43 protein-coding genes and 2 pseudogenes (2 of these 45 cut by a window edge) are annotated in these 57,671 nt (G+C 66.7%); 39 read left to right on the top strand and 6 right to left on the bottom strand.

Features of this window, described 5'->3' with window-relative positions; translation table 11 throughout:
- The 8 genes from LGM56_RS32065 to LGM56_RS32030 all read left to right on the top strand — a co-directional run.
- A protein-coding gene (locus LGM56_RS32065; protein ID WP_046545645.1) for an ABC transporter permease crosses the window boundary here: on the top strand, positions 1 to 884 show its 3' portion. It extends 136 nt beyond the left edge of the window; the window shows 884 of its 1,020 coding nt (coding positions 137-1,020); its start codon lies beyond the left edge, outside the window; it ends in the stop codon at positions 882 to 884.
- A gap of 35 nt (positions 885 to 919) precedes the next feature.
- Entirely contained in the window at positions 920 to 1,951 is a 1,032-nt protein-coding gene (locus LGM56_RS32060) for a LacI family DNA-binding transcriptional regulator (protein WP_039358736.1), read from the top strand.
- Positions 1,948 to 2,877 (top strand): ribokinase, encoded by a 930-nt coding sequence (gene rbsK, locus LGM56_RS32055; RefSeq protein ID WP_226207770.1) that lies wholly within the window; start codon positions 1,948 to 1,950, stop codon positions 2,875 to 2,877. Before LGM56_RS32060 ends, rbsK begins: the two co-directional genes overlap by 4 nt.
- A 277-nt stretch (positions 2,878 to 3,154) precedes the next feature.
- On the top strand, positions 3,155 to 4,921 hold the full coding sequence (locus tag LGM56_RS32050; protein WP_226207769.1) for a methyl-accepting chemotaxis protein: 1,767 nt from the start codon (positions 3,155 to 3,157) through the stop codon (positions 4,919 to 4,921).
- Positions 4,922 to 5,467: 546 nt separating this feature from the next.
- Entirely contained in the window at positions 5,468 to 7,390 is a 1,923-nt protein-coding gene (locus tag LGM56_RS32045; protein WP_011351905.1) for a PrkA family serine protein kinase, read from the top strand.
- Between the two features lie 125 nt (positions 7,391 to 7,515).
- The gene (locus LGM56_RS32040; protein WP_089456163.1) at positions 7,516 to 8,784 is read left to right on the top strand and encodes a YeaH/YhbH family protein; all 1,269 of its coding nucleotides are present in this window, start codon (positions 7,516 to 7,518) and stop codon (positions 8,782 to 8,784) included.
- On the top strand, positions 8,781 to 10,460 hold the full coding sequence (locus tag LGM56_RS32035; RefSeq protein ID WP_089425356.1) for a SpoVR family protein: 1,680 nt from the start codon (positions 8,781 to 8,783) through the stop codon (positions 10,458 to 10,460). The genes LGM56_RS32040 and LGM56_RS32035 overlap by 4 nt, the downstream gene beginning before the upstream one ends.
- Before the next feature lie 236 nt (positions 10,461 to 10,696).
- Positions 10,697 to 12,001 (top strand): MFS family transporter, encoded by a 1,305-nt coding sequence (locus LGM56_RS32030; protein ID WP_089494796.1) that lies wholly within the window; start codon positions 10,697 to 10,699, stop codon positions 11,999 to 12,001.
- A 74-nt stretch (positions 12,002 to 12,075) separates the two neighbouring features.
- On the opposite strand, the gene LGM56_RS32025 is transcribed toward LGM56_RS32030, so the two are convergent.
- Positions 12,076 to 13,005 (bottom strand): LysR family transcriptional regulator, encoded by a 930-nt coding sequence (locus LGM56_RS32025; RefSeq protein ID WP_089495286.1) that lies wholly within the window; start codon positions 13,003 to 13,005, stop codon positions 12,076 to 12,078.
- Between the two features lie 101 nt (positions 13,006 to 13,106).
- Between LGM56_RS32025 and LGM56_RS32020 the strand changes: the two genes are divergently transcribed.
- The 15 genes and pseudogenes from LGM56_RS32020 to LGM56_RS31950 all read left to right on the top strand — a co-directional run bounded on the left by LGM56_RS32020 (position 13,107) and on the right by LGM56_RS31950 (position 32,203).
- Entirely contained in the window at positions 13,107 to 14,144 is a 1,038-nt protein-coding gene (locus tag LGM56_RS32020) for an agmatine/peptidylarginine deiminase (RefSeq protein WP_226207768.1), read from the top strand.
- A 46-nt stretch (positions 14,145 to 14,190) separates the two neighbouring features.
- Positions 14,191 to 15,105, top strand: a complete 915-nt coding sequence (aguB, locus tag LGM56_RS32015) for an N-carbamoylputrescine amidase (RefSeq protein WP_089494798.1) — start codon at positions 14,191 to 14,193, stop codon at positions 15,103 to 15,105.
- A 10-nt stretch (positions 15,106 to 15,115) separates the two neighbouring features.
- Complete coding sequence (locus LGM56_RS32010; protein WP_226207767.1) at positions 15,116 to 16,228, top strand: polyamine ABC transporter substrate-binding protein; 1,113 nt, start codon at positions 15,116 to 15,118, stop codon at positions 16,226 to 16,228.
- Between the two features lie 76 nt (positions 16,229 to 16,304).
- Positions 16,305 to 17,417 (top strand): agmatine/peptidylarginine deiminase, encoded by a 1,113-nt coding sequence (locus LGM56_RS32005; protein ID WP_089494800.1) that lies wholly within the window; start codon positions 16,305 to 16,307, stop codon positions 17,415 to 17,417.
- A 149-nt stretch (positions 17,418 to 17,566) separates the two neighbouring features.
- Positions 17,567 to 19,093: an agmatine/peptidylarginine deiminase gene (locus tag LGM56_RS32000; protein WP_226207766.1), complete on the top strand. Its 1,527-nt coding sequence runs from the start codon at positions 17,567 to 17,569 to the stop codon at positions 19,091 to 19,093.
- Between the two features lie 259 nt (positions 19,094 to 19,352).
- Positions 19,353 to 19,634 (top strand): annotated as a pseudogene (locus LGM56_RS31995) (alpha/beta hydrolase); the annotation flags it as partial.
- A gap of 694 nt (positions 19,635 to 20,328) precedes the next feature.
- Positions 20,329 to 20,907, top strand: coding sequence for a fimbrial protein (locus tag LGM56_RS31990; RefSeq protein WP_089494802.1), 579 nt, complete (start codon positions 20,329 to 20,331; stop codon positions 20,905 to 20,907).
- Between the two features lie 24 nt (positions 20,908 to 20,931).
- Positions 20,932 to 21,690, top strand: a complete 759-nt coding sequence (locus tag LGM56_RS31985; RefSeq protein ID WP_089494803.1) for a molecular chaperone — start codon at positions 20,932 to 20,934, stop codon at positions 21,688 to 21,690.
- A gap of 168 nt (positions 21,691 to 21,858) precedes the next feature.
- Positions 21,859 to 24,507: a fimbria/pilus outer membrane usher protein gene (locus tag LGM56_RS31980; protein WP_226207765.1), complete on the top strand. Its 2,649-nt coding sequence runs from the start codon at positions 21,859 to 21,861 to the stop codon at positions 24,505 to 24,507.
- A complete protein-coding gene (locus tag LGM56_RS31975) occupies positions 24,437 to 25,306 on the top strand; it encodes a molecular chaperone (protein WP_226207764.1) in 870 nt (289 codons plus the stop codon). The genes LGM56_RS31980 and LGM56_RS31975 overlap by 71 nt, the downstream gene beginning before the upstream one ends.
- 110 nt (positions 25,307 to 25,416) lie before the next feature.
- On the top strand, positions 25,417 to 28,425 hold the full coding sequence (locus LGM56_RS31970) for a filamentous hemagglutinin N-terminal domain-containing protein (RefSeq protein ID WP_226207763.1): 3,009 nt from the start codon (positions 25,417 to 25,419) through the stop codon (positions 28,423 to 28,425).
- A gap of 58 nt (positions 28,426 to 28,483) precedes the next feature.
- On the top strand, positions 28,484 to 29,653 hold the full coding sequence (locus tag LGM56_RS31965) for a fimbrial protein (RefSeq protein WP_089494807.1): 1,170 nt from the start codon (positions 28,484 to 28,486) through the stop codon (positions 29,651 to 29,653).
- A gap of 186 nt (positions 29,654 to 29,839) precedes the next feature.
- On the top strand, positions 29,840 to 30,655 hold the full coding sequence (locus tag LGM56_RS31960; RefSeq protein WP_085038977.1) for an ABC transporter substrate-binding protein: 816 nt from the start codon (positions 29,840 to 29,842) through the stop codon (positions 30,653 to 30,655).
- A gap of 97 nt (positions 30,656 to 30,752) precedes the next feature.
- Positions 30,753 to 31,475: an amino acid ABC transporter permease gene (locus LGM56_RS31955; protein WP_226207762.1), complete on the top strand. Its 723-nt coding sequence runs from the start codon at positions 30,753 to 30,755 to the stop codon at positions 31,473 to 31,475.
- Between the two features lie 2 nt (positions 31,476 to 31,477).
- Positions 31,478 to 32,203 (top strand): amino acid ABC transporter permease, encoded by a 726-nt coding sequence (locus LGM56_RS31950; RefSeq protein WP_089456601.1) that lies wholly within the window; start codon positions 31,478 to 31,480, stop codon positions 32,201 to 32,203.
- 160 nt (positions 32,204 to 32,363) lie between these two features.
- On the opposite strand, the gene LGM56_RS31945 is transcribed toward LGM56_RS31950, so the two are convergent.
- Both LGM56_RS31945 and LGM56_RS31940 read right to left on the bottom strand, forming a co-directional pair.
- Positions 32,364 to 33,626, bottom strand: coding sequence for a M23 family metallopeptidase (locus LGM56_RS31945; protein ID WP_226207761.1), 1,263 nt, complete (start codon positions 33,624 to 33,626; stop codon positions 32,364 to 32,366).
- Between the two features lie 338 nt (positions 33,627 to 33,964).
- Positions 33,965 to 34,612: a TetR family transcriptional regulator gene (locus LGM56_RS31940; protein ID WP_089494810.1), complete on the bottom strand. Its 648-nt coding sequence runs from the start codon at positions 34,610 to 34,612 to the stop codon at positions 33,965 to 33,967.
- 150 nt (positions 34,613 to 34,762) lie between these two features.
- On the opposite strand from LGM56_RS31940, the gene LGM56_RS31935 reads away from it, so the two are divergent.
- From LGM56_RS31935 to LGM56_RS31905, 7 genes are all read left to right on the top strand, one after another.
- Positions 34,763 to 35,962 (top strand): MexX/AxyX family multidrug efflux RND transporter periplasmic adaptor subunit, encoded by a 1,200-nt coding sequence (locus tag LGM56_RS31935; RefSeq protein WP_089494811.1) that lies wholly within the window; start codon positions 34,763 to 34,765, stop codon positions 35,960 to 35,962.
- A 20-nt stretch (positions 35,963 to 35,982) separates the two neighbouring features.
- Positions 35,983 to 39,120, top strand: coding sequence for a multidrug efflux RND transporter permease subunit (locus tag LGM56_RS31930; protein WP_226207760.1), 3,138 nt, complete (start codon positions 35,983 to 35,985; stop codon positions 39,118 to 39,120).
- Positions 39,120 to 40,577 (top strand): efflux transporter outer membrane subunit, encoded by a 1,458-nt coding sequence (locus LGM56_RS31925; protein WP_089495287.1) that lies wholly within the window; start codon positions 39,120 to 39,122, stop codon positions 40,575 to 40,577. The genes LGM56_RS31930 and LGM56_RS31925 overlap by 1 nt, the downstream gene beginning before the upstream one ends.
- Positions 40,578 to 41,416: 839 nt before the next feature.
- Positions 41,417 to 41,929, top strand: coding sequence for a fimbrial protein (locus tag LGM56_RS31920; protein ID WP_089425375.1), 513 nt, complete (start codon positions 41,417 to 41,419; stop codon positions 41,927 to 41,929).
- 118 nt (positions 41,930 to 42,047) lie between these two features.
- Positions 42,048 to 44,501 (top strand): fimbria/pilus outer membrane usher protein, encoded by a 2,454-nt coding sequence (locus tag LGM56_RS31915; RefSeq protein ID WP_226207806.1) that lies wholly within the window; start codon positions 42,048 to 42,050, stop codon positions 44,499 to 44,501.
- A 16-nt stretch (positions 44,502 to 44,517) separates the two neighbouring features.
- Positions 44,518 to 45,270, top strand: coding sequence for a molecular chaperone (locus LGM56_RS31910; RefSeq protein ID WP_226207759.1), 753 nt, complete (start codon positions 44,518 to 44,520; stop codon positions 45,268 to 45,270).
- Complete coding sequence (locus LGM56_RS31905; RefSeq protein WP_089494814.1) at positions 45,267 to 46,292, top strand: fimbrial protein; 1,026 nt, start codon at positions 45,267 to 45,269, stop codon at positions 46,290 to 46,292. The genes LGM56_RS31910 and LGM56_RS31905 overlap by 4 nt, the downstream gene beginning before the upstream one ends.
- A 109-nt stretch (positions 46,293 to 46,401) precedes the next feature.
- On the opposite strand, the gene LGM56_RS31900 is transcribed toward LGM56_RS31905, so the two are convergent.
- On the bottom strand, positions 46,402 to 46,539 hold the full coding sequence (locus LGM56_RS31900; RefSeq protein ID WP_163008971.1) for an HHHH-motif protein: 138 nt from the start codon (positions 46,537 to 46,539) through the stop codon (positions 46,402 to 46,404).
- A 47-nt stretch (positions 46,540 to 46,586) separates the two neighbouring features.
- Positions 46,587 to 46,826: a hypothetical protein gene (locus LGM56_RS31895; RefSeq protein ID WP_089494815.1), complete on the bottom strand. Its 240-nt coding sequence runs from the start codon at positions 46,824 to 46,826 to the stop codon at positions 46,587 to 46,589.
- Between the two features lie 319 nt (positions 46,827 to 47,145).
- Here LGM56_RS31895 and LGM56_RS31890 point away from each other — a divergent pair, with 319 nt between their 5' ends.
- The 8 genes and pseudogenes from LGM56_RS31890 to LGM56_RS37055 form a co-directional block, all read left to right on the top strand.
- The gene (locus LGM56_RS31890; protein ID WP_226207758.1) at positions 47,146 to 47,802 is read left to right on the top strand and encodes an RNA polymerase factor sigma-70; all 657 of its coding nucleotides are present in this window, start codon (positions 47,146 to 47,148) and stop codon (positions 47,800 to 47,802) included.
- Between the two features lie 86 nt (positions 47,803 to 47,888).
- Positions 47,889 to 48,131: an MbtH family protein gene (locus LGM56_RS31885; RefSeq protein ID WP_011351933.1), complete on the top strand. Its 243-nt coding sequence runs from the start codon at positions 47,889 to 47,891 to the stop codon at positions 48,129 to 48,131.
- Positions 48,132 to 48,175: 44 nt separating this feature from the next.
- Positions 48,176 to 49,183: a TauD/TfdA family dioxygenase gene (locus tag LGM56_RS31880; RefSeq protein WP_226207757.1), complete on the top strand. Its 1,008-nt coding sequence runs from the start codon at positions 48,176 to 48,178 to the stop codon at positions 49,181 to 49,183.
- Positions 49,183 to 50,031, top strand: coding sequence for an ABC transporter ATP-binding protein (locus tag LGM56_RS31875; RefSeq protein WP_089494817.1), 849 nt, complete (start codon positions 49,183 to 49,185; stop codon positions 50,029 to 50,031). Before LGM56_RS31880 ends, LGM56_RS31875 begins: the two co-directional genes overlap by 1 nt.
- Positions 50,028 to 52,118, top strand: a complete 2,091-nt coding sequence (gene fhuB / locus LGM56_RS31870) for a Fe(3+)-hydroxamate ABC transporter permease FhuB (RefSeq protein ID WP_226207756.1) — start codon at positions 50,028 to 50,030, stop codon at positions 52,116 to 52,118. The genes LGM56_RS31875 and fhuB overlap by 4 nt, the downstream gene beginning before the upstream one ends.
- The gene (gene fhuF / locus LGM56_RS31865) at positions 52,115 to 52,918 is read left to right on the top strand and encodes a siderophore-iron reductase FhuF (protein ID WP_226207755.1); all 804 of its coding nucleotides are present in this window, start codon (positions 52,115 to 52,117) and stop codon (positions 52,916 to 52,918) included. Before fhuB ends, fhuF begins: the two co-directional genes overlap by 4 nt.
- Positions 52,915 to 53,952 (top strand): ABC transporter substrate-binding protein, encoded by a 1,038-nt coding sequence (locus LGM56_RS31860; RefSeq protein ID WP_226207754.1) that lies wholly within the window; start codon positions 52,915 to 52,917, stop codon positions 53,950 to 53,952. The genes fhuF and LGM56_RS31860 overlap by 4 nt, the downstream gene beginning before the upstream one ends.
- 63 nt (positions 53,953 to 54,015) lie before the next feature.
- Positions 54,016 to 54,146, top strand: a pseudogene (locus LGM56_RS37055) (N-acetyltransferase); the annotation flags it as partial.
- A 120-nt stretch (positions 54,147 to 54,266) separates the two neighbouring features.
- Here LGM56_RS37055 and LGM56_RS31855 read toward each other — a convergent pair.
- Positions 54,267 to 56,012, bottom strand: coding sequence for a cyclic peptide export ABC transporter (locus LGM56_RS31855; protein WP_226207753.1), 1,746 nt, complete (start codon positions 56,010 to 56,012; stop codon positions 54,267 to 54,269).
- A 273-nt stretch (positions 56,013 to 56,285) separates the two neighbouring features.
- Here LGM56_RS31855 and LGM56_RS31850 point away from each other — a divergent pair, with 273 nt between their 5' ends.
- Positions 56,286 to 57,671, top strand: the 5' end (the start) of a protein-coding gene (locus LGM56_RS31850; RefSeq protein ID WP_226207752.1) for a non-ribosomal peptide synthetase. It continues 8,280 nt past the right edge of the window; only the first 1,386 of its 9,666 coding nucleotides appear in the window; it begins with the start codon at positions 56,286 to 56,288; its stop codon lies beyond the right edge, outside the window.

The raw sequence follows: 57,671 nt of genomic DNA, 5'->3' as shown, positions 1-57,671 counted from the left end.
TCGCGCTGTTTTCGGTGCTGAGCTCGCATTTCCTGACCTACGATACGTTCAGCACGATCGCGAACCAGATTCCCGATCTCGTCGTGATGTCGGTCGGGATGACCTTCGTGCTGATCATCGCCGGGATCGACCTGTCGGTGGGCTCGGTGCTCGCGCTCGCCGCGTCGATGGTCAGCGTCGCCGCGCTGAAATGGCAGTGGGGGCCGCTGCCGGCCGCGCTGATCGGCATTGCGGTCGCGACCGTCACGGGCGCGCTGACCGGCGCGGTCACGGTCGGCTGGCGGATCCCGTCGTTCATCGTATCGCTCGGCGTGCTGGAGGCCGCGCGCGGCCTCGCATACCAGCTGACGAATTCGCGCACGGCCTATATCGGCGACGCGTTCGATTTCCTGTCGAACCCGATCGCGCTCGGCATCTCGCCGGCGTTCCTGATCGCGGTCGCGGTGATGATCGCGGCCCAGTTCGTGCTGACGCGCACCGTGTTCGGACGCTATCTCGTCGGGATCGGCACGAACGAAGAAGCGGTCCGACTTGCAGGGGTTAACCCGAGGCCGTATAAAATTCTCGTATTCGCATTGATGGGCGCCCTCGCAGGGCTGGCGTCGTTGTTCCAGATTTCGCGGCTCGAGGCCGCCGACCCGAATGCGGGCGTCGGTCTCGAACTGCAGGTGATCGCCGCCGTCGTGATCGGCGGCACGAGCCTGATGGGCGGGCGCGGCTCGGTGATCAGCACGTTCTTTGGCGTGTTGATCATCTCCGTGCTGGCCGCGGGGCTGGCGCAGATCGGTGCGAACGAGCCGACGAAACGGATCATCACCGGCGCGGTGATCGTGGTGGCGGTCGTGCTCGATACGTATCGCAGCCGGCGCACCCGCGTGCGGTAGAAAGACAGACAGAACAGACCAGAGAGAAACGGGAAATGGCGACGATCAAGGATGTGGCGGCCATGGCGGGCGTGTCGTTTACGACCGTCTCGCACGTGGTGAACAATTCGCGGCCGGTGTCCGCGGATGTGCGTGCGAAGGTCGAGGGCGCAATCCGCGAGCTGAATTACGTGCCGTCGGCCGTGGCGCGCTCGCTGAAGGCGCGTGCGACGGCGACCATCGGCCTTGTCGTGCCGAACAGCACGAATCCGTACTTCGCGGAGCTAGCGCGCGGGATCGAGGATCAGTGCGCGGCCAATGGCTATTGCGTGTTCTTCTGCAACTCGGACGACGATCCCGTCAAGCAGCGCAACTACCTGCGCGTGCTGCAGGAAAAGCGTATCGACGGGCTGATCGTCGCATCGGCGGGCGAGGATGCGGTGCTCGCGCAGACACTCGCGGATATCCACGCGCCGCTCGTCGTCGTCGACCGCAACATCGAGGGGCTCGCGGCCGACCTCGTGCAGATCGACCACGAGCGCGGTGCGTACCTGGCGACGCGTCACCTGCTCGAGCTCGGGCACGCGAAGATCGGCTGCATCACGGGGCCGACCGACACGGCGGTCAGCGCCATGCGCGTGCACGGCTTCATCCGCGCGATGGCCGAGCGCGGGGTCGACATCGTGCCGGGCGCGATCGCGGAGAGCGACTTCTCGTGCCTCGGCGGTTATCACGCGGCGTCGCGGCTGTTCGAATCGGTGCGGCCGAGCGCGATCTTCGCGGGCAACGACCTGATGGGCGTCGGCGCGCTGCGCGCGGCGGCCGAGCGCGGCATGCGCGTGCCCGACGACTGTTCGATCATCGGGTTCGACGACATCGAATTCTCCCGCTACACGTATCCGGCCCTGTCGACGGTCGGCCAGTCGGTGCGCGCGCTCGGCGAAATGGCCGCGCAGACGCTGATCGAGCGCATCGGCGGCGGCTCGACCGCCGTGCCGAGCCGCCGCCGCGTCGTGTCGCCGCGCCTCGTGCTGCGCGAATCGACGGCGGTCTACCGCGAGCCGCCGGCCTCCGGCGGTCGCGCATGACGGCGCCCACGGCAGGCACCGGCCGCGTGACGGTGGTCGGCAGCCTCAACATGGATCTCGTCGTGCGCGCGCCGCGCCTGCCGCTGCCGGGCGAAACGCTCGCCGGTCATGCGTTCGCGCAGGCGGCGGGCGGCAAGGGCGGCAACCAGGCCGTCGCGGCCGCCCGGCTCGGCGCGCAGGTCGCGATGATCGGCTGCGTCGGCGCGGATGCGCACGGCGCGGCCCTGCGCGCGGGGCTCGAAGCCGAGGGGATCGACTGTGCGGGGCTCGCGACGAGCGCGTCGGCGTCGACCGGCGTCGCGCTGATCGTCGTCGACGATGCGAGCCAGAACGCGATCGTGATCGTCGCGGGCGGCAATGGCGAGGTCACGACCGAGACGGTCGCGCGGCACGAGGCCGCACTGGCGTCGGCCGACGTGCTGATCTGCCAGCTCGAGACGCCGCCGGACGCGGTGTTCGCGGCGCTGTCAGCCGGGCGGCGGCTCGGCCGCACCGTGGTGCTCAATCCGGCCCCGGCCGTCGCACCGCTGCCGGACGGCTGGCTGCCGCTCGTCGATTACCTGATCCCGAACGAGGTCGAGGCGGCCGCGCTGACCGCGCTGCCGGTGCGCGACCCGGCGGAGGCGGAAGCCGCCGCGCGCAGGCTGCAGGCAGGCGGCGCGCGCAACGTGCTGGTCACGCTCGGCGCGCACGGCGTGCTGGCGCTGACGGCTGATGGCGCGGCGCGGCATTATCCGGCGCCGGCCGTGCAGGCCGTCGACACGACGGCGGCCGGCGATACCTTCATCGGCGGCTTTTCCGCGCAGCTCGCGGCCGGTGCGGACGTCGATACGGCCATCCGCTTCGCGCAACGCGCCGCGGCACTGTCGGTCACGCGAGCGGGCGCGCAGCCGTCGATTCCCACGCTGGCCGAACTGGCCGAATAGGGCCTGATCAAGCATCGCGGCCGGTTCGTCGCAAACGACGGCCGGCCGCCTATCTGCGACGCGCGCCGGCAGCGGAGCGCCGCTCATCCCCTGGCTTCCAACGTGCGCTGAAACACGCATTATTCATTTAGCTGTTTGTAATAAACAGACGAATAATTCGAAAAAATAGCGGAAACACCATCAAGTTGTGCGGTGCATGGTCGTAAATGCACCAAGTGAAGCAATGCTTCGAAGCGACGGGCTGTCCCGTCCATCACGACGCAACACAGGAAGGATGATGGTGTTCAAAAACCTGACGATTCGTGCGCGCATCGGTCTCACGATGGCGTTTCTGGCGGTACTCCTCGGGGTGATCGGCGCGCTTGGCGTGTACGGCATGACGCGCGCAAACGACACGACGCGCGATGTTTTCACGAACCAGATGCCCAGCGCGGTCGACGTTTCGGTGGCCGAGATCTACGCCGCGCGCGAACGCCTGGCGCTCGACCGTGGGGCGTTGCTGGCCGGCACGCCCGACGCGGCGGCGGCTGTCGAACGAAGCCGCGCGATGCGTGCGCAGTCCGATACATGGTGGCAGAAATACCTCGCGTTGCCGCGCGGTCCGGAGGAGGACCGGCTCGCGCAGGACGTCGCCGCGAAGCGGCAGGCGTTGCAGCACGCGTGTGACGCGTTCGCAAGCGTGATCGGAGCGAATCAGGCCGACCGGATCGGCGAAGGCGCGAAGCAGCTCCAGGCGAGCTACAACGACCTCTCGGTGGCGAGCGAGGCGCTGCGCAACTTCCAGTTCACCGATGCGCAAGCCGGCTTCGACCGTGCGGAATCGGCATTCGACACGGTGCGCGTGTTGGCGATCGCCGCGCTGGTGGCGGGCCTTGCCGCCGCGGTGGTGTCGTGGCTGACGCTGAGCCGCGCGATCGGCCGTCCGATTGCCGACGCGCTCGCGCATTTCGACGCGATTGCCGCCGGCGACCTGCGCCGGCCGATCGTCGTGGATCGCCGTGACGAGATGGGCCAGCTTCTCGAAGGCCTCGGCAAGATGCAGCGCGGGCTCGTCGACACGGTGCGCACCGTGCGCGGCGGCAGCGAGTCGATCGCGACCGCGGCGCGCCAGATCGCGGCCGGTAACATCGACCTGTCGTCGCGCACCGAGGAACAGGCCGCGGCGCTGCAGGAAACCGCGTCGAGCATGGAGCAGCTGACCGGCACCGTGAAACAGAACGCGGACAATGCACGCCAGGCGAGTTCGCTGGCCGCGAACGCGTCGGAGATCGCAAACAAGGGCAATACGGTGGTCGGCCAGGTGGTCGGCACGATGGGCGAGATCAACGACAGCTCGGCGAAGATCGCCGACATCATCGCGATCATCGAGGGAATCGCGTTCCAGACCAACATTCTTGCGCTGAATGCCGCAGTCGAGGCGGCGCGGGCAGGCGAGGAAGGCCGCGGTTTCGCGGTCGTCGCGGGCGAAGTGCGCAGCCTGGCCCAGCGTTCGTCGACCGCGGCCAAGGAGATCAAGGTGCTGATCGACGCATCGGTGGAGCGCATTCGGTCGGGTTCCACGCTGGTCGACGAAGCGGGGCGCACGATGAGCGACGTGATCAGTGCGGTGCAGCGCGTGACGGACATCATGGGCGAGATCGCGGCGGCGTCCGAGGAACAGAGCGGCGGGATCGACCAGGTGGCGCGCGCGGTCGCGCAGATGGACGAGGTCACGCAGCAGAATGCGGCGCTCGTCGAGGAAGCCGCGGCTGCCGCGCAATCGCTCGACGAACAGGCCGGGCGCCTGCGTGAAACGGCAGCGGTCTTCCAGCTCAATGAAGACGAGGCACGCCCGGGTGTCGCGGCCCCGGTTGCCGTGCGTCACGTGCCGCGTGCGGCCGCCGCAACGGTGGCGGTGTCCGTCCAGGCTGCCGCGCGCGACGAGCGCGACGCACCCCCGAAACGCGTCGCCGCACCGGCGCCGGTACGCCGGCCTGTCGCTGCTTCTGCAGCACCCGCGCAAGCGGCCGCTACCGCCGACGCGGACGATTGGGAAACCTTCTGATTCGCGCGCGCCGCGCATCTATCCCCATTTGGTGACGAACGACGCCCGCGACATGCGGGCGTCGTCGTTTCCGCGACGGAAGAAATGTGACAGGCATGAATGACGATCGTGCCGCGTCGCATGCCGGGTGAAACGTGCCTCGAAGGATGCGTGCACAGGTGGTGCGTCATGTTCCCGCATCCGTCGTACGGGTATTTCCGTAAGGGCGCTGCGAAAAAAATTTGTAACGGCGCGCGCAACGTGTCGTCGAAAACGACCGCTCGAACGTATAGGGATGAAGGGGAGAAGCGACGACGTCGGAGGTGTCCAACACACAAGACGTTCCGTTGTTCGACGAGACGCGACGGATGCAGTTTCTGCGGCTCGGGAGGTCGATTGTAAAACGACGAAATGTGTTGTCCAAGCGGTGTTGTCGAGAATGACGAACTTCATACGAAGAGTTCGTGAAAAAAAATAAGAAAGGGTTTAGGATGAATTCGAACGCGCTTGCTTCTGCGCAGTCGTACGAAGGCAGGCACGTCTTCAGACTCAGGCGAGGGAGGTAGCATGGATATTTACAGCAGCTTCGCGAACCGCTTCGAAAAAACGCGAGAGGAAGAGCTCTCGCTGGAGGAGTATCTCGCGCTCTGCAAGAACGATCCATCCGCGTACGCGACGGCTGGTGAACGCATGCTGGAAGCAATCGGGGAACCTGAACACATCGATACCCGCAACGACCCGCGCCTGTCGCGGATCTTTGCGAACAAGGTCATCAAGGTCTATCCCGCATTCCGTGAGTTCTACGGAATGGAGGAGGTGATCGAGCAGGTGGTCGCCTACTTCCGACACGCTGCGCAAGGGCTCGAAGAGAAGAAGCAGATCCTCTATCTGCTTGGCCCGGTGGGCGGCGGCAAGTCGTCGATCGCCGAGCGTCTGAAGCAACTGATGGAGCGCGTGCCGTTCTATTCGCTGAAGGGTTCGCCCGTCAACGAATCGCCGCTCGGGCTGTTCGACTACGACGAAGACGGCCCGATCCTCGAGGAACAGTACGGCATTCCGCGCCGCTACCTGAAGAACATCCTGAGTCCATGGGCCGTCAAGCGGCTGCACGAATACAACGGCGACATCCGCCAGTTCCGCGTGGTGCGCCGTTATCCGTCGATCCTGCGGCAGGTCGGCATCGCGAAGACGGAGCCGGGTGACGAGAACAATCAGGACATCTCGTCGCTGGTCGGCAAGGTCGATATCCGCAAGCTCGAACAGTATGCGCAGGACGACGCCGACGCGTACAGCTACTCGGGCGGCCTGTGCCTGGCGAACCAGGGGCTGCTCGAGTTCGTCGAAATGTTCAAGGCGCCGATCAAGGTGTTGCACCCGCTGCTCACCGCCACGCAGGAAGGCAACTTCAAGGGCACCGAGGGCTTCGGCGCGATTCCGTTCGACGGGATCATCCTCGCGCACTCGAACGAGTCGGAGTGGAAGGCGTTCCGCAACAACCGCAACAACGAGGCACTGCTCGACCGGATCTTCGTCGTGAAGGTGCCGTACTGCCTGCGCGTGTCGGAAGAGACCAAGATCTACGAGAAGCTGATCCGGAACTCGTCGCTGGCCGAAGCCGTGTGCGCGCCGGGCACGCTGAAGATGATGTCGCAGTTCTCGGTGCTGTCGCGCCTGCACGAGCCGGAGAATTCGAGCCTGTTCTCGAAGATGCAGGTGTATGACGGCGAAAACCTGAAGGACACCGATCCGAAGGCGAAGTCGTACCAGGAATACCGCGACTACGCGGGCGTGGACGAAGGGATGACGGGCGTGTCGACACGCTTCGCGTTCAAGATCCTGTCGCGCGTGTTCAACTTCGATTCGAGCGAGGTGGCGGCCAACCCCGTGCACCTGATGTACGTGCTCGAACAGCAGATCGAACGCGAGCAGTTCCCGCCGGAAACCGAGCAGAAGTACCTGTCCTTCGTGAAGGACGTGCTCGCGTCGCGCTACGCGGAATTCATCGGCAAGGAGATCCAGACGGCGTACCTCGAGTCGTATTCGGAGTACGGCCAGAACATCTTCGACCGCTACGTCACGTATGCGGACTTCTGGATCCAGGACCAGGAATTCCGCGATCACGACACGGGCGAGAGCTTCGACCGCGCCGCGCTGAACGCGGAGCTGGAGAAGATCGAGAAGCCGGCCGGCATCAGTAATCCTAAGGATTATCGCAACGAGATCGTGAACTTCGTGTTGCGTGCGCGGGCGGCGAATGCCGGCAAGAACCCCGTGTGGACGAGCTACGAGAAGTTGCGCGTCGTGATCGAGAAGAAGATGTTCTCGAACACCGAGGAACTGTTGCCGGTGATTTCGTTCAACGCCAAGGGTTCGGCGGAGGAGCAGCGCAAGCATGAGGACTTTGTGAACCGGATGGTCGCGAAGGGCTATACGCCGAAGCAGGTGAGGCTGCTTTGCGACTGGTACCTGCGCGTGCGCAAGTCGTCATGACACGCGCGGTACCGCGCCCGTACGGCGTCGCCGTACGGGTGTTTTCAGAGACGCCGCCCGCATGACGGGAGACGGCATGTGCGGCGAGCGTCCCGGCATATCGACTTTCGAGCGGGAGACCGGGAGTGCTTCATCAAATCATCGACCGCAGGCTGGCCGGCAAGAACAAGAGTATCGCCAACCGCGAACGCTTTCTGCGTCGCGTCAAGAACTACATTCGTCGTGCCGTGTCCGACGCGGTGCGCGACCGTAGCATCAAGGATATCCAGAGCACGCAAAGCATCACGATCCCGCGCAAGGACATCGCGGAGCCGAATTTTCGGCACGCCCCTGGCGGACGTCGTGAATACGTGCACCCCGGCAACGAGGACTACGTGCGCGGCGACAAGATCCCGCGTCCGCAGGGTGGTTCCGGCGGGGGCGGCAGTCAGGCGAGCAACGAGGGCGAAGGGCAGGACGACTTCGTGTTCGAGTTGTCGCGCGACGAGTTCATGCAGTACTTCTTCGACGATCTCGAACTCCCGCGCCTCGTGAAGACGCACCTGCTGACGGTGCCGAGCTGGAAGAACGTGCGCGCGGGCTGGTCGGCGGAAGGCACGCCGAACAACATCGACGTCGTGCGTTCGCTGCGCAGCGCGCTCGGGCGTCGCATCGCGCTCGGCTCGCCGCTCGTCAACGAGTTGCGCGAACTCGAGGCGCAGCTCGAGGCGATGAAGCGCGATCCGGAAGACCGGCGCGCGGAGATCGCGGTGCTCGAGGCCGAGATCCATCACCTGAAGGGGCGCATCTGGCGGATTCCGTTCATCGATCCGTTCGACCTGCGCTACATCAACCGCGTGAAGCAGCCGCAACCGTCGAGCCAGGCCGTGATGTTCTGCCTGATGGACGTGTCGGGCTCGATGGACGAGCAGCGCAAGGATCTGTCGAAGCGCTTCTTCATCCTGCTTTACCTGTTCCTCAAGCGGAACTACGAGCGCATCGAGGTCGTGTTCATCCGTCACCACACGCGAGCCGAGGAAGTGGACGAGGACACCTTCTTCCATTCGACCGAGAGCGGCGGCACGGTGGTGTCGAGCGCGCTCGAGCTGATGCGCAAGGTGATGAACGAGCGCTACTCGCCGACCGAGTGGAACATCTACGGCGCGCAGGCGTCCGACGGCGACAACTGGACCGACGATTCGCCCAAGTGTCGCAAAATCCTGGAAGAGGATATCCTCACGAAGACGCGTTACTTCGCGTATATCCAGGTCGCGCCGGAAGAGCAGAACCTGTGGCTGGAATACGCGCAACTGGCCTTGTCTCAGCCGCACCTCGCGATGAAAAAAGTCGAATCGGCTGCCGACATCTACCCGGTGTTTCGCGAATTGTTCGAAAAGCAGGTGGAAATGTCATGACGACCCGCCATCTGCACAACGAGTCGCGCGGCTATGCGCCGCGCCCTTCCGGCGACGACACGGCCGGCCCTGCCGCATCGCAGCAACGCGGGCAGGCCGAACCACCGCCGCCGGCCGCCGACTTGCCCGGCTCCGGGCGAAAGGAAGCGCGTATGAACGTTGCCGAACGCAAGCCGCTGCCGTGCCCGTCCGACTGGACGTTCGAACTGCTCGAGGAATACGACACGCACATCTCGCAGGTTGCCGAACAATACGAGCTCGATATCTACCCGATCCAGCTCGAACTGATCAGCGCGGAGCAGATGATGGACGCGTATGCATCGGTCGGGATGCCCGTCAACTACCGTCACTGGTCGTTCGGCAAGCATTTCCTGTCGACCGAGAAGAGCTACCGTCGCGGCCAGATGGGGCTCGCATATGAAATCGTCATCAACTCGAACCCGTGCATCGCGTACCTGATGGAAGAGAACACGATGACGATGCAGGCGCTCGTCATCGCGCACGCGGCGTACGGGCACAACTCGTTCTTCAAGGGCAATTACCTGTTCCGGCTGTGGACCGACGCGCACGCGATCATCGACTATCTCGTGTACGCGAAGAACTACGTCGCGGAATGCGAGGAGCGCTACGGCCTCGATCGCGTCGAGGAACTGCTCGATTCGTGCCATGCGCTGATGAACTACGGCGTCGACCGCTACAAGCGGCCGCAGAAGCCTTCGCTGTCGAAGGAAGCCGCGCTGCGGCGCGAGCGCGAGGCGTACCTGCAATCGCAGGTGAACGAACTGTGGCGCACGCTGCCGGGCAAGAAGCCCGAGCTGATGGAAGAGCAGGAAGACCGCTATCCGCCCGAGCCGCAGGAGAACCTGCTGTATTTCGCGGAGAAGAATGCGCCGCTGCTCGAACCGTGGGAGCGGGAAGTGATCCGCATCGTGCGCAAGATCGGCCAGTATTTCTACCCGCAGCGGCAGACGCAGGTGATGAACGAAGGCTGGGCGACGTTCTGGCACTACACGCTGCTGAACACGCTGTACAACCAGGGGAAGCTGGAAGACAGCTTCATGATGGAGTTCCTGCACTCGCACAGCAACGTGGTCTACCAGCCGCCCGTCACGAAGCCGTACTACAGCGGGATCAACCCGTATGCGCTCGGCTTCTCGATGATGAGCGACATCCGGCGGATCTGCGAAGCGCCGACGGAAGAGGACTACAAGTGGTTTCCGGAGATCGCGGGCACCCCGTGGCTGCCGGCGATGCACTACGCGATGCGCAACTTCAAGGACGAGAGCTTCATCGCGCAGTACCTGTCGCCGAGCCTGATCCGCGACATGCGGCTCTTCTCGGTGCTCGACGACGACATGCGCGATTCGCTCGAGGTGTCGGCGATCCACGACGATTCGGGCTACCAGTACGTGCGGCAGGCGCTGTCGCGGCAGTACGACATCCATCACCGCGAGCCGAACATCCAGGTGTGGGCGGTGAATACACGCGGGGATCGCAGTCTCACGCTGCGCCACTTCATGACCGACAACCGCCACCTGTCGAACGACAGCGACGAGGTGCTCAAGCACATGGCGCGGCTGTGGCAATTCGACGTGTTCCTGGAAAGCGTCGACGAGGCCGGCACCGTGCGCAAGCGCTACGAGTGCCGCTACGTGCCGCCGGAGGTGCGGATCTGAACGTGTTGCCTGCGGAATGTTTGCATCGGACGCCAGCCTTGCGGCTGGCGTTTTCATATGACGAACGCGTGGTGGGAGAAAAATTTTCTACATCCGGACGAACCCGGAGAGCCCGTTACTTTACATTTCGCTAAAATCCCGTAGCGCCGTGCGCCGGAACCGGTGCCACGTACGATCGCACGCGGCGGCCCCCAGCCGTCTCGCCCAGAAAGCACTAAAAAGGAACTGACCCATCCATGGACGTCCAGACCGACCAAGCTGCGCTGTCCGCGCATGACACCCGGCGGCGCGTGTTCGCCATCGTCGGCGCCTCGTCGGGCAACCTCGTCGAGTGGTTCGACTTCTACATCTACTCGTTCTGCGCGCTGTACTTCGCACCGGCGTTCTTCCCGAGCGGCAACACGACGACGCAGCTGCTGAACACGGCCGGTGTGTTCGCGGCCGGCTTCCTGATGCGTCCGATCGGCGGCTGGCTGTTCGGCCGCATCGCCGACCGCCACGGCCGCCGCAACGCGATGATGATCTCGGTGCTGATGATGTGCGGCGGCTCGCTCGTGATCGCGGTGCTGCCGACCTATGCGCAGATCGGCGCACTCGCGCCGGCGCTGCTGCTGGTCGCGCGGCTGTTCCAGGGGCTGTCGGTGGGCGGCGAATACGGCACGAGCGCGACCTACATGAGCGAGGTGGCGCTGAAGGGCCGTCGCGGCTTCTTCGCGTCGTTCCAGTACGTGACGCTGATCGGCGGCCAGCTGTGCGCGCTGCTCGTGCTCGTGATCCTGCAGCAGACGCTGTCGGCCGATGAACTGAAGGCGTGGGGCTGGCGCATTCCGTTCGTGGTCGGCGCGGCGGCCGCGCTGATCTCGCTGTACCTGCGCAAGTCGCTCGACGAGACGTCGACGACCGCATCGCGCGACAAGAAAGACGCGGGCACGATCCGCGGCGTGTGGCAGCACAAGGGCGCGTTCTTCACGGTGGTCGGCTTCACGGCCGGCGGCTCGCTGATCTTCTACACGTTCACGACGTACATGCAGAAGTACCTCGTGAACACGGCCGGCATGCATGCGAAGACGGCCAGCAACGTGATGACCGTCGCGCTGCTCGTCTACATGCTGATGCAGCCGGTGTTCGGCGCGCTGTCCGACAAGATCGGCCGCCGCACGTCGATGATCCTGTTCGGTTCGTTCGCGGTGATCGGCACGGTGCCGCTGATGCATGCGCTAAAGGACGTGACGAGCCCTGTGGCCGCATTCGTGCTGATCACCGTCGCGCTCGCGATCGTCAGCTTCTACACGTCGATCAGCGGGCTGATCAAGGCCGAGATGTTCCCGCCGGAAGTGCGCGCGATGGGCGTCGGCCTGTCGTACGCGGTCGCGAACGCGATCTTCGGCGGTTCCGCCGAGTACGTCGCGCTGTGGTTCAAGTCGATCGGCAGCGAGGAAACCTTCTACTGGTACGTGACCGTGCTGTGCGCGATTTCGCTGCTCGTGTCGTGGCGGATGCGCGATCCGAGCAAGGAGGGGTATCTGCGTCACGAGCCGTGATCGGCTGCGCATGTGCATTTGAAGGTCGACAGACGTCCCGCCATCCGGCGGGACGTTTTTTTTGCGGCGTGCGATTACGCGGGCGGAGGCGTCGCGTGGTCGGGCGCCGGATCGGATGCGCTCGACCGGCTGCCTTGCTCGACCAGCCATTCGAACATTCGCTCGACGATCGGCGAGCGCGACGGGCCTTCCATGCGCGATAGCCACCACGTGGTGCCGGGCAGGCGCGGGTAATCGGCGAGCACGGTCAGCGTGCGCTGGTCGATGCCCGCCTGCGCGACGAGGCGCGGCAGGCACGCGATGCCGCGGCCGCGCAGCACGGCGTCCAGCACGAGCCGCTGGTCGTCGTAGATCGCATGCATCCGGAACGCCGACAGCCGCTCGCGGAATACGGTCGCCAGGCGCTCGTCGGTCAGGCTGGCTTCGAGACAGATGACGCCCGCGTGCCGCGGGTGCGCGTCGCGCGGCACGCGTTCGAGTTGTTCCGCCAGCGGCGTCGCGCACACCGTCACCCATTCGTCGCGCATGAACGGGATATCGAGCAGGCCGGGCTGCAGCATCGGCCGCGTGCCGATCGTCATGTCGACGTCGATCTCGTCGACGTAGCGCGCGGTTTCGTCGGTCGACAGCAGCGGGCACAGGTCGGGCAGCGCCTGCTGCAACTGCTCGAGGCGCGGCTGCAGCCAACCGTGCAGCAACGGCGCGGGACACACGAGCACGACGAGCCCCGGGTTCAGGTAGGTCGCGATGCGGTCGAGGCCGCCGCGCAACGTGTCCATCGCGCGCTGCACGCTGCGCTGCAGGACCTCGCCGGCGATGGTCAGTTCGACGCCGCGGCCGCGCCGGCGGAACAGCGGCTGCCCGAGTTGCGCTTCGAGCTGCTGGATCTGATGGCTGATCGCCGATTGCGACAGGTGCAGCTCGTCGGCCGCGCGCGAGAAATTACCCAATCGGGCCGCGGCTTCGAAGCCGGTCAGCAGTTTAAGGGACGGAACGCGTTGCATCGAGATATGAGGCAGATTGATTGATTTGGCCAATAAATATCAATATTCATCAAGTTTAACCTGACGCACAATCGGCCATCAATCACAACGGAGGCTGAACGATGGGTCGCTTTGATGCTCGCCAGCGCGGTTACCGGATGCCCGCGGAATGGGAATCCATGGACGCCACGTGGCTCGGATGGCCGGTTCTCCACGATCGCGAGGATCTGTGGGGGAGCCACTATGCGCAGGTGTGCCGCGAATTCGCGCTGGTTGCGCGGACGATCGCCCGCTACCAGCGCTGCGTGGTGGCCGCGCACTACAGCCAGGCCGACGCCGCGCGCGAGATGGTCGGCGCGAGCGTCGACGTGCTGCCGGTCGCGGCCGAGGACAACTGGCTGCGCGACTGCGGGCCGGTCTTCCTGGTGAGCGAACAGCGCAGGCTCGGCGCGGCCGTGTTCCGCTTCAACTGCTGGGGCGAGAAATACCAGCCGTACGACGGCTGCCAGCAGGCCGGGCAGGACATCGCCCGCGCGGCCGGCGCGGAGATCTTCAATTCGCACCTGGTGCTGGAGGGCGGCGCGTTCTATGTCGACGGGCAGGGCACGCTGGTCACCACCGAGAGCTGCCTGCTGCATCCGAATCGCAATCCGCACCTGAGCCGCGCGGAGATCGAGGCGGAGCTGCGCCGGATGCTGGGCGTCGAGAAGATCATCTGGCTGCCGGGCAATCCCGATGAAGTGGAGACGAACGGGCACGTGGACGGCATCGCGTCGTTCATCGCACCCGGCCGGATGCTGTGCCAGACCGCGCTGCCGGAGCAGGGCGACTATTTTCACGTGATGCGGGAAAACCGTCGCGCGCTGGAGCGGGCGACCGATGCGGCGGGGCGTCGCTTCGAGCTGCTCGACCTGCCGTCGCCGATCGTCACCGAACGCTTCGGCTCCGAGCGCTACTGCGATTGCTACGCGAACTACATTCTGGTGAACGGCGCGGTGATCGTGTCCGCGTTCGGCGTCGAGCAGGATCAGGCGGCGCGCGAGGCATTCAGCCGCGCGTTTCCCGGGCGTAACGTGGAGATGCTGCCGATCCCGACGTTGTCGATCGGCGGGGGCAGCATCCACTGTTCGACGCAGCAGCAGCCGTCCGTCGCGCACTGAGCGGCGTTTCGTCAGCGGTTTCCGGTTCGACCGAGGAGCAATCGCAATGCCGTCCAAACACATCACCGTCGCCGCCGTCCAGATGGCGTCGGGCAGCTGGAATCTCGAAGACAACATGGCCACCGCGGAGCGCCTGATCCGCGCGGCCGCCGCACAGGGCGCGAATCTCGTGCTGTGCCCGGAGCTGTTCGCGATGCCGTACTTCTGCCTCGACCAGAACGTGCGTCATCTAGAACTCGCGCAGCCGTTCGAAGGCAACGCACAGATCGCCCGTTTCGCGGCGCTGGCCGGCGAGCTCGGCATCGTGCTGCCGATCGGCTTCTTCGAGCGCGCGGGCAATGCCGCGTACAACTCGGTCGCCGTCGCGGACGCGGATGGTCGCGTGCTCGGCGTCTATCGCAAGACGCATATCCCGGACGGGCCGGGTTATACGGAGAAGTTCTATTTCACGCCGGGCGACACCGGCTTCAAGGTGTGGGACACGCGCTTCGGCCGGATCGGCATCGGCATCTGCTGGGACCAGTGGTACCCGGAGACCGCGCGCAGCCTCGCGCTGATGGGCGCCGAGATCCTGTGCTTTCCGACCATCATCGGCTCGGAGCCGTTCAGCAGTGCGTTCGATTCGTCCGGCCACTGGCAGCGCACGATGCAGGGCCACGCGGCCGCCAACATGGTGCCGGTCGTGGCCGCGAACCGGATCGGCCGCGAAGTGGGCTTCGGCAACGGCAATCCGGCGCAGCAGGGGCTCACCGGCGTGTTCTACGGGTCGAGTTTCATCGCGGATCACACCGGCGAGAAGCGGGCCGAGGCGAACCGCACCGATGAAGCCGTGCTCGTGCACACGTTCGATCTCGACGCGATCCGCGCCGACCGGCAATCGTGGGGCTTTTTCCGCGATCGCCGCCCGGAGATGTACCGCACGTTGCTGACCAGCGACGGCGTGTCGTCGTGTTATCGATGAGGGAGGCCCGATGAAACGGAAAGGAGGGTTGCGCTTCGCGGTGCCGGGCCTCGCACTGTGCGTGCTGGCCGGCACGGCCCGCGCCGACGAAGAGAAGGTGCTGAACCTGTACAACTGGAGCAATTACTTCGCGCCGGATACGCTGGCCGCCTTCGAGAAGGAAACAGGCATCAAGGTGCGCTACGACGCGTATGACAGCGACGAGACGCTGCAGTCGAAGCTGCTGACCGGCAACAGCGGCTACGACCTCGTGTGGCCGACCAACGACTTCATGGCCAAGCAGATCCAGGCCGGCGTGTTTCGCAAGCTCGACAGGAACCGGCTGCCGAACCTGAAGTATCTCGATCCGTCGCTGCTGAAGCAGATGGCGCAATCCGATCCGGGCAACCAGTACGGCGTGCCGTACATGTGGGGCACCGTGGGCGTCGGCTACGACCGCGCCAGGGTGCGCGCGATCCTCGGCAAGGACATGCCGGCCGACAGCCTCGACCTGCTGTTCAGGCCGGAGATCGCGGCGCGCGTCGCCGCGAAGTGCGGGCTGGGCCTGCAGGATTCCGCGAGCACCGTGCTGCCGCTGGCGCTGCGCTATGTCGGCCGCGATCCGATGCACCCGTCCGCGCAGGACTATGCGGCCGCGCAGGCGATGCTGATGAAGATCCGGCCGTTCATCCGCGAGTTCGTCAATTCGTCCGATGCCAACGAGCTGATCGACGGCGAGCTGTGCGTGACGGTCGGCTTCTCCGGCGCGATCAACCTGGCCGCGCAGAAGGCGAAGGCGCGCGATCCGAAACGCGACGTGATGTACGCCATTCCGCGGATCGGCACCCTGATGTGGTTCGACGCGATGGTCATTCCGGCGTCCGCGAAGCATCCGGACAACGCGCATGCGTTCATCAACTACATCCTGCGTCCGGACGTGATCGCGAAGATCTCGAATTCGACGCGCTATGCGAATGCGAACCAGGGCGCGCTGAAGCTGATGGACCCGGCGCTGGTACGCGATCCGGGCATCTATCCGGACGAGGCGACGCGGCGTACGTTGTTCACGCCGATCGCCGAATCGCCGGCCGCGATGCGTCTGGAAGGCCGGACCTGGCTCGGCTTCAAGGCGGCGCGGCCGTGACCGCGCATCATGAAGCCGCCGAACGATTGAAACCACCGAAGCAAACGAAGCAATCGGCAAGCGAAAGAGGAATGCCATGACAACGAGACGTCAACTGTTGAAACGCGGCCTGTCCGTATCGGGGGCGGCGCTCGCCGCCGGCGCGCTGGGCGGGTTGCTCGGCCGCGCCGCGCACGCGCAGCAGGGCGCAACCTGGCACATGCCGGACGAGGGCGCGCCGCATACGGCGACCTGGATGGCATTCGGCCCGAGCGAGGACATCTGGGGCGCGCGGCTGTTGCCCGTTGCGCGCGCGAACCTGGCCGCGATCGCGAAGGCGATCGCCGCGCACGAGCCGCTCAAGATGCTGGTGCGCGAGCAGGACTATGCGATCGCATCGCGGCTGTGCGGATCATCGGTCGAGCTCGTCCAGCACCCGGTCGACGATCTGTGGATGCGCGACACGGGGCCCGTGTTCGTGAAGAACGCGTCGGGCCAGCTCGGCGGCGTGAGCTTCAATTTCAACGGCTGGGGCAACAAGCAGGAGCACGACCAGGACGCGGAAGTCGCGCCGTTCGTGGCGGAGCGCGCCGGTGCGCGGCTGCTCGACACGCGGCTGGTGCTCGAAGGCGGCGGCATCGAGGTAGACGGCGAGGGCACGGCGATCATCACGCGCAGCTGCGTGCTCAACCGGAACCGCAATCCGGGCGTCAGCCAGGCACAGTGCGAGGCGGAGCTGAGCCGGCTGCTCGGCCTGAGGAAGATCATCTGGTTGCCGGGCATCGCGGGCAAGGACATCACCGACGGACATACCGACTTCTATGCGCGCTTCACGAGCCCGGGTGTGGTGGTGGCCGGGCTCGATACCGATCCGTCTTCATACGACCACGCGGTGACGCGGCAGCATCTGGAGATCCTGCGGAAAGCCACCGATGCAAAGGGCCGCCCGTTGAAAGTCGTCGTGCTGCCGGGGCCGAAGTCCGTCCGGCATCAATACGAGAACGATGAGTTCGCGGCCGGCTACATCAACTTCTACGTGTGCAATCGTGCGGTGATCGCGCCGGCGTTCGGCGACAGCCGCGCCGATCGCAATACGCGCGACACGCTCGTCGACCTGTTTCCGGGGCGCGAGATCATCCAGCTGAACATCGACGGCATTGCCGCGGGCGGCGGCGGCATCCACTGCACGACGCAACAGCAGCCGGCCTGAGCGCGGCCGCGGGCCGGCATGCGTGACGGCCCGTACGACCGTAGCAGGCAACCATTCATTCCGGACTACTGAAAACAATGCGGAGTCCGTCTTGCGAGACGGAAACCGGCGTGCACGCGTGCGCGCCGACCGCACAAGGGAGTTGAAACATGATGAAACGACGTACCCATGCGAACACCGGTGAGCGCATGCAGCGCACAGCCGATAACGGCCGGCGCGGCTTTATCCGGTATTCGGCCGCCTTTCTCGGCGTGCCGCTGCTGGGCAGCCTGACCGCTTGCGGTGGCAGCGGCGATGGTGCATCCGGCGCGGCTTCCACATCGCCAGGCACGACATCTGGCACGACGCCGTCGACGCGGCAGGTCAAGTACCGGCTGCCGGCCGAAGATGCGCCGCATGCGTCGACCTACATGGCATTCGCGTCCGGCGCGGATGGCATCTGGATGCCCGTCACGCCGCAAAGCACGGATGCCGGCATCGAGCGCGTGCGGGCCGACCTGATGGACGTCGCGAAAGCGATCGGCGCGACCGAACCGGTCGACATGCTGGTGCTGCCGGCCGATCTCGACGCGGCCCGCGCGCTGCTCGCGACCGCGAGCGTCGCGAACCCCGACCTGCACGCGCGCTATGCGGCCCGCGCCGCGGGAGCCGGCGGGATCAACCTCGTGCCGCTCGCCGACGGCTTCAACGATTTCTGGGTGCGCGACACGGGGTGCCTGTTCGTCAGGGATACGACGAACGGCGATGCGCTGAATGCGGTCGGCTTCAATTTCAACGGCTGGGGCAATGCGAACACCGACGGCGCCGGCATGAGCCCGGGCGCGACGGTCCCGCCGGAAGTCGCGGCCGCGAGCAACCGGTCGAAGGCGGGCAAGTTCTTCCAGCCGTTCAGCCGCGACAACGCGGTGGCGGGCTGGATGGCGCAGCGGAAAGGCGCGAGCTTGATCCGCAGCACGCTGACGCTCGAAGGCGGCGCGATCGAATTCGACGGCGACGCGACGGCGATCCTCACCGAATCGTCCGTGCTGCACGTGAACCGGAATCCGCAGCTGTTCGACATCCCGAACGGCGTGATCGCGAATGCGACGCTGCTGCCGACGGCGAAAGACACGGTGCTCGCCGAACTGCAGCGCACGCTCGGCGTGCGGAAGATCATCTGGCTGCCCGGTACGGCGACCTATCCGCGCGGCAGCGGCGTGGGCGGTGCCGGCGGCGCGGCGACCCCGGCCGGCGAGACCGACATCACCAACGGGCACGTCGATTTCTACGCGCGCTTTCTCGCGCCCGGCGTGGTCGCGTGTTGTTACGACGTGTCGAACTCGACCGGCGAGCGCGCGTTGACGGACGCGAACCGGCAACGGCTTGCCGGCCAGACCGATGCGAATGGCCGACCGCTGCAGATCGTCGAGCTGGTGCCGCCGGTCAATTTCGGCACGTCGGCCGGCACCCGCCTGACCGACCGGCAGATGACGAATTTCGCGGCCGGCTACATCAATTTCTACGCCTGCAACGGTGCGATCGTGATGCCGAAGTTCAATGACGCGGCCGCCGACGCGGCCGCGGTCGCCGCGATCCGGCCGTATGCGGGGAACCGGGCGATCGTGCAGGTCGACATCCTCGGCATCGCGTCGGGCGGCGGCGGCATCCACTGCTCGACGCGGGAGGTGCCGGCGTGAGCGAATCCCGTCATATCGATATTGAAATCGATTCGTTGTCCATGACGGGCGAATTCCTTAATCTGGGCCTGTAGTTCGTGTGACACCTCCTTGACTGGGATTCGCGCCCGCTGCTTGCAGCGGGCGTCTTTTTTGATGCGCTGCGTCTCACGCCGGTCGCGGCGGGGGCGGTCGCGCACGGCGGCTCGCCTATGCCGGCTGCTGCATGTCCGCGTGATGACCCGGATCGGCCGGGCCGGTGGCGGTTCGATGACTTGCCATGTCAAGGAGAGAAGCGCTCGTGATGGCCGTCACGCGGAAGACGCCGGTGGCGAGCACGTTCGCGGACACCATTCACGCGCCGGCCTGGCGCGTGAAGCCGTCGTGGTACCCGATCTCGAGCGAAGACCGGATGATCGCGCCGGAGAACCAGCCGCGGATGTCGGCGCGGATGGACGCGCGCAAGGTCATCACGCTCGATGCAAGCCATGCGTCGCTCACGTCGAAACCGGTTGCGGTCGCAGCGTTGATCGACGAGGCGGCGGCCGCGCTCGCCGGGTGATGTAGCAGGGCACGGCGCGGTGCCGCGCTCCGGGCCGGTGCGGCAACGCACATCTCGTCGCGAAGCGACGGGTCCCACTCCTTCCATACGCCAACAGGTTCCTGCCCGCCAGTGGTGCCGCATGCAGCCGGTTCGTGTGCGATCTGACTGCATGCGACCTCGGTGAAATGCGACGCCGCGACGGGATTTCGATTTCGAAAACCCGATCGACACGTCGACTCTCGATCTTGCGCAACTCACTCATGCTGGAGAGTGGGGATTTGACTTTTCTTATTTTGAAATTTTGAGAAATGGAAAATTCTCAAAATTTTCCGGTTCAAGTCACATTGTTTTGATTATTTATTCAATCAAATTGATTGTTATTTCTTATGTCGACGTGCGATATCGCATTGTCAGTGGCGCATGCGCGATACGTTGCAGCCGCAAGCAGCGCCGCAGTGAGTTGCCTGCCACAATCATCGCCGCGAGACAAGGCGCTCGAATGGCTAAATGGAATTCACATTTCTTACTCGTACTATTTGAGGAAAATTTCCGGGCAAATAGAATTGCGATGTCGTCGTTTTTCGAGGATAGAAATTCATTTATTCGAGATGGCGCGATGCGATCTGTATTTCGGGATTTCAAGTCCCATGGAAACTCCTGAGCCGGTCGGAATGTTTCGAGAAAAATCATCCATTTGAGAGGAATTCCAAAGATGAAAATGAACTTGCTTCGGGGTTGCGTTGCAGCAGGCATCGCCAGCGCCGCGCTGGTACCGTCGCTTGCCCACGCGTTCGACGGTGAGCTCGCCTTCTACGGCAGCATCTCCGACGTCACCTGCAACGTCAACGGCCAGGCACCTGGCTCCAGCAATCGGCAAGAGGTGCAACTTGGCGATCGCGTCGACCCGGCCATGTTCGACGCGATCGGCAAGACGTCGAATGACGTCGAGTTCAGTGTGAAGATTGGCGGCAATACGGGCTGTACTAACGGCACGAAGGTCGTGATGGAATTCGATCCGGTGTCGGTCAACATCAACCCGTCGACCGGCAACCTGAAGCTCATCGGCACCAAACCGGCGGAGGGCATCGAAATCCAGATCAAGGACGCGGGTAACACCAAGAACGGCAAGATCATGCTCGGCACGCCGCAGACCGACCCGCAGATCGCGACCGTCGAGAACAACACCGCGACCCTGACCTACAAGGCGGCATACGTGTCGACGGCCTTGCCGGCTGGCATCAAGGCAGGTTCCGGCAACTCGTTCATCCGGTACGTGCTCGCTTACCACTGATCGGTCCCATTCCCGTTACACGTCATGACATTGTCAATTCGGATTCCTTATTCAAGAGTCGTGGCCGGTGTCGTGGCGTGGGCTGCCTGCGCCACGCTGGCGCAGGCAGCCCTACTGTTGAACGGTACCCGGGTGATCTTTCCCGAGCGTGCCCGCGACGTGACGGTCCGAATGGAAAATTCCGGCACGCAACCGGTCCTCGCCCAGAGCTGGATCGACGACGGTCGCGCCGACGTTCCGCCCGAGCAGATGCGTACGCCGTTTGTCGTTGCACCTGCTCTGGTGCGCGTCGAAGCGGGGCGGGGCGCGGTGTTGCGCATCACGAACATGCAGGCGTCGCTGCCGTCCGACCGTGAATCGGTGTTCTGGCTGAATGTGCTCGAGGTGCCGACGGTGCAGCAAGACGCGGACAACCAGTTGCGCTTCGCGTTCAGAACCCGCATCAAATTGTTCTACCGGCCCTCGGCGCTCGAGAACGACGTCGACATGGCGCAGGACGCGCTGGTCTGGAGAGCGTCTGCCGATGCGCAGCGCGCGGGCGGACGACGGATCACGCTCGAGGTGTCGAACCCGACGCCGTACTACGTGTCGTTCGGGATGGTCGAGGCCGAGGTCGGCGGCACCTTCGTCGAAGCTGGTGGCGGGATGGTCGCGCCGTTCGGTACCCAACGCTTTCCGCTGCCGGGTGTCTTCACGCAGTCGCATCGCGCGAGGGCCGTGCGCTATATGGCCATCGACGATTACGGCGGACGCAGCACGATAACCAAAAAACTGACCGACTGAGCAGTTTTTCCACGCGACGCATCCATCCAGAAGGCATCACCCGGCATGCCGATCCCGATGTATTGGATCGGTATGCGAAATAACTGTAACAACATGCGCAGTTCAGCAGGTTTCCATTCTTCATGCGTATCGGAGTTACCGCTGCGACTACCGCAGCGGCCTTGCCTGATGGCGGTCGCGTCGGTATTTGCGTCGATCGCGATGACGTCGGGTGCAAACGCCGTCGCGGATACGGCCGTCGCGGTGGCGCGGGACGACGAGCGCAGCGAGACCACGGACGTACCGCCGGCGGCCGGCAAGACGCATTTCGACGACTCGATGCTGATGCACGGCCATGGCAGCGAGCCGATTGACACGACGCCGTTCGAGCGTCCGAACGCCGTCGAGCCGGGGCTGCATCGTGTGGATCTGATCGTCAACGGGCAGTGGCGCGGCGTGGAGGGCATCACTTTCCATCGCGACGCGCGCGATGACGTGTTGCCTTGCTACGACCGGCTGCTGCTGCAGCGGGCAGGTGTCGATCTTGACCGGAGCGCGCGCGGGCAGGACGGCAGCCAGCCTCCGAATCCGATGCCCGACGGGCTGATCTGCGAGGCCCTGTCCCGATACGTTCCCGGCGCCATGTTGTCGTTCGATGCGGCCGAGCAGAAACTGTATCTGACGGTTCCGCGGTTCTACATGCGTTTCGCCGGTCAGAGTACCTACGTCGATCCGGCCAACTGGACGAACGGCGTGCCCGCCGCGCGGTTGAACTACAACGCAAGTGTGTTCACGACGCGTTCGGGCGGGTACGAATTCACGCAGTTCTACACAGGCCTCTCGATGGCGGCGAGCGCCGGGCGGTTCCGGATTCGCCACAACGGCAACCTCACCTGGTCGCAGCGAGGCGGCGCCCGTTATCAGCGCGGCTACGTCTACGCGCAAACCGATCTGCCCGACTGGCACGCGCAGTTGCTGGCCGGCGAGAGCTCGACGAGCGGCACACTGTTCGACGCCGTGTCGTTCCGCGGCGTGCAGATCGCCAGCGACGACCGCATGCTGCCCGACGAACAGCGCTACTACGCGCCCGTGGTGCGCGGCGTCGCTCAGTCGAATGCCAAGGTGGCGATCTACCAGCGCGGCTATCTGGTTCACGAGACGACCGTCGCGCCGGGGCCGTTCGCGATCGACAACCTGCAGGCGATGAGCTACGGCGGCGACCTGAACGTGACGGTGACCGAGGCCAACGGTGAAACGCGCAGCTTCGTGGTGCCGTTCGCGACTGCGGTCCAATTGCTGCGTCCCGGCAGCACGCGATTCAGCGCGATGGCGGGCCGGGCGATCGACGTCGGCGGCGGCATTGGCACGCAATACGTCGGCCAGTTCACGGTGCAGCGCGGCGTCAGCAACGCACTGACGGCCTACGGCGGCGCCGCGTTTGCGAGCCGCTACCAGTCGGTGCTGATGGGCGTCGGGCTCAATACGTCGATCGGCGGCTTCGCAGCGGACGTCACGATCGCGCGAACCCAGCCGCCGGGCAGCGAGCGCCTGACCGGTTCGAGTATCCGCGTGTCGTACAGCAAGAACCTGCCGAACAGCGGCACGAACTTTTCGCTGCTCGCGTATCGCTACTCGACCAAGGGCTATCTCGGCCTGCGCGATGCGTTGATACTGAACGGCCGGAGCGATCAGCGCGTGGGCGCCGAGGCATTCGCGCGGCTGCGCAATCGGGTCGATCTCAACGTGAGTCAGCAGATCGGGCGATCGGGCAGCGTCTACGCGAACGGATCGGCACTCAGCTACTGGGCGGGAGGCGGGCAATCGCTCAGCTTCACGCTCGGTTACAGCACGCAATGGCGCGATGCGACCGTAACGGCGTCGGTGCAGCGCGTGCGCAACCTGTCCGCTCGGCAACCGTCGTTCGGCGGCGGGGCGGGCAGCACGCTCGTGAGCCTGAACGTTTCGATTCCGTTGGGACGCAACACGCGGCGCGCGCCGATCTTCAGCACGCTCACGACGCATGACACCAGCGCCGGCACCAGTGCCACCGCGAGCCTGGCCGGCCGTTTCGGCGAGCAGAGCGCCGGATCGTACTCGCTGTCGTCGAGCTACGACGGCAACAACCGCGCGTCGTCGGGCAGTTTCGGCGTGGGCTATCAATTGCCGGCCGTGTCGCTGTCGGCGAACGTCGGCTTGGGAAGCGGCTACCAGCAGGCGTCCGCGAACGCGGTGGGCGGCCTGGTGCTGCACCCGGGCGGCCTGACGCTGGCGCCCACCTTGAGCGAGACGGTCGGCGTCGTGCACGCACCGCACGCGCGCGGTGCCCTGGTGGGGAACTCGAACGCGCGCGTCGACCGGTTCGGCTACGCGATCGTACCGAGCCTCACGCCGTATCAGCTCAACAAGATCGACATCGATCCGAAGGATATCGCCGACGATGTCGAACTCAAGACGGTATCGCGCAGCGTCGCACCCCGCTCGGGCTCGGTCGTCATGCTGTCGTACGACACACTGAAGGCGCGCGCGCTGCTGATCGACGCGCAGACCGACGACGGCCGGCCACTGCCGTTCGCGGCGCGTGCGCTCGACGCACGCACCGGCACTTTGCTGGGCGCGGTCGGGCAGGGTAGCCGCCTGCTGGTGCGCAGTGCCGACGACGACGGGCAGATCCGTGTCGAATGGGGCACGCGCGCCGATCAGCGGTGCGTGATCGACTATGCGGTGCCGGCGCCGGAACGTACGTCCCGCGGCTATGTGACGCTGACGCGTGTCTGCCGCGCACTTCCAGCGATTGTGCCTGTTGCGGCGACGGCGCGCGGCCAGCACGTGGAGCCATAGTTCGATGCGCGTTCTCGATGGCCGTTCCGCACTGGCGGCGTCCCGGCCGCCGCGCCGTACAGGTCGCTGGGCCGGCTTTGCCCGCATCGTGCGTGCGGCGGTGGCGGCTTGCGCGGCGAGCGTCGGGACAATCAACGGGCACGCGGCGCTGTCCGTGGTCGGAACCCGCTTCATCTATCCCGGCGATGCCCGTGCGCTGACGATCGTCGCGCGCAACGGTGGCGCCGCGCCGATCCTGGTTCAGTCGTGGCTCGACGTGGGCGACGCGAATGCCGATCCCGACCACCTGCGCGTGCCGTTCGTCGTTTCGCCGCCGCTCGCTCGACTCGATCCGGCGCAGTCGCTGGCGATCCGCGTGCAGTCCATCGGAGGCGACTTGCCGGTGGATCGCGAATCCTGCTTCTGGATCAACCTGCTCGAAGTACCGCCGGCCGCACCGGCAAGCGACAACACGCTGCGCATCGCGTACCGGCTGCGCCTGAAGTTCCTGTATCGGCCGCCCGGACTTGCCGGCGATCCGGATCAGGCGCCGAGCGCACTGACCTGGACGCACACGGATCAGCAGGACTCCCCATCGATCGTCGCCACCAATCCCACACCGTACTACGTGACGCTCACGCGCGTGCTGTTGCACGGGGAGCCGGTCGCATTGGTCGGTGAGGCTGTGGAGGTTCCGCCGTTCGGCCTGACCCGCGTCCCGATCGGTGAGTCAAGCGGCGTGCGATCGGGCGAGATCGTGTTCGACGCGGTCGACGACAGCGGGGCATCCCAGGAATACCGGAGGCAGCTGGAGCCGTAGCGGAGCGGCGGCACGCGGCACCATGTGCCGTTGCCGCTGCGCGCCGGGAGTTGCAGTACCCGTCCTGTCGGGGAATCGACAGGGTTTCAACCACAACAAGGAAAACGAGAATGAACAAGACATACGCTTTGGTATGGAACGCCGGGCAGGGCGTTTGGCAGGTGGCCGGCGAACGGGTACGCCGGCACGGCAAGTCGGCGACGCGCGCGCGTGTCGTCGCGGTGCTCGCGCTGCTCGCGGGCGGCGCGGCGACGTCCGCCCAGGCGCTTCCGGCGGGCGAGAACATCGTGTCCGGGAAGGCCGACATTCTTCGCTACGACAACGGGAAGCAGATGTCGATCAACCAGCACAGCGACAAGCTGGTGACGGACTGGCAGTCGTTCAACGTCGACAGCGGGCAGCGCGTCACGTTCAACCAGCCGTCCGACAAGTCGCTTGCGCTGAACCGGGTGATCGGCCAGGACGGCAGCACAATCCACGGCAACATCGACGCGAACGGCCGCGTATTCCTCGTCAACCCGAACGGCGTCCTGTTCGGCAAGGGCGCACAGGTCAACGTCGGTGGTCTGGTGGCGACGACGCTCGACATCAAGAACGAAGACTTCGAAGCCGGCCGCTTCCGGTTCTCCGGTCAGTCGCCGAGCGAAGTGCAGAACTTCGGCAATCTCGTCGCGAGCGAAGGCGGCGCGATCGCGCTGCTCGGCGCGAAAGTCGTCAACCGGGGGATCGTCCAGGCGCAGATGGGCACCGTCGCGCTGGGCGCCGGCAGTGACGCCACGCTGAACTTCGACGGCAGCAAGCTGCTCAGCGTGCAGATCGATCAGGGAACCATGAACGCACTGGTCAGCAACGAGCAGTTGCTGAAGGCCGACGGCGGGCGGGTGCTGATGGGCGCGAAGACCGTCGATACGGTGTTGCGCACGGTGGTCAACAACCAGGGCACCATCGAGGCGCGCACGCTCAGGAGTGTCGCGGGCCGGATCTCGCTGGACGGTCACGACGCCGGCACCGTCAATGTCGCGGGCGTGATGAACGCGAGCGCGACGACGCCGGGCAACGGCGGCACGGTCCACACCCGCGGCGCCGACGTGAAGGTGGCGCTGGGCGCGATGGTCGATACGCGCGCGACCAACGGGCGCGGCGGCACCTGGCGCATCGCATCGTCCGACGTGTCGGTCAAGGCGGGCGCGAACCAGCCGGGTACCATCGTGGCCGATACGCTGTCGCGCAACCTCGCGACGACCGATGTCGAACTGGTCGCCGAACGCGGCGGGATGTCGGTCGACGGACCGGTGACCTGGGCAAGCGGCAACCGGTTGGCGCTAGCCAGCCGGAACGGCGACGTGTCGGTCAACGGTGCGCTGCGCGCGACGGGGGCGAACGCGCGGGTGGCCATCGACGCGAAGAACAGCGTGCGGATCGCGGCGCCGATCGCACTGACCGGCGCGAATGCGCTGCTGACGCTCGACTACGGCGTCGCGTATTCGCTGACGGGTGCCGCGGCCGTGACGCTGTCGGGCACCGGAGCCGGCTTCGAGTCGAACGGCTATCTCTACACCGTGATCCAGAACCTGCAGCAGTTGCAGGGCATCAATACGAATCTCGACGGCTTGTACGTCCTCGGCAACAACATCGCCGGCTCCTGCTCCTGGTATTCCTGCCCCACGTTCAGGACCATCGGGTCGGGGGCGTCGTTCTCCGGCGTGTTCGATGGCCTCGGCAATACGATCAGCAACCTCGTCATCACGAGCAGCGATCCGTACGCGGGGCTGTTCGGCCGCAACGCCGGTACGCTCGCCAACCTCAAGCTGGCGTCGTTGCGCGTCAGTGCCGCGTCCGGTGTCGGTCCGGTGGCCATCGGCGGGCTGGTGGGCGAAAACGTCGGCAAGCTCACGAACGTGGCCGCGACGGGCATGCAGGTGAGTGCCGGTGCGAACCGCGGCAATGCGTTGGGTGGCCTCGTCGGCATCAATAGCGGCGAGCTTTCGCAATCGTCATTTGCCGGATCCGTGGCCGGTAACGGGATGTCGTATGCCGTTGGCGGCCTGGTCGGCGAAAACCGCATCGATTTGATGGGGGCAGGGATCGTGTCCGACAGCGAATCCAACGCCACCGTCACGGGCGGCGCATCGAACCAGGCGTCGATCGGCGGTCTCGTCGGCATGAATCGGGGCGGCGACATTCTGAGGTCGACGAGTCGGGGCACCACGTCGGGCGTCAATATCGCCGGCGTGAACGTCGGTGGGCTCGTGGGCGCGAATCTGCTTGGCAGGATCGACGACGGAACGGCTTTGGGGCGCGTGACAGGGGGCTCGGGCGGTACGGCGGGCGGACTCGTCGGCGTCAATACCGGCAAGATTGCCAATTCGAGCGCAAGCGGTGTCGTCGACGGCCGATATGCGCAAGCGATCGGCGGCTTCGTCGGGCTGAACCAGGGCATCGTGACCGACAGCAAGGCGCTGGGCGCCGTCATGAGCGCATCGACGGGTTCGACCGGCGGTTTCGTTGGCATCAACCTGGGCATGTATGCGTTCATCGACATGGCAGAAGCGCACGGCGCGGTCACCGGTGGGCAGGGCACCAATGGCGGCTTCGTCGGCAGCCATCTCGGCGGCCGGATTGCACACTCGGTCGCGCGTGGCAAGACGACCGGCGGCAACTACAGCAAGACGGGTGGTTTCGTCGGCAGCAACGCGGCCGAACTGACCAACGTCGATGCGAGCGGCGACGTATACGGCGGTGTCGGTGCATCGGTGGGGGGCTTCGCCGGCGCTAACACGACATCCGGCGAGATCGACACCGCGTCGGCAACCGGCAACGTGACGGGCGGCTCGTCGAGCACGGTGGGCGGGTTTGCCGGAGAAAACCTCGGTACCGTGCGCGATGCGTCGGCGTCGGGAACGGTCGGCGCCGGCAATTACGCGACCCTCGGCGGCCTGGCCGGCCTGAACGCGGGGCTCATCGAACGCTCGGCCGCGAGCGGGCGGATCAACGGATCGTCGAGCCAGACCTTTGGCGGTCTGGTCGGCATCAACCGGGGCACGTTCCGCAACAGCATTGCGTCCGGCGAGGCCGGGCTGCAGAAGGTTGCCGGTATCAATCTCGGCGTGATCGAGTAATGCAACGGGCGGCGGGCGAGCATGACCGGCGCCTGCCGCTGCCGCAACGGGAGGCAGCATGAAGACGATTCAATGGCGCAGGTCCGGGCGAGTCGGCCGGGCCGTACGTCGCCTGGCGATGGCGGGATATCTGGTGCTTGCATTCGGCCCGCACGTCAACGCGCAGACCGCCAGTGGCTCGACGGCGCAGAAATGCACGTTCAGCAACACCAACGCGTCACCCTGGAAGATGATCAATGCGTTGACGAGTGCGACACCCGTCGACACGATCCTGTATCAACGCACCGTTTCGCTCTTCGTTAAATTCACATACGGCACTGCGACCGGGGAGCACGAACTGGTGGGGGCCGGGCATTGGAAGACAACGCCTATTGTCACGGACGGAGTCGCGAAGACGAACGTGAACGGTATCGGCTTCAAGTGGGCAGGCGTATCCGGCAACGAAGACGAGAATACCCTGCCGCAAGATTCGCTGCCGATGGTGACCGTGAAGCACAATCTCGGTCGTGGGAACCAAAGCGGTACCGAAAACACGCAGGCGATGATCTTCCGGCAGTATCTCGTCCTCGAAAAGCCGGCCTCGCAGTTACCGGAAGGCAAGCTGGTCGTCAAGAACCTGCCGGGCAATCCGACCGTCGAGATTTATGCGATCGACTTGCCGAAAGGCGTCGCATCGGTAGGTAGCACGGTGACGGTGCCTGAACAGACGCCCTTGTGTGCACAGGCGATAACCTTCGTCGGCGCGGGCAACGTCTGCATCGGCAGCGAATGCGAGATCCAGGTGCCGAATCGCTGCGAGATCCAGTCGAACTGGATCAAGCCGGTAACGCTCGGAAATGTCGCGATCGACAATTTCCCGACTTTGAACGCGATGTCGGAGCCGGTCAGCTTCGATATCACGCTCAGCCAATGCGCGGCCGCGGCCAAACCGAAGATCAGTTTCCGCGACAAGGCAGCGCAGCCGAATCCGGACAAGACATTGCTGCAGTTGAGCGCGCCGGCCGGCCGGTCGGTTGCGCACGGGTTCAACATCGTGATGACGCACCGGGATACGAACGAGCGGATCGCCTACGGCGAGCCGGGCACGGCCCCGACCTATCCGATGCATCGCGAAGCCGACACGGCGACGATCCCGCTCAGTGCCCGGTACATCCGAACCGGTGCGGATGGCGAGCTGCGGCCCGGAAACGCAAACGGGGCCGCGGAATTCACGTTCACGTTCCCGTGATGGCGCGCGCCGCGACGGGCATGCCTCATCACGAAACCCGCTGAGCAAAGCACCATTTGTTGGTTCGGATTCGCGGCACGCGCTGATACGTTAGCGGCTTCGCGACGACACACTCCGTCGCGATGTTCTTCGAACCGGGCCGCCGCGCGATCCGCGGCGGCCTTCATAACAAATCAGGTCGTGCTCATGAAATTCCACACGCTCGCTACGTGGCTCGTCGGAGCCGCGCTCATCACCGCAGGCACCGTCGCGCATGCGGACCGTCTCGACGACATCAAGAAGGCCGGTGTGCTGCGCGTCGCGACGTTCGACAGCAACCCGCCGTTCGGCTATGTCGACGGCAAAAGCAATCATATCGTCGGCCTCGACGTCGACTATGCGAAGGCACTCGCCGACAAGCTCGGCGTGAAGCTGCAGCTCCAGCCGACCAACCCGGCGAACCGCATTCCGTTCCTGACGTCCGGCAAGGTCGATCTCGTGCTCGCGAACTTCACGATCACCGACGAGCGCGCGAAGCAGGTCGACTTCAGCATTCCGTATTTCTCGTCGGGCCAGCAGTTTCTCGCGAAGAAGGGCGTGCTGAAATCGGCCGACCAGCTGAACGCGCTGCGCGTCGGCGCCGACAAGGGCACGACCAACGAGATCACGCTGCGCGAAAAATTCCCGAAGGCGACGATCGTCGCGTACGACGACACGCCGTTCGCGTTCGCCGCGCTGCGCGCCGGCAACGTGCAGGCGATCACGCAGGACGGCCCGAAGCTGATCGGGCTGCTCGCGAACGTGCCGGACAAGCAGAACTACGAGATCCCGGCGTTCACGATCTCGAACGACTACATGGGCGTCGGCGTGCCGAAGGGCGAGACGCGCCTGCTCGGCTTCGTCAACGACACGCTGAAGGGGCTCGAGGCGAACGGCCGCGCCGTGCAGATTTACGACGCATGGTTCGGGCCGACGACGAAGACGCCGCTCACGCGCATCTTCCGGATCGGCGACAAGACCTGATCCGCATCGCACGCGCGCCGCGACTGGCCAAAGCATCATCGGCCGAGCGGCGCTTTTCGCATTCTTCCGATCGCGCGCTTCGCGCCCGCAACACAGCATGCTCGGGTTGGCTCCCAAATACCTGTCCTGGCTCTGGCAGGGTTTCCTGCTGACGCTCGGCCTCGCGGCCGCGTCGGCCGTCGTCGCGACCGCCGGCGGGCTGTTGCTCGCGGTCATGCGCCATGCGCGCGGCACGGCGCCGCGCGCGATGGCGGCCGCGTACGTCGTCACGTTCCGCAACACGCCGCTGCTCGTGCAGTTGCTGTTCTGGTATTTCGGTATCGCGTCGCTGCTGCCCGAACCATGGATCGCGTGGCTGAACGCGCGTCATGCGTTGAGCATCGGCCCGTTCACGCTCGCGTGGCCGTCGTTCGAATTCGTCGCGGGCTGGGTCGGGCTGAGTGCGTATACGGCCGCGTTCGTCGCCGAAGAGTGCGAAGCCGGCCTGCGCGGCGTGCGGCGCGCGCAGCACGACGCAGCGGCCGCGCTCGGCCTCACGGCGATGCAGTCGCTGCGTTACGTGGTGCTGCCGCAGGCGGTGCGCATCGCGTTGCCGCCGCTGTTCGGCCAATACATGAATCTCGTGAAGAACTCGTCGCTCGCGATGGCGATCGGCGTGGCCGAGCTGTCGTATGCATCGCGGCAGGTCGAGACCGAGACGTTCAAGACCTTCGCCGCGTTCGGCGTGGCGACCGTGCTGTACGTCGCGGCGGTGGCCGCGATCGAAGCGGGCGCGTATGCGGCCACGCAATGGCGCGACCGGCTGGGAGCGGGGCGCTGACGATGGATCTTTCGCTGCTGTTCGCCAATCTGCCGTACCTGCTCGTCGGCGCGTTCCCGGAAGGGCCGCTCGGCGGCGCCGCGCTGTCGCTGCTGCTCGCGATCGCGTCGGCCGTCGCGTCGGCCGTGCTCGGCATCGCGCTCGGCGTAGCGATGGCGCTCGCGCGCGGCCCGGTGCGCGTGCTGCTGCTCGCGTTCATCGGCTTTTTCCGCGCGATTCCCGTGCTGATGCTGATTTTCTGGACCTACTTCCTGATGCCGATGCTGCTGCACATGGACGTGCCGGGGCTCGCGACGGTCGTGTGCGCGCTCGCGCTGATCGGCGGCGCATATCTCGCGCACGCGGTGCATGCGGGCATCGTCGCGGCCGGCGACGGGCAATGGCAGGCCGGGCTGTCGCTCGGGCTCACGCGCTGGCAGACGGTGCGCTACGTGCTGCTGCCGCAGGCGATCCGGATCATGACGCCGTCGTTCGTCAACCAGTGGGTCGCGCTCGTGAAGGACACGTCGCTCGCGTATATCGTCGGCGTGCCGGAGCTGTCGTTCGTCGCGACGCAGGTGAACAACCGGCTGATGGTGTATCCGGCACCGATCTTCCTGTTCGTCGCGCTGATCTATCTGGTGCTGTGCACGTCGCTCGACGGCGCGGCACGCTGGCTGTTGTCGCGGCGCCCGCGCGCGGAACGTGCGGCGCACGCGGCGGCCGAGTATACGGAACCCGCGCGGTGACGGCCTGCCGCGGCCGTTTCGAATGGCCGAAGATGGCGGGTCGTTGAATCCGCGCAGCGGACAGCGCGTCAGGCAGGTCAGGCCCGGTGGGCAGGGACAAGGAAGGTTGAGAGCCTGCTGCGCGCCGCGGCGAGTCGAGCAACGGCGCGCGGCACGTGCATCACGATGCCGAGTAATGCGTATTGAAGACGGCGCGCAGCGTCGATGAATCGGTCGCGAAATCGCCCCACAGCGGCCCGTCGTTCTGCGCGAACGCGAACGGCGCCGTACGGATCGAGGCGAGACGGAAGCGCCATTGCGCCGCTTCCTGGCGGAAGGCGGTGAGCTGCATGTCCGACAGCGCCGTCTGCGCGCTCGCGAGCGTGACGAGCGGATCGACCGGATTGTTGGCGACGCGCACCTCGAAATGCAAGTGCGGGCCCGTCGCGGCGCCCGTCATCCCGACCGAGCCGATGCGCTGGCCCTGCTTCACGGTCTCGCCCGTCTTGAGGCCGTGCGCGAACGCGGACAGGTGCGCGTAGTAGGTCGAGTAACCATCGGCGTGATCGACGATCACGTAGCGGCCGTAGCCGCCCGGATCGGTGCCGACGAACGAGACGACGCCGTCGGCCGCCGCATCGACGGGGGTGCCGCTCGGCGCGGCGAGATCGACGCCCGTGTGGAACGCCATCGCCTGCGACAGCGGGTGAATGCGTTCGCCGAAGAACGAGCTGATGCGTGTCCACTTGACCGGCATCGTGAAAGCGGCGGCTTCGAGCGGCGAGCCGTCGAGCGCGTAGTACGCGCCGTGCTCGGCGCCCGGCGCGCGGAACCAGATCGCGCCGAACGTGCGGCCGGCGACGCGCAGTTCGAGCGCGGTGAGGCGCGGCGTGCCGTCGCTCGTATCGAACGCGACGCGGTAGTAGTCGCCGCGCTGCGCGCTCGCCCGCATCGCGACCTTGCCGCTGACGAGATCGCCGAGCTGGATGCGCACCTCGGGCGGCACGTCGAGACGGTTCAGCGTATCGGACAGCGTGAGCTCGACGTCGCCCGCGCGCATCCCGTGCTGGTTTTCAGGGGCCGCGAACTGGAACAGGTTCGCGTAGCCGAGCATCTCGTTGCGGTGCGCGCTGAGCGGCGCGAACAGCCCCGGCTGCTGGCTGCGGTCATTGCGTTCGCCGGCATCGTTGCGCTCGCCGATCGTGCGGGCGAGCTCGCTCGTCACGAAATGCTGCGCGGTGGGAAACGGCGTGTCGGACAGCACGCGCTGCGGCAGCGCGGCCGTGCCCGAATCGACGGCGCCCGGCAGTTGCGACACGGCCGGCAGCGCGGCGAAGCCGAGTGCGGCGAGGGCGCCGAGCACGGCGGCCGGCACGAGCGCGCGCGCAATGCGCTGCGCGCGGCCGGGCGCGAAAGCATCAGGGGTAGCGGCAGACTTGACCAAGGTGTCCACATCCAGGAAAGCGGTTCAAAGGGGTGTGGGCAGGGTCCACCGGCGGCACATCCGTCGGGCAGCGACGGGGCGGGCGGCGGGCGTGCAACAAAACAGGCCCCGCCAGGGGCCTGTATCGTTTCCGTTCGACCCAACGCGCGGGGCGGACCCGCTTCGAACGGCGGCGTGCATGCCGGGTCGTACCCGGTTATCACGAAGACGCTAAAGAAAGATGACAGCGTCAGTCTACCGATGTTCCGCGAAACGTTAAAAATTTTAAAGGGGGTCAGCTCATTCGTTTCGCAGTGCGGTAAATCGGGCTAAATCAGCATTTATTACGACAAATTCCGTCAGTCCGGCAATTTGTGCGCGCGGCCTCGCAGCGCGGCGGACGTGCGCACGGTGTCGAAGCCGGCGTCGAGCATGGCCTCGGCGTCGTTCCACAGGTTGCCGCGCAGCCGGTTGGTCCAGATCATCGACGCGAACACGCCTTCGAGCAGCGACACGAGATAGACGGCGGCCAGGTGCACGTCGAGATCGGCGGCGACTTCGCCGGCCGCGATCGCGCGGCGCAGCAGCGCCTTCGTGATCCGCAGCATCTGCAATTCGAGCAGCATGCGGCGCCGCTGCAGCGCGCCGTTCTCTTCGCTCTGCTCGCACTTCGTATAGAGGATCACGAGCACGCGCTGCATCGGGCCCGGCTCGCCGCATTCCTGCAGATAGTGCGACGCGGCGCGCCGCAGCGTGGCGAGCGGGGGCAGCCCTTCGCCGGCATCGAAGCCTTCCGACGTGCGCGCGAACGCGCGGTCGCACATCGCGAGACACACTTCCATCTTGTTGCGGTAATGGCCATAGACGGCGCCCCGCGACATCCCGGCGGCCTCGGCGAGGTCCGCCATCGCGGTTTGCGCCACGCCTTTCTCGAGCAGCACGAGCTCGGCGGCGTCGAGGATCCGGTGCTTGATGGCGAGCGATTCTTCGCGGGTCTTGCGAGCCATGTCCTGAAATTCCTTACAGTTCGCTGTCGTTTTATTGAGACAGTGTGACGGTCAGATTGAAACGGCGCGTATTTAATCAGTCGTGACTGATTATAATCGGCCACCCTGAGCCGCCGCATTTTATCGGTGGCGAACGATCCGAGGTCACACATGAATAACAATCGCTCCCTGTTGCGCCACCGACTGGCGCCGTTCGCGCTGGCGGCCGCGCTGGCCCTGGCCGGATGTGGAAAGGGCGACAAGGACGCCGCGCCGGAGGCCGCGAAACAGGCGACGGTCGTGACGGTGCGCCCGACGGCCGTGCCGATGACCGTCGAATTGCCGGGCCGGCTCGACGCGTACCGGCAGGCGGAAGTGCGTGCGCGGGTCGCGGGCATCGTGACCGCGCGCACCTACGAGGAAGGCCAGGAAGTGAAGCAGGGCGCGGTGCTGTTCCGCATCGATCCCGCACCGCTGAAGGCCGCGCGCGACGCCGCGCAGGGCGCGCTCGCGAAGGCGCAGGCCGCCGCGCTCGCGGCGAGCGACAAGCGCCGCCGTTACGACGATCTCGTGCGCGACCGCGCGGTGAGCGAACGCGACCACACCGAGGCCGTCGCGGCCGACACGCAGGCGAAGGCCGACGTCGCGTCCGCGAAGGCGGAACTCGCGCGGGCGCAGTTGCAGCTCGACTATGCGACCGTCACCGCGCCGATCGCGGGCCGCGCCCGGCGCGCGCTCGTGACCGAAGGCGCGCTCGTCGGCCAGGACCAGGCGACGCCGCTCACGACCGTCGAGCAGCTCGATCCGATCTACGTGAACTTCTCTCAACCGGCGGCCGACGTCGATGCGCTGCGCCGCGCGGTGAAGAGCGGGCGGGCGACGGGCATCGCGCAGCACGACATCGCGGTGACGCTGCTGCGCGCCGACGGCACCGCGTATCCGCTGAAGGGCAGGCTGCTGTTCAGCGATCTCGCGGTCGATCCGACCACCGACACCGTTGCGATGCGCGCGTTGTTCCCGAATCCGGAGCGCGAGCTGCTGCCGGGCGCGTATGTGCGGATCGCGCTCGATACGGCGGTCGACCAGCGGGCGATCCTCGTGCCGCGCGATGCACTGCTGCGCACGGCCGACCGCACGTCGGTACGCGTCGTCGGCACGAACGGCAAGGTCAAGGACGTCGAGGTCACGGCCGACCAGATGAGCGGCCATGACTGGCGCATCACGCGCGGCCTCGCGGGCGGCGAGCGCGTGATCGTCGACAACGCCGCGCAGTTCGCGCCCGACACGGCCGTCAAGCCCGTCGAGCAGGCGCCGCCGTCGAAGGCGGCGCCGGCCGCGACCGCTTCGCAGGCGGCCGCCCGTCAAACCTGACTGGTCAACACCACACCACCATGGCACGTTTCTTCATCGATCGCCCCGTCTTCGCGTGGGTGATCGCAATTTTCATCATGCTGGGCGGCGCATTCGCGATCCGCGCGCTACCCGTCGCGCAGTACCCGGACATCGCGCCGCCCGTCGTCAGCCTTTATGCGACGTATCCGGGCGCGTCCCCGCAGGTCGTCGAGGAATCGGTGACCGCGCTGATCGAGCGCGAAATGAACGGCGCGCCGGGGCTGATGTACACGTCGGCCACCAGCAGCGCCGGGATGGCGTCGCTGTACCTGACGTTCAAGCAGGGCGTGAACGCCGATCTCGCGGCCGTCGAAGTGCAGAACCGGCTGAAGACGGTCGAGGCGCGGCTGCCGGAACCGGTGCGACGCGACGGCATCCAGGTCGAGAAAGCCGCCGACAACATCCAGCTCGTGGTGTCGCTGACGTCCGACGACGGGCGGATGACCGCCGTGCAGCTCGGCGAATATGCGTCGGCGAACGTCGTGCAGGCGCTGCGTCGCGTCGAGGGCGTCGGCAAGGTGCAGGTCTGGGGCACCGAGTACGCGATGCGGATCTGGCCCGACCCGGTGAAGATGGCCGGTCACGGCCTCACCGCGTCGGATATCGCATCGGCCGTGCGTGCGCACAACGCGCGCGTGACGATCGGCGACATCGGCCGCTCCGCGGTGCCGGAAAGCGCGCCGATCGCGGCGACCGTGCTCGCCGACGCGCCGCTGAAGACGCCGGCCGATTTCGGCGCGATCGCGCTGCGCACGCAGGCCGACGGCGCCGCGCTTTACCTGCGCGACGTCGCACGCATCGAGTTCGGCGGCAACGACTACAACTATCCGTCGTACGTGAACGGCAAGGTCGCGACCGGGATGGGCATCAAGCTCGCGCCGGGCTCGAACGCGGTCTCCACCGAGAAGCGCGTGCGCGCGACGATGGACGAGCTGTCCGCGTATTTCCCGCCGGGCGTGAAGTACCAGATCCCGTTCGAGACGTCGTCGTTCGTGCGCGTATCGATGAACAAGGTCGTCACGACGCTGATCGAGGCCGGCGTGCTGGTGTTCCTCGTGATGTTCCTGTTCATGCAGAACCTGCGTGCGACGCTGATCCCGACGCTCGTCGTGCCGGTCGCGCTCGCGGGCACGTTCGGCGTGATGTATGCGGCCGGTTTCTCGATCAACGTGCTGACGATGTTCGGGATGGTGCTCGCGATCGGCATCCTCGTCGACGATGCGATCGTCGTGGTCGAGAACGTCGAGCGGCTGATGGTCGAGGAGGGGCTCGGGCCTTACGACGCGACCGTCAAGGCGATGAAGCAGATCAGCGGCGCGATCATCGGGATCACCGTGGTGCTGACGTCGGTGTTCCTGCCGATGGCGTTCTTCGGCGGCGCGGTGGGCAACATCTACCGGCAGTTCGCGCTGTCGCTCGCGGTGTCGATCGGCTTCTCGGCCTTCCTTGCGCTGTCGCTGACGCCCGCGCTGTGCGCGACGCTGCTCAAGCCCGTGTCGGGCGACCATCACGAGAAGCGCGGCTTCTTCGGCTGGTTCAACCGCTTCGTCGCGAACTCGACGCAGCGCTATGCGACGCGCGTCGGCACGATGCTGATGAAGCCGGTGCGCTGGCTCGTCGTATACGGTGCGCTGACCGGCGCTGCGGCACTGATGCTCACGCAACTGCCGACCGCGTTCCTGCCGGACGAGGACCAGGGCAACTTCATGGTGATGGTGATCCGGCCGCAAGGCACGCCGCTCGCGGAAACGATGCAGAGCGTGCGGAAAGTCGAGTCGGCCATCCGCCGCGATGAGCCGATCGCGTTCACGTACGCGCTCGGCGGCTTCAACCTGTACGGCGAAGGGCCGAACGGCGGGATGATCTATGTCACGCTGAAGAACTGGAAGGAGCGCAAGGCCGACGAAGCGCACGTGCAGGCGATCATCGCGCGCATCAACGAGCGCTTCGCGAGCACGCCGAACACGACGGTGTTCGCGATGAACTCGCCGGCGCTGCCCGATCTCGGCTCGTCGAGCGGCTTCGACTTCCGGCTGCAGAACCGCGGCGGGCTCGACTACGCGACGTTCAGCGCCGCGCGCGAGCAGTTGCTCGAGACGGGCCGCAAGGATCCGGCGTTGACCGACCTGATGTTCGCCGGCACGCAGGACGCGCCGCAACTGAAGCTCGACATCGATCGCGCGAAGGCGTCCGCGCTCGGCGTGTCGATGGACGAGATCAACACGACGCTCGCGGTGATGTTCGGCTCCGACTATATCGGCGACTTCATGCACGGCACGCAGGTGCGGCGCGTGATCGTGCAGGCCGACGGGCTGCACCGGCTCGATCCGGACGACGTGAAGAAGCTGCGCGTGCGCAACACGCGCGGCGAGATGGTGCCGCTCGCGGCGTTCGCGACGCTGCACTGGACGCTCGGGCCGCCGCAGCTCACGCGCTACAACGGCTTTCCGTCGTTCACGATCAACGGCTCGGCCGCGGCAGGCCACAGCAGCGGCGAGGCGATGAGCGCGATCGAGCGGCTCGCCGGGAAGCTGCCGGCGGGCACCGGCTTCTCGTGGTCGGGGCAGTCGTTCGAGGAGCGGCTGTCGGGGGCGCAGGCGCCGATGCTGTTCGCGCTGTCGGTGCTCGTCGTGTTCCTCGCGCTCGCGGCGCTCTACGAGAGCTGGTCGATTCCGTTCGCGGTGATGCTGGTCGTGCCGCTCGGCGTGATCGGCGCGGTGCTCGGCGTCACGCTGCGGATGATGCCGAACGACATCTACTTCAAGGTGGGGCTGATCGCGACGATCGGGTTGTCCGCGAAGAACGCCATTCTGATCGTCGAAGTCGCGAAGGACCTGGTCGCGCAGCGCATGTCGCTCGTCGACGCGGCGCTCGAGGCCGCACGCCTGCGGCTGCGGCCGATCGTGATGACGTCGCTCGCGTTCGGTGTCGGCGTGCTGCCGCTCGCGTTCGCGTCGGGCGCCGCGTCCGGCGCGCAGATGGCGATCGGCACCGGCGTGCTGGGCGGCGTGATCACGGCGACCGTGCTCGCGGTGTTCCTCGTCCCGCTGTTTTTCGTGATCGTCGGCCGCCTGTTCGACGTCGGCCCGCGCCGGCGCGGCGGGGCACAGCCGGTGACGATGGAGGGTTCTCAATGATGTTTGCGCTGAATGCACGCGCCGCGCTGCGGGCCCAGGTTGCGCTGGCCGCCGCGCTCGCGCTGGCCGGCTGCACGCTCGCGCCGCGTTACGAGCGGCCGGCGGCGCCGGTGCCGGCGACCTATGCGCCGGTCGACGGCAGTGCCGCACCGGCGGCCGAGGTGTCGCCCGCCGACGCCGCGCTGCTCGACGACTGGCGCAGCTACTTTACCGATGCCGCGCTGCAGGCGTGGATCGACGCGGCGCTCGCGAACAACCGCGACCTGCGGGTCGCGGCCGGCCGCCTCGAGGAAGCGCGCGCGCTGTACGGCGTGCAGCGCGCGGACCGGATGCCGTCGGTCGATGCGAATCTGGGCTATGACCGTACCCGCCAGTACGACCCGGTCGTGCGCGAAAGCGCGATCAGCGGGCTGTATCGCGCGGGCGTCGGCATCAGCGCATATGAGCTCGACCTGTTCGGCCGCGTGCGCAGCCTGTCGGACGCGGCGCTCGCCGATTATTTCGCGACGGCCAACGCGCAACGCACGGTACGCATCGGCGTGATCTCCGACGTGGCGGGCGCGTACGTATCGGAGCGCGCGCTGCACGAGCAACTTGCGCTGGCGCAGCGCACGCTGGATGCGCGCCAACGCATGGCCGCGCTCACGCAGCGCCGTTATGCGGCCGGCACGAGCGACGCGATCGAGCTGCGTTCGGCCGAGATGCTGGTGGCATCCGCGCGCGCGTCGCAGGCCGCACTGCAGCGCGAGCATGCGCAATCCGTGCGCGCGCTGCAGTTGCTCGCGGGCGACTTCGCGCGCAACGTGCCGGATGACACGACCGCGCTCGACGCACTGTCGATCGCGCCCGTGGCGCCCGGCGCACCGAGTGCACTGCTCGAACGGCGGCCGGACATCCGGCAGGCGGAGGCACGGCTCAAGGCCGCCAACGCGCAGATCGGCGCCGCGCGCGCGGCGTTCTTCCCGCGCATCACGCTGACGAGCGACTACGGCTCGGTCAGCGATGCGTTCTCGAGCCTGTTCGCCGGCGGCACGAGCGTGTGGACGTTCGCGCCGCGCGTCACGCTGCCGATCTTCGCGGGCGGCCGCAATCAGGCGAACCTCGACGTCGCGAATGCGCGCAAGCACATCGCGGTGGCCGATTACGAGAAGACGGTGCAGACCGCATTCCGAGAAGTGGCCGACGCATTCGCCGCGCGCGACTGGATCGATCGCCAGCTTGCCGCGCAACAGGACGTGTATGCGGCCGACGGCGCGCGATTGAAGCTCGCCGAGCGCCGTTACGCGGGCGGTGTCGCGACGTATCTCGAACTGCTCGACGCTCAGCGCAGCACGTACGAGTCGGGGCAGGAGCTGATCCGGCTCAAGCAACTCAGGCTCGCGAATGCGATCACGCTGTACCGCGCGCTCGGCGGCGGCTGGTCGCCGGCGTCGGTGGAGGCCGCGGCATCCGCGTGATGCCTGTCGCCTGACGCGACAACGCGTCGGGCGGCATGAGGGCGGCGGTGCGCTTCGACGTGCCGCCGCCGCTTTCTTCGATCCATACCGCTGTTCCGGCGATATCTTCCCCTTCACTGACAGGCTGGCCAGGACGTTTTTCATCCTGCCGGAACGCGCACGTGCGCGTTCCGGAACAGCCCTCGCCATGCGACCGCTCGTGTCGCCATTCCGCGCAAACGTGTGCGGTCCATTTTTCCTTCCTGCGCTGCCGCGATCCGGACCGGATGACGGGTTCCGGCGACCGCGCATGCATGTGATTTACGATCCGGAATTGACGATCTGATTAATCAATATATTGGAAATAATGAGAGCGGCAAAGTGTCGCAGTAAAACGTTTGTATTCATGTCGCAATCGTTTGCGCGAAAGAATGAAATTGATTGAATCGCCGTTTAATTTCCTGTTTGTTGAAAATGATTTGATATTGGCGTTGTCGTTCTGCAACGATGGCGGCATTGGACAATGCTTTGTCCTTTTCGACGATGATTTCTCGGGAGCCAATCCCAGCATGGGTGAGCAGGGTGGCTACGGCTGTCGATCGAAAATTTCCTTAATCTTCAATTGCTTCCGGAAAATAAAAAAGGACTGCGGATAAAAGTTGAAGGATTGTAAATCGACAGGAAAGAGTGGGGATTTAGAGGGGTAAATCGGACATTGTCAGATGCATTTGACAATGATTTACAGAAAACTTTCATGATTATCTCGATAATGCCGCCTCGTGTCGGACGGAAGCCACCATGCGCTGCCGTTTGTGTCCGCCACGTCAACTACTCCATTTGCAGTCCTTACGGGAAACGTCATGAAAAAATCCATCCTGACCGCTGTCGCACTCGCGGCCCTGTCGACCTCGGCCTTCGCAGCGGGCACCGGCACGATCAACTTCACGGGCGAGATCGTCGCGGGCGCATGCGGCATCGATTCGGGTTCGGTCAACCAGACCGTGAACCTCGGCAAGGTGCCGACCAACGTGTTCAAGCAGGCTGGCGACAAGTCCACGCCGACCAACTTCGACATCAAGCTGACCGACTGCGACACGAGCGTCGCGCAGAACGCGTACTTCACGTTCACGGGCACGTCGAGCGCAGGCCAGCCGAAGCTGCTCGCGACGATCGGTTCGGCGACCAACGTCGGTATCCGCCTGCAGGCAGCGTCGGGTGAATACCTCGACAACGGCGCCGAGCAGAAGGCACCGACCGTGCTGCAGAACGGCACGAACATCGCGCGCTTCGCTGCGATGTACGAGGCGACCGCAGCCGGCGTGACGCCGGGTACCGCCGAAGGCGTCGCGAATTTCACGGTTCGCTACCAGTAAGCCGCCGTACCGGGGAAGGGTGCGCGCACCCTTCCTCGTTCGTTTTTCCTCCTTTTCTCCCTCCCTGGACTTCCGGTAGCGCCGCGTGCGAATCAGACATTCCTTCCTTTGCGTCTCCGTGCTGGTGGTCGGCAGCCAGAGCCATGCGACGGAATTCAATTCGTCGTTCCTGAACATCGACGGCTCGAACAACGTCGATCTGTCGCAGTTCTCGCAGGCGGACTTCACGCTGCCGGGCGAGTACATGCTCGACGTGCAGGTCAACGACCTGTTCTACGGGCTGCAGGCGATCGAATTCATCGCCGTCGATACATCAGGGGCGGGCAAGCCGTGCCTGCCGCCGGAACTCGTCGCGCAGTTCGGGCTGAAGCCGTCGCTCCTGAAGGACCTGCCGCGCTTCCAGGGCGGACGTTGCGTCGACCTCGGCGCGATCGAGGGCGCGACCGTGCGCTACCTCAAAAGCGACGGGCGGCTCAAGATCACGATTCCGCAGGCCGCGCTCGAGTTCACCGATTCGACCTACCTGCCGCCGTCGCGCTGGTCCGAAGGGATTCCGGGGGCGATGCTCGACTATCGCGTGATCGCGAACACGAACCGCAACTTCGGGACGGGCGGCCGCCAGACGAATTCGATCCAGGCCTACGGGACGGTGGGCGCGAACTGGGATGCATGGCGCTTTCGCGGCGACTACCAGGCGCAATCGAACGTGGGCAATACGGCCTACGCGGACCGCACGTTCCGCTTCAGCCGGCTTTATGCCTTTCGTGCGTTGCCGTCGATCCAGTCGACGGTGACGTTCGGCGACGACTACCTGACTTCCGACATCTTCGACACGTTCGCGTTGACGGGCGCGTCGATCCGCAGCGACGATCGCATGCTGCCGCCGTCGCTGCGCGGCTATGCGCCGCTGATCTCGGGCGTCGCGCGCACCAACGCGACCGTGACCGTGTCGCAGGCAGGCCGCGTGTTGTACGTGACGCGCGTGTCGCCGGGTGCGTTCGCGCTGCAGAACATCAATACGAGCGTGCAGGGCACGCTCGACGTCGCGGTCGAGGAAGAGGACGGCAGCGTGCAGCGCTTCCAGGTGACGACGGCCGCCGTGCCGTTCCTCGCACGCGCCGGGCAGTTGCGCTACAAGGCCGCCGTCGGCAAGCCGCGCCAGTTCGGCGGCGCCGGCATCACGCCGTTCTTCGGCTTTGGCGAAATCGCCTACGGTCTGCCGTTCGACGTCACGGCGTACGGCGGCTTCATCGCCGCGTCGGGTTATACGTCGATCGCGCTCGGCCTGGGCCGCGATTTCGGCGCGTTCGGCGCGCTGTCGGCCGACGTCACGCATGCGCGGGCGAAGCTGTGGTGGAACGGCGCGACGCGCAACGGCAACTCGTACCGCATCAACTATTCGAAGCACTTCGACGGGCTCGATGCCGACGTGCGCTTCTTCGGTTATCGCTTCTCCGAACGCGAGTACACGAACTTCGCGCAGTTCTCGGGCGACCCGACCGCATACGGCCTCGCCAACAGCAAGCAGCGCTACTCGGCGACGCTGTCGAAACGTTTCGGCGATACCTCGACCTATTTCTCGTACGACCAGACGACCTACTGGGAACGCGCGAACGAGCAGCGCGTCGGCCTCACGCTGACGCGGGCGTTCTCCATCGGCACGCTGCGCAACCTGAACGTGAGCGTGTCGGCGTTCCGCACGCAGAGCGCCGGTGCAAGCGGCAACCAGGTCTCGGTTACCGCGACGTTGCCGATCGGCGGCCGTCACACCGTCACGTCGAACCTGACGACGGGCAGCGGCAGCACGAGCGTGAACGCGGGCTACATCTACGACGATCCGAACGGCCGGACCTACCAGGTCAACGCGGGCGCGACCGACGGACGCGCGTCGGCGAACGCGAGCTACCGCCAGCGCTCGTCCGCGTATCAGCTGACCGCGCAGGCGTCGACGCTCGCCAATGCGTATGCGGCGGCATCGCTCGAAGTCGACGGTTCGTTCGTCGCGACGCAATACGGCGTGTCGGCGCACGCGAACGGCAATGCGGGCGATACGCGCCTGCTGGTGTCGACCGACGGCGTGCCCGACGTGCCGCTGTCCGGCACGCTCTCGCACACCGATTCGCGCGGCTATGCGGTGCTCGACGGCATCTCGCCGTACAACGTGTACGACGCGACCGTCAACGTCGAGAAGCTGCCGCTCGAAGTGCAGGTGACGAACCCGATCCAGCGCATGGTGCTGACCGACGGCGCGATCGGCTTCGTGAAGTTTTCCGCCGCGCGCGGCAGCAACCTGTACCTGACGCTGACCGACCCGGCCGGCAAGCCGCTGCCGTTCGGTGCATCGGTGCAGGACGTGGCGAACGGCAAGGAGCTCGGCATCGTCGGCGAGGGCGGTGCGGCGTTCCTGACCCAGGTTCAGCCGAAATCCACGCTGGCGGTGCGGGCGGGCGAACGCACGCTCTGCACGATCGACACGCTGCCGAACCAGCTCCAACTCGAAGGCACGCCGATTCCGGTGACGTGCCAGACGCCCGGTGAGTCGCATGCAGCGGCCGCACGGGTCGAACGATGAATTCACGGATCCCGCGATGAAACATTCCTTCTCCCTTTCCCTTTTCTTTTCGCGGCGCGCATGGTGCGTGCTCGCGACCGCCGGCGCGTTGTTCGCAGGCGCCGCGCAGGCGGCGATCGTGCCCGATCGCACGCGCGTGATCTTCAACGAAGGCGAACAGGCCGCGATCGTCACGATCACCAACAAGAGCACGACGTACCCGTATCTCGTGCAGTCGTGGCTCGAGGACGCGAAGGGCAACAAGATCACGTCGCCGCTGATGGTCGTGCCGCCGCTGCAGCGCGTCGAGGCGAACGAGCGCAACGTGCTGCGGATCGCGAAGCTGCCGGGCACCGAACTGCCGGCCGATCGCGAAACGGTGTTCTACCTGAACATCCGCGAAGTGCCGCCGAAGACGGATACGCCGAACACGCTGCAGATCGCGCTGCATACGCAGATGAAGCTGTTCTATCGCCCGAAGGCCGTGCAGCCGGCGCGCGACGAGGACTGGACGCTGCCGATGACGTTACGGGTCGACTCGGCCGCGCACACGCTCGTGTTCGACAATCCGACGCCGTATCACATCACGATCGTCAACCTGGCTTCGGGGGCGCAGAAGACGCAGGTGCCGCTGGAGCCGGTGATGGTGAGCCCGATGAGCAGGACGGACGTGCCGTTCAAGGCCGCGACGCCGTCGACGCTGTTCGTCACGCATGTCGATGATTACGGTGGCCAGGTGGCGGTCGAGTATGCGTGTGAGGCAGGGGCTTGCAAGAGCGTGAAGAAATGAGCGCCGTTCGACGAAACCGCATCGCTTCGCCCATGCCGGCCTGGATCAGGTGGTGTGTGCTCGCGCTGTTCGTCGCGGTTGCGCAGCCGGCGTGGGCGCTGAAGTGTATTGCGGACAACGGCGGGCTGTCGCTGACCGAGACGATCGGCAACGTCGCGTCGTATCCGACCGACGCGCCGGATGGTTACGTGATCTGGGTATCGCCGCCGCGCACGACGACGGGCTATTGCTACAAGGATATCGGCGGGCTGCAGGATTTCCCCGAGCAGATCTACTTCTACGCGAACCCGGAGAAACAGAATCCGGCCGCGTGGGGGCTCGAAGTCGGCATTCGCTTCGAGGGCACGGACTATTACGGACGCAGCAGCCAGCCGGGGAACGGCATCGACACGCACCGCTCCGTGAAAATCTGCGAGATGAACGACCGGCAGGTCAATGCCGGGATGTGTCCGAAATGGCCCATCAGCATTACGTATCAGGTGGTCATTCGCAAGCGGGGAGCGTGGACGAGACCGCCTTCGGATATCTACGCGGTGTTTCAGTTCGACGGCGAGCGCGGGCTGAACAGCAAGGGAAGCTTCCGCTACAAGCTGAGCGGTCTGCAGAATCTCAAGCCGACACCCTGCATGGTCGACGTGAAGGTCACACCCGAGCCCGGCATCGTGAAGTTCGGTCAGGTTCAGGCGACGGGCAACGGTTTTTCGCCTGCGGTGCCGCGCAAGTCGTTCAGTCTCGCGCTGACGAAGCAATGCAACGTCCCGGTGCGCGTGGACGGCTACTTCGAGACGTCGCAGACGGTGCGTAACGGGCTGCTCGTACCGGACGCCAACAGCAATTTCGGCATCGGCATCGAGGACCGGAACGGCAAGGCGATCGCGTTCAACGAACAGTTCGTGCTCGCCCAGATGCCGGGAAGCGTGAACTACCAGAGCGTGACGCTCGATGCCGTGCTGAAGGCGTTCGGCCCACCCAAGATCGGGCCGTTCAACGGAACGGCGACGATACGATTGTTCATCTATTGACGCGGTATGCCGGGCGCCAGCCGGTCGGGCGCTACCCCGCGGAGAACAGCATCGGTAAGACGAAAAAAACGCCGGCAAGCCGGCGTTTTTCGCATCTGCTGCGCGATGCTCAGCGCACCCAGCGGCAAACCTTGTGATGGTGATGCTCGAAGTGACACACGCGGTGCGGATGGGCTTCGGCGATCGCCGGCACGAGTACGGCGGCGGCGAGCGCCGCGACGGTCAGGGTCTTGAGTAGCGTCTTCATGTTTGAGGTCCTGTCGTTGAATAGTGGGTCACGGGAGCGGCAGCTTGCTACCACTGCGGCCGCTGATCGTCGCGATGGTCGTCCCGGCGATCGTCGCGGCGGTCGTCATGCCCGCCGCGATGCTGAGCCTCCCAGTCGCGGCGCTCCCAGTAGCGATTTCCGTCCCAGTAACGATCGCCATGCCAGCCGATCGTGACTTCGGCCGGGCCAGGATAGGCCACGCAGCCGGTGAGCAACACGCTCGACAGCGCGCCAATCATGACGGCAGATAACACGATGGATTTCATGTGGTTCTCCCTTGGGGAAACGGCACGTCGATCGTACGGGCCCTCAAAATTTCACGTGGTAAGAAGTTGCTACCGCACATGACATGACCCCAGGCGTTTCGTCAGAACCCCGTGAACGCACGGGCAGCCGTATCCGCCGGACAGACGCATCGATCGCCGCCTGCCACGACCGGAGGCATGCGTCCGATCTGACCCGACAACGATTTCGCTGATTGTTCAGACAAATCCTGACAACCGAAAGGGTCATTTCGTAATCGTATTGAGAATGATTTGCGTTTACGTTAAATTTCGCTATCTCGGAATTTGACGGAGCAGATCGATGGCGATGGCGGAAGTGCTCGACCGACCGGCGGCGGCAGCGGCAAACCCGTTCCTCGGCAGTTATCCCGACCGGCCGCCGCGTGCGCGCCGCGCCGCGGAGCCCCGTGCGCAGGGCGCGCTGCTGGACGTGCTGATCTCGCATCGCACGATGCTCGTCAATGTCGCGCGCGGCTTCGTCGGCTGCGCGAGCCGCGCCGAGGACGTCGTGCACGACGTGTTCGTGAAGCTCGTCGAATTCCCGAACCAGGACGCGGTGCGCCAGCCGGTCGCCTACGTGACGCGGATGGTGCGCAATGCGTCGATCGATGCGTGCCGCCGGCAAAGCCTCGAGAACGTCTATCACACGGAAGAGGACGACGGCTTCGACGTGCCGTCGCCCGAGCCGACGCCGGAAGCCGCGCTGCTGACGCGCGACACGCTGCGGCGCGTGTGGGCGGCGCTCGACGACCTGCCGGCGCGCAGCCGCGCGGCGTTCGAGATGGTGCGTCTGCGCGAGGAGACGCTGCAGACCGCGGCGCGCGCGCTGAACGTGTCGCAGACGCTCGTGCATTTCATGGTGCGCGACGCGGAGCGCCACTGCGCGGAATGCCTCGACGCGTGCCATCGCGGCGTCGCGTGCCCGGTGTTCCTGGGCGGCCGCGCACGGCGCCGGTAAAAATCCGCGCCGGCCAAACGTCTATCAGACAGGAGCGGCCGAAACCGCCGCTTCGCCACCTTCAACCGCCTCAGCGATTTCCGATCATGACGCAAGCCACGACGCCTTCCGCCGACACCGACGACCTCGTTTATACGGTCGTCATCAACGACGAAGAACAGTATTCGATCTGGCCGACGTTCCGGCCCGTGCCGGCCGGCTGGCGCGAGATCGGCGTGAGCGGCCCGAAGGCCGACTGTCTCGCGCACATCGAGACCGTCTGGACCGACATGCGCCCCGCGAGCCTGCGCCGCGCGATGGACGGCGAGCGCGCCTCGCGCGCGTCGTGACCCGCTGCGCCGTGATCCGGCGCGCCACCTGAAGAGGACGTTGCATGACCCTGCTTTCGTTGCCGACGCTCGACGACCTGCGTATCGAGCCGGGGCTGCCCACCGTCGTGTCGCCGCGCGGCAGTGACGGCATGTCGATCGACGACGTCGCGCCGCTGGCGCGCGAGATCGCGGCCGACACGCTCGAACGGGCGGGCGGCGTGCTGTTCACGGGTTTTCACGTGCCGTCGATCGACGCGTTCCAGCAGTTCGCGGCATCGTTCGGCGATCCGCTGATCGGCTATGAATACGCATCGACGCCGCGCAGCCAGGTCGAGGGCGCGGTCTACACGTCGACCGAATATCCGCCGCACCGCGCGATTCCGCTGCACAACGAGCAGTCATATACGCGCGAATGGCCGCTGCGGATCTGGTTCCACTGCGCGCTCGCCGCGCCGAAGGGCGGTGCGACGCCGATCGCGGACAGCCGCGCCGTCTATCGCGCGCTCGATCCGGCGTTGATTGCGCGTTTCGAGAAGCGCGAGCTGCTGTACGTGCGCAATTTCGGGCAGGGGCTCGACCTGCCGTGGCAGCAGTCGTTCGGCACCGACGAGCCGGCCGAAGTCGAGCGGATGTGCGCGGCGCGCGGCATCGAATGCGCATGGCGCACCGACGATGACGGCGAGCTGCTGCTGCGCACCCGCGAACGCTGCCAGGCCGTCGCACGGCATCCGCGCACCGGCGAGCGCGTGTGGTTCAACCAGGCGAACCTGTTTCACCTGTCGGCGCTCGACGACGACATGCAGGAAGCGCTCGTCGACGCGGTCGGGCTCGAGAACGTGCCGCGCAACGTGTATTACGGCGATGGCGAACCGCTCGAAGCCCACGCGCTTGCGGAGATCCGCGGCGTGCTCGACCAGCAGCGCATCGTGTTCCCGTGGCGCACGGGCGACGTGCTGATGCTCGACAACATGCTGACCGCGCATGCGCGCGACCCGTTCGAGGGGCCGCGCAAGGTCGTCGTCGCGATGGCGCAGAGTTATACGGTCCCGCGCGGCCGAACGGAGGATTGATGACGCGTCGTACCGCCGCGCTTGCCGCGCGCGGGCTGTCGGTAGGGTATCGCGACCATGTCGTGATCGACGGGCTGGACCTGTCGATCGCGGCCGGCCGCGTAACCGCGCTGTGCGGACCGAACGGCTGCGGCAAGAGCACGCTGCTGCGCACGCTCGCGGGCCTGCAGCCCGCCCGTGCCGGCCATGTCGAAGTCAATGGCCGGCCGCTTGCGGCGTTTCGCCGTCGCGCGCTCGCGCGCGAGCTGACGATGCTCGCGCAGTTCAACCAGATTCCATCGGGCCTCACCGTGCGCGAGCTCGTCGCGTACGGGCGCTATGCATACGGCGGCTTCCTGCGCGGCCTGTCGCGGGCCGATCACGCGGCGATCGACGAGGCGCTCGAGACGAGCGGCCTCGCGGGCGACGCGGATCGTGACGTCGGCGCGCTGTCGGGTGGCGAGCGTCAGCGCGCGTGGATCGCGATGGCGCTCGCGCAGCAGGCGCCGATCGTGCTGCTCGACGAACCGACGACCTATCTCGACATCCATCACCAGCTCGACATCCTCGATGCGCTGCGCACGCTGAACCGCACGCGCGGGCTGACGATCGTGTGGGTGCTGCACGACCTGAACCAGGCGGCCGCGTACAGCGATGAAATCGTACTGATGCGCGCGGGCCGCCTCGTCGCGCAGGGCACGCCCGACGCGATGCTCGATCCGGCGCGGCTGCGCGCGGCGTTCGGCGTCGAGATGCTGAAGCTTTCGCATCCGCAGACGGGCGCGCCGATGTGCGTGCCGGCCTACGGGCCGACGACCGACGGCGTGCCGCAGGCGGCCGGCGTCTTCGACCGGGATCTCGCGGTATGACGACGTTCGCGATGCGCAAGCGCCTCGCGGCGGCGGGGAAGGGCACGGCATCGGGCCGGGCCGGCGCGATCGCGTTCGGCCTCGTCACGTTGATCGCGCTGCTCGCGGCGCTGCGCGTCGCGCCCGATCTGCGCGTGTGGTGGGACGCGGTGCCCGGTAGCGATGCCGCCGCGCTCGCGCACGTGTTCCTGTTCGACCTCAACCTGCCGCGCGTCGCGGCCGCGCTCGTCGCGGGCGGCTGCCTCGGCATCGCGGGCGCGCTGTTCCAGTCGCTCACGCGCAATCCGCTCGCGTCGCCCGACCTGCTCGGCGTGACGGGCGGCGCCCAGCTCGGCCTGCTCGCGGCGATGCTCGTGCCGGCGCTGGCCGGTGTCGCATCGGTGCCGCTGCTGTTCGTCTGCGGGCTGGCCGCGGCCGCCTGCGCGATCGTCGCGGCCGGCGGCTGGCGCGCGACGCCGTTGCGCCTCGTGCTCGCGGGCAGCGTGTGCATGCTGCTGTTCGCGGCGCTGTCGACGCTCGTGCTCGCGTTCTTCGAGCAGAACATCGCGGGCGCCGCGCTGTGGACCAACGGCAGCCTCTACCAGCCGGGCGCGACGGGCCTCGCGCTCGCCGCGCGCTGGCTCGTCGTGCCGCTCGTCGCGTTGCCGTTCGTGATCCGGCCGCTGAATCCGCTCACGCTCGGCGACGATGCGGCGGCCGCGGCCGGCGTGCGCGTCGATGCGACGCGGCTCGCCGCGACGATCGTCGCGGTCGCGTTCACGAGCGTGGCGGTCAGTATCGCGGGCCCGCTGTCGTATGTCGGCCTCGTCGCGCCGAACCTGCTGCGCCAGGTGCGCGGCGCGCGCGCGGCGCGGCTCGGCGTGCTGGTGCCGCTGTCGGCGCTCGCGGGCGGTGCGCTCGTGCTCGTCACCGACAGTGCGGTGCTCGCGTCGGGTCTCGACGCGACGCTGTCGACCGGCGTCGCGATCGCGCTGGTCGGCACGCCGCTGATGCTGGCGATGATCCGGCGCGGTGCCGCGTGGTCGGGCGTGCTGCACGCGGATGCCGAACGTGCGGCCGGCGGCGGCTCGACGCGGCTCGTCGGCTGGCTCGAACGGCGCGGCTGGCCGCTGCGCACGGCGCTGTTCGTCGTGGCGGGCGTGCTGATCGTGTTCGTCGGCGTGTCGGCCGGCCCCGAGTGGCTGTCGATCGCGCGCTGGTCGGCTGCGCTGTCCGGCCACGATGCGCTCGCGCGGATGCTGATCGACCTGCGCATGCCGCGCCTGTTGTGCGCGCTGCTTGCCGGCGCGTTGCTGGCGGTGAGCGGCGTCGCGATGCAAAGCGTCGTGCGCAATCCGCTCGCGGGCCCCGAAGTGCTCGGCGTCACGCAGGGCGCGGGGCTCGTCACGCTGTTCGCGTTGTCGACGTGGCCGCTGATGGGTCATGTGACGCTCGCGGCCGCCGCGCTGATCGGCGGCGGGCTGTCGCTCGCGGTCACGCTTGCGTTGAATCACCGGCATCGCTATGCGCCGCTCGCGGTGGCGTTGACGGGCATCGTGATCGGCGCGCTGTGGACCACGCTCGCGCAATGGCTGATCACGCAGGAAAGCGTGCAGCCCGCGCGCTTCGTCGTGTGGCTCGTCGGCGGTACCTATGGCCGGAGCTGGGGCGAGGTGTCGATGCTGCTGCCGTGGTGCGTGCTCGCGGTGCCCGTGTTCGCATGGCTCGCGAAACCGCTCGACATGCTCGCGCTCGGCGACGACCAGGCGGCCGCGCTCGGCCTGCCGGTGGCCGCGTTGCGGCCGCTCGCGCTGACGATCGCGACGCTCGCCGCGTGCGCGGCTGTCGCGGCGGTCGGGCCGGTCGGTTTCATCGGGTTGATGGCGCCGCACGTCGCGACGATGCTCGGCGCGCGCCGGCACCGGACGCGGCTGTGGCTCGCGGCCGCGTGCGGCGCGCTGATCCTCGGCGTGGCGGATCTCGCGGCGCGTACGGTCGTCGCGCCGCGCGAAGTGCCGGCCGGCGTGCTGACCGCGCTGATCGGCGCGCCGTACCTGCTCGGACTGCTGATCCTCGAGGGGCGCCGCGCCCGGCGCGCAGGGCGATGACGCCCGCGCTCGACGACGCGCGCGCCACGCGTTTTTCGACGTTCGCGCCGGAACCGTTCGCCGAACACCTCGACGTCGTCTGGCTCGGCATGCCGGACGACGCTCACGATGCGCCGGGCCGGATCGTCGTACCCGTCAGCACGCTGCCCGATCACCGCGAGGCAATCCTCGACGTGATGGTCGGCCATTACGGCGGCGATCCGGCGCAGCATGCGCGCGCGCTGATGTCGCAATGGAGCAAATACTATTTCGGCCGCGCGGCGCCGGCCGGCGTCGTCGCCGCGCTGACGCTCGGCCGGCCGCTCGACATGTCGCCCGAGCGCACGTTCGTCGCGCTCGACGACGGGATGCCCGCCGCGCTGTACTTCCCGCACGATGCGCTCGGCGCACCGTGCGACGACCCGGCGCCCCGCTATGCGGGGCTCGTCGCGCATCTCGGCGCGGTGATCGACCTGCTCGCGGCGATGGGCCGCGTCACGCCACGCGTGCTGTGGAGCAACGCGGGCAACCTGCTCGACTATCTGCTCGATACGTATCGTGCGCTGCCATGCGCGGCCGATCCCGTCCGCGATGCGGACTGGCTGTTCGGCTCGAGCTGCGTGCATGGCGAGCCGAATCCGCTGCGCATCCCCGTGCGTGATGCCGTGCCGCGCTCGGCCCTGCTGCCGACGCCGTTTCGTGCGCGCCGCGTGTGCTGCCTGCGCTATGAAATTCCTGGAGAAACGCAACTGTGTGGAAGCTGCCCCCTGCTACTGACGATGGACGACGCGGCGCTGGCCGAGCAGGACGCGATCCGGTGATGGATGCCGGCCGCCGGCACGCGCTCGGCGCACTCGCGGCGCTCGGCGCCGCGTGCTGCGGCGCGCTGGCCGCATCGTCCGGCGCGGTTGCCGCGACCCTCGATGCCCATCGCGAGCAGGGCGCGCGTGCGCCGGGGGCGGTGTCGCTGGCCGGTAACCCCGTCGTGTCGCAGGCGAGCGCGACGATGCCGGTGCGCCCGCAGCGCGTGGTCGCGCTCGACTTCATGTTCGCGGAAAGCGTGATCGCGCTCGACCTCGTGCCGGTCGGGATGGCCGATACCGCGTTCTATCCGGGCTGGCTCGGCTATCAAAGCGAGCGGCTCGCGAACGTGACCGACATCGGTTCGCGTCAGGAGCCGGGCCTCGAGGCAATTGCAGCGGTCAAGCCGGACTTGATCATCGGCGTCGGTTTCCGGCATGCGCCGATTTTCGACGCGCTTGACCGGATCGCGCCGACGATCCTGTTCCAGTTCAGCCCGAATGTGTCCGATGGGGGCGTGCCGGTCACGCAACTCGACTGGATGCGGCAGATCTTCCGGACGATCGGTGCGGTCACGGGGCGCGACGCGCGCGCGCAGGCGGTCGATGCGCAGCTCGATGCGGGCATCGCGCGCAATGCGGCGCGGCTCGCGGCCGCGGGCCGCAAGGGCGAGCGCGTCGCGCTGCTGCAGGATCTCGGCTTGCCCGACCGCTACTGGGCGTATACCGGCAACAGCACGTCGGCGGGGCTCGCGCGGGCGCTCGGGCTCGACCCGTGGCCGAAGAAGCCGACGCGGGAAGGCACGCTGTACGTGACGTCGGCCGATTTACTCAGGCAGCGCGAGCTGGCCGTGCTGTTCGTGACCGCGTCGGGGCTGGACGTGCCGCTTTCCGCGAAACTCGATTCGCCGGTGTGGCGCTTCGTGCCCGCCATGAAGGAACACCGGATCGCGCTCATCGAACGCAACATCTGGGGGTTTGGCGGCCCGATGTCGGCGCTGAAGCTGGTCGACGTGATGACCGATACGATGCTGAAGCTGCCGGCCGTGCGTTGAGTGCGCGGCGCTCCTCGATCGGCGGATGACGCCGCTTCGACTTGGACGGGCAGGGCGTTGCGGTCGGCCTGCGCGCGCCACGCGGCGATCCGGCTCGACCCGGCCGCGTGGCCGGCGGTCGCGCTCGATGTGATGCGCTTCGGTCGAGCGGCGTCCTCGCCGACGGCGGCCGCTGCATGTGCGCGGGACGCGCGGTGAATCGCCCCAGGCGTTCTGCGGTCGCGCAACGCGCCAGCCACATCGCTTCCTGAAACGAAAATCGCCGACGCACTGCCCTTGCAGCACGTCGGCGATTTTTTCCATCGACTGTCGAATTACGCGCTCAGCGCATCGACACCATCCTGCGCACGTGATCGCGCCGGCGTCGTATCGCTGACGATGCGCCCGTTGTCCAGCTTCAACAGACGATCGGCGAGATCGAAGTAGCGGTCGTCGTGCGTGATCACGATCACGGCCTTGCCGCGCGCCCGCAGCTCGGGCAGCAGTTGCTCGTAGAACACGGCCTTGAACGACGGGTCCTGGTCGGCCGCCCATTCGTCGAACAGGTAGAACGGCCGGTCCTCCAGGTACGCGACGACGAGCGCGAGCCGCTTGCGCTGCCCGGTCGACAGTGCGCGGGTCGAGAATGCGCCGTCGACCACCTTCACCTTGTGGTCGAGCGCGAGCTTCGCGACCAGCGCGTTCGCGCGCGCATCGGCCTGCGCACGGGACGGATCGTCGGGATCGACGATGCCGAGCAACGCATCGAACAGGTGGAAATCGTTGAACACCGCGCTGAAGCGCTGCCGGTACGCGGCGCGCTCGCGCCAGCCGATCGTGCGGCCGTCGACCTCGATCGTGCCTTCCTCGGGTTCGTAGAGGCCCGTCAGCACCTTCGCGAGCGTCGTCTTGCCGCTGCCGTTGCCGCCGACGATGAACACGAGCTCGCCCGGCTGGATCGTCAGGTTGATCGGCCCGATGCTGAACATCCGTTCGTCGCGTTCGTGGAAGTACGCATGCGTGACGCCGCGCAGCGTGACGGCGCCGGCCGGCGGCACGTCGGGGGCGTCGGACGCGGGCGGCACCGTGCGCAGCGCGCCGAATTCGGCCATCACGCCTTCGATCCGCGTGAGCGACACGCGGGCCGCGTTGACGGTCGGCAGGTTGTTCAGCAGCCCGTCGAGCGGCACGAGCATGAACAGGAACACGACGACGTAGCCGGCGGCCGCGGCCGGATCGGCATGCACGCCGAGCTGCGGCCAGAACGACGCGATGCCGAGGAACACATAGAACAGGAAGATGATCCAGCCGACCCCGACCGCATACGCGCTGAACGCGCGGCGGCGGTGGTCGCGCACTTCGCCGATCGCGGCGCCGAGCTGGCCGTCGACGAACTGGCGGGCACGCTCATCGTGCAGCTTCAGCTCCTTCGCGCCGGAAAACAGCGAGCCGAGATAGCCGAACAGCCGATCCTGCGCCTGGCCGGCCGCTTCGAGCGATGCGATCGCGCGGCGGTCGCCGGTGTGATAGCCGAGCGATCCGGCGATGATCGCGGCCAATGCCAGCAGGCACACCGGCCACGACAGCCACGCGAGATAGCCGAGGCAGCCGAACACGATCGAGCCGTGCATGACGAGATTCGGCAGCGCGAAGAACAGCATCGACACGTTGGTGGCGTCGTCGGTCAGCACCGACTGCACGGGCGCCGCGCCGATCCGCTCGATGTCGCGCAGCTCGGCCGCGCCGACGCGCCGCGCGAGATGCAAGCGCAGCCGCGCCATCGTGTCCTGCGACAGGCGGGCGAACAGCGTGCCCGACACGATCCGCGTGACGAGTGCGATCACCGCGCACAGCGCGAAGCGCCACGCGAGCGACGCGTCGGCCGCGCCCGGCTGCGACAGCGCGCGGTTCAGCGTCGCGACGAGCAGCACGCTCGCGACGCCGTTCAGCACGCACGCGGTGAGCGCCAGCGCGAGCGACACGCGGCTTTCGCGCAACAGCGCAAGGATCAGGCGCGCCGCGGGGCGGCCGGGGGAAGCGTCGAGGGACGGCGGGGAAGAAGGCTCGTGGGCGGCTGTCATCGGCAACGTCGGTAAAGGGAAGGCAAGCGAAAACGCGGAAACGGCAAAACTGATGCGAAAGCGGCGGACGAGGCGGGGCCCCGTTCCGGCTTTCCTCCCTGATAGACGAACGGGCCGCGCAAATATTTAGCGGCCCGCTCAAAAAAAGCGTCCGCACGCGCGTTGCGCACGAAACGGTAAAAAATCGGCCGCGCCGTTCGTCACACCAGTGAAGCCGCCCCCAAGCGGCCCCGAGACTTGGCCGAAGCGGCCGGACCGAAGGACTTCACGCACATGACGAGTTTCCCGACTGCGCTGCATCACCGAATCCGCGAACTGGCGCGCGTCGCGCCCGACGCACCCGCCATCGCGGTCCCTTTCCAGAATGACTTGCGCCTGTCGCGCGGCGCGCTCGACGCGCGGGCGTCGCGGCTGGCCCGGCAACTGCGCGCGGCCGGCGTCGGCGCGGAAGTGCGGGTAGGCGTGTGCGTCGAGCGCTCGGCCGACCTGTTCGTCGCGCTGCTGGCCGTGCTGAAGGCGGGCGGCGTGTTCGTGCCGCTCGATCCGCGTCATCCGGCCGCGCGCCTCGACTGGATCGTCCAGGATGCGCAGTTGCGCCACGGGATCGTCGACGCGGCCGGCCGCGCGGCGCTCGGCACGCCGTTCGACCACACGTTTGACGCGGCCGACGGCGCGGCGGACGGGCAGGAGATCGTTGCGGATGACGAAGCAGTGGCCGTCCACCCGCGTGCGGCCGCCTACATGATCTATACGTCAGGTTCGACGGGCACGCCGAAGGCGGTCGTCGTCGAACACGGGCCGCTCGCCGCGCACTGCGACGCGCTCGCGGCCGCGCTGCCGATCGAGGCCGGCGACCGCCTGCTGCATTTCGCGTCGGTCAATTTCGACGCCGCGCACGAATGCTGGCTGGCGCCGCTCGCGACCGGCGCCAGCATCGTCGTGGCGCCGCCGCAGCCGTTCGCGCCGGATGCCGCGCATGCGCTGATGTTGAATGAATCGGTCAACGTGGCCGCGTTCCCGCCCGCGTACCTGCGCGAATTCGCGGCGGTGGCCGCGCGCGACGGCGTGCCGCCGGCCCTGCGCGTGCTCGCGTTCGGCGGCGAAGCGCTGCCGCAGCAGGCGTTCGAATTCGTGCGTGGCACGTTCCCGTCGGTACGCCTGATCAACGGTTACGGGCCGACCGAGGCCGTGATCTCGCCGATGCTGTGGCCGGTCGAGCCGGGCGAGACGCCGGTGCTGGCCGCCGACGATGCGTATGCGTCGTTGCCGATCGGCCGCGTGATCGGGCCGCGCGTCGCGCGTGTCGACGGCGGCGAGGCCGATGGCGTGGGTGAGCTGCTGCTGGGCGGCGTCTGCGTCGCGCGCGGCTATCACGGCCGCCCGGCGCTGACGGCCGAACGCTTCATTCCCGATGCGGACGGCGAACCTGGTGCGCGCGTGTACCGCACCGGCGACCTCGCACGGCTGCGCGACGACGGCGCATTCGATTACCTTGGCCGCCTCGACGACCAGGTTCAGGTGCGCGGCGTGCGTGTGGAGCCCGCTGAAATCGCCGCGTGCCTGCGTTCGCATCCGGCCGTGGCCGACGCGGCCGTGGTCGCCGAAACCGGCAACGGGCCGATACGGCTGATCGCGTGCGTCGCGCTGCGCGCGGCGGCC

Source organism: Burkholderia sp. AU38729, assembly GCF_020419725.1.
Lineage (GTDB): Bacteria > Pseudomonadota > Gammaproteobacteria > Burkholderiales > Burkholderiaceae > Burkholderia.
The sequence above is the reverse complement of the archived record's forward strand: the minus strand, read 5'-3'. Positions and strand labels throughout refer to the sequence as shown.

Bases quoted from the DNA above. Each gene is read 5' to 3' on its own strand.
- LGM56_RS31900 (WP_163008971.1), bottom strand. From the start codon at position 46,539: ATGAAGACGCTACTCAAGACCCTGACCGTCGCGGCGCTCGCCGCCGCC.
- LGM56_RS32045 (WP_011351905.1), top strand. From the start codon at position 5,468: ATGGATATTTACAGCAGCTTCGCGAACCGCTTCGAAAAAACGCGAGAG.
- LGM56_RS32010 (WP_226207767.1), top strand. From the start codon at position 15,116: ATGAAACGGAAAGGAGGGTTGCGCTTCGCGGTGCCGGGCCTCGCACTG.
- LGM56_RS31990 (WP_089494802.1), top strand. From the start codon at position 20,329: ATGAAAATGAACTTGCTTCGGGGTTGCGTTGCAGCAGGCATCGCCAGC.
- LGM56_RS31885 (WP_011351933.1), top strand. From the start codon at position 47,889: ATGACGCAAGCCACGACGCCTTCCGCCGACACCGACGACCTCGTTTAT.
- fhuB (WP_226207756.1), top strand. From the start codon at position 50,028: ATGACGACGTTCGCGATGCGCAAGCGCCTCGCGGCGGCGGGGAAGGGC.
- LGM56_RS31960 (WP_085038977.1), top strand. From the start codon at position 29,840: ATGAAATTCCACACGCTCGCTACGTGGCTCGTCGGAGCCGCGCTCATC.
- LGM56_RS31875 (WP_089494817.1), top strand. From the start codon at position 49,183: ATGACGCGTCGTACCGCCGCGCTTGCCGCGCGCGGGCTGTCGGTAGGG.
- rbsK (WP_226207770.1), top strand. From the start codon at position 1,948: ATGACGGCGCCCACGGCAGGCACCGGCCGCGTGACGGTGGTCGGCAGC.
- LGM56_RS31855 (WP_226207753.1), bottom strand. From the start codon at position 56,012: ATGACAGCCGCCCACGAGCCTTCTTCCCCGCCGTCCCTCGACGCTTCC.
- fhuF (WP_226207755.1), top strand. From the start codon at position 52,115: ATGACGCCCGCGCTCGACGACGCGCGCGCCACGCGTTTTTCGACGTTC.
- LGM56_RS32000 (WP_226207766.1), top strand. From the start codon at position 17,567: ATGATGAAACGACGTACCCATGCGAACACCGGTGAGCGCATGCAGCGC.
- LGM56_RS31890 (WP_226207758.1), top strand. From the start codon at position 47,146: ATGGCGATGGCGGAAGTGCTCGACCGACCGGCGGCGGCAGCGGCAAAC.
- aguB (WP_089494798.1), top strand. From the start codon at position 14,191: ATGCCGTCCAAACACATCACCGTCGCCGCCGTCCAGATGGCGTCGGGC.
- LGM56_RS32050 (WP_226207769.1), top strand. From the start codon at position 3,155: ATGGTGTTCAAAAACCTGACGATTCGTGCGCGCATCGGTCTCACGATG.
- LGM56_RS32020 (WP_226207768.1), top strand. From the start codon at position 13,107: ATGGGTCGCTTTGATGCTCGCCAGCGCGGTTACCGGATGCCCGCGGAA.
- LGM56_RS31895 (WP_089494815.1), bottom strand. From the start codon at position 46,826: ATGAAATCCATCGTGTTATCTGCCGTCATGATTGGCGCGCTGTCGAGC.
- LGM56_RS31980 (WP_226207765.1), top strand. From the start codon at position 21,859: ATGGCGGTCGCGTCGGTATTTGCGTCGATCGCGATGACGTCGGGTGCA.
- LGM56_RS31970 (WP_226207763.1), top strand. From the start codon at position 25,417: ATGAACAAGACATACGCTTTGGTATGGAACGCCGGGCAGGGCGTTTGG.
- LGM56_RS31930 (WP_226207760.1), top strand. From the start codon at position 35,983: ATGGCACGTTTCTTCATCGATCGCCCCGTCTTCGCGTGGGTGATCGCA.
- LGM56_RS31955 (WP_226207762.1), top strand. From the start codon at position 30,753: ATGCTCGGGTTGGCTCCCAAATACCTGTCCTGGCTCTGGCAGGGTTTC.
- LGM56_RS31965 (WP_089494807.1), top strand. From the start codon at position 28,484: ATGAAGACGATTCAATGGCGCAGGTCCGGGCGAGTCGGCCGGGCCGTA.
- LGM56_RS32060 (WP_039358736.1), top strand. From the start codon at position 920: ATGGCGACGATCAAGGATGTGGCGGCCATGGCGGGCGTGTCGTTTACG.
- LGM56_RS31950 (WP_089456601.1), top strand. From the start codon at position 31,478: ATGGATCTTTCGCTGCTGTTCGCCAATCTGCCGTACCTGCTCGTCGGC.
- LGM56_RS31985 (WP_089494803.1), top strand. From the start codon at position 20,932: ATGACATTGTCAATTCGGATTCCTTATTCAAGAGTCGTGGCCGGTGTC.
- LGM56_RS31940 (WP_089494810.1), bottom strand. From the start codon at position 34,612: ATGGCTCGCAAGACCCGCGAAGAATCGCTCGCCATCAAGCACCGGATC.
- LGM56_RS32025 (WP_089495286.1), bottom strand. From the start codon at position 13,005: ATGCAACGCGTTCCGTCCCTTAAACTGCTGACCGGCTTCGAAGCCGCG.
- LGM56_RS31905 (WP_089494814.1), top strand. From the start codon at position 45,267: ATGAGCGCCGTTCGACGAAACCGCATCGCTTCGCCCATGCCGGCCTGG.
- LGM56_RS31920 (WP_089425375.1), top strand. From the start codon at position 41,417: ATGAAAAAATCCATCCTGACCGCTGTCGCACTCGCGGCCCTGTCGACC.
- LGM56_RS31925 (WP_089495287.1), top strand. From the start codon at position 39,120: ATGTTTGCGCTGAATGCACGCGCCGCGCTGCGGGCCCAGGTTGCGCTG.
- LGM56_RS32035 (WP_089425356.1), top strand. From the start codon at position 8,781: ATGACGACCCGCCATCTGCACAACGAGTCGCGCGGCTATGCGCCGCGC.
- LGM56_RS31935 (WP_089494811.1), top strand. From the start codon at position 34,763: ATGAATAACAATCGCTCCCTGTTGCGCCACCGACTGGCGCCGTTCGCG.
- LGM56_RS32005 (WP_089494800.1), top strand. From the start codon at position 16,305: ATGACAACGAGACGTCAACTGTTGAAACGCGGCCTGTCCGTATCGGGG.
- LGM56_RS32030 (WP_089494796.1), top strand. From the start codon at position 10,697: ATGGACGTCCAGACCGACCAAGCTGCGCTGTCCGCGCATGACACCCGG.
- LGM56_RS31910 (WP_226207759.1), top strand. From the start codon at position 44,518: ATGAAACATTCCTTCTCCCTTTCCCTTTTCTTTTCGCGGCGCGCATGG.
- LGM56_RS31880 (WP_226207757.1), top strand. From the start codon at position 48,176: ATGACCCTGCTTTCGTTGCCGACGCTCGACGACCTGCGTATCGAGCCG.